The sequence below is a fragment of the Actinomadura bangladeshensis genome (assembly GCF_004348335.1).
Taxonomy (GTDB): domain Bacteria; phylum Actinomycetota; class Actinomycetes; order Streptosporangiales; family Streptosporangiaceae; genus Spirillospora; species Spirillospora bangladeshensis.
Genome location: NZ_SMJW01000011.1, coordinates 1 through 57,671, shown reverse-complemented (window position 1 = coordinate 57,671; position 57,671 = coordinate 1). Strand labels below are relative to the sequence as shown.

The following is a 57,671-nucleotide window of genomic DNA, read 5'->3' as shown; positions in this document are numbered from 1 at the left end:
GCTGAGGTCCCAGAGGCGCTCGGCCTGGCCCGGGTCGACCGCGTAGCCCATCACGCCCCGGCCGTCACCGGCCTTGAAGAAGTCCAGCGGGCCCTCCTCGGACGACATGCGGGCGATGTCGCAGTCCTCGCAATAGACGCCGCCCATGCCTTCGAGCCGAGGGCTGGTCGCACACCAGACGCCGGTCGCGGCGCCCTGCTCGGGGGTCTTGAGCCGGCGCTCCGGATCCACGATCGGCGTCCCGTGGGGCTCGATCAGCCCGGCGGCCACCATGTCGTCGTGCGCCAGGAACCTGCCGAGGCCCGTCGAAGCGACGTTGCCGGGGTGTACGGCGAAGGCGCGAACCCCGTGCTCCTGCCCGCGCCGGTCGAGTTCGACCGCGAAGAGCGAGTTGGCCGTCTTCGACTGGCCGTAGGCCGCCATCGGGTTGTAGGCCCGGCGCTGATAGTTCGGATCGTCGAAGTCCACGGCGGAGAACTGGTGGCCCAGCGACGAGTAGGCGACCACCCGGGCCCGCTCGGCGCGCAGCGCCGGCCACAGCCGGCCCGTGAGCCGGAAGTGCCCGAGGTGGTTGGTCGAGAGCTGTCGCTCATTGCCGCGGGGGTCCCGGGACAACGGGGGCGCCATGATCCCGGCCGCGTTCACCAGGATGTGGACGGGCCGGCCGCTCCTCAGGAACAGGTCGGCGGCGGCGTCGATCGACTCGGGATCAGCGAGGTCCAGCCGGATGAAGTCCGCGTCGTGCGGCGCCAGCTCGACCTGGGCGGTGCCGAGCTCGCGGTCGAGCACGTGGACGTGCGCGCCGGCGCGGGCCAGGGTGCGCGCCGTCTCCAGCCCGAGTCCCGAGTTCCCGCCGGTGACGACGGCGACCTTGTTCCCGAGCGGGATGCCGGCGACGACGTCGCTGGTGGTGGAGGCCGCGCCGAAGGGTGAGCCGAGCGGCTCCTGCGGTGTCACGAGGTGTCCTTGTCCGTGGGACCGGCGGAGCGGGCGGGTCACCGGAAGGTGTCCGGGAGGCCGAGGGTCTTGGTCTGCAGATACTGCTCGAAGCCCTCGACGCCGTTCTGGCGGCCCAGCCCGCTCTGCTTGTAGCCGCCGAACGGGGCGTCGGCCGCGTAGGGGTCCGAGCCGTTGATCCGTGCCACGCCGACGCGGAGGCGGCTCGCGACGCGCAGGGCCCGCTCCGGATCCTGGGTCGAGATGTTCCCGGCCAGGCCGTACTGCGAGTCGTTCGCAATGCGCACGGCGTCGTCCTCGTCGTCGTACGGGATGACGACGAGGACCGGCCCGAAGATCTCCTCCCTGGCGATCCGCATCGAGTTGTCGACGTCGGCGAACACGGTCGGCTCGATGAAGAAGCCCTTGTCGAGGTGTGCGGGGCGCCGGCCGCCGGTCACCAGCCGCGCACCCTCTTCCCGCCCGAGCCGCAGGTAGCCCAGGACTCGCTCGTGCTGCCGCGCGCTGATGACCGGACCCATGTGCACGTCCGGGTCGTTCGGGTCGCCGTAGGGCACCTGTTCCATCTCGGCGCGAACGCGCTCGACGATCTCGTCGTAGCGGGACCGGGGGGCGAGCAGCCGGGTCGGCAGGTGGCAGCCCTGACCGGCGTGCGCGGTCACCCACCGCGCGGCCAGGGGGAGCTGGACGTCGAGGTCGGCGTCGTCGAAGAGGATGTGGGCCGACTTGCCGCCGAGTTCGAGGAAGAGCCGCTTGAGCGTGGGCGCCGCCTTCTCCGCGATCCGTCGTCCGGTCGCGGTGGAGCCGGTGAACGAGATCATGTCCACGCGCGGATCGGTGACCAGCGCCTCCCCGATGAGGTGGTCGGACGAGGTCACGACGTTGAGCACGCCCGGCGGGATGTCGGTCTTGTCCACGACGAGGCGCGCGAGCCGGGTCGCGTTGAAGGGCGTGTCGGGCGCGGGCTTGAGGACGACGGTGTTGCCCGTCGCCAGCGCCTGGCCGAGCTTGTGCAGGGTGACCTCGAGCGGCACGTTCCACGGCACGATGGCGCCGACGACGCCGACGGCTTCTTTGCGGACCGTCCGGCGCACGACCTGGCCGCCCTTGGCCACGGGGTCGAGGCTGCGCTCCCACGCGAAGTCGCGGATCATGCCGGCCGGGAAGCGCAGGGCGTCCTCGAGCGTCGCATCGAGGTGGGCCGAGGCGACCAGCGACCTCGGCATGCCGGTCTCGTCGATCAGCTCCTGCCGGTAGAGCTCGCGCTCGCTTTCGAGCGCGTCCTGCAACTGCAGGAGGGCGCGGGCGCGCATCTCCCGGTCGGTCGGCCAGTCGGTCGTGTCGAACGCCCTCCGGGCGGCCGCGATGGCGCGGTCGGTGTCGGCCGGCGTGCCGTCCGCGACCTGCCCGATGACCTCCTCCGTCGCGGGGTTGATGTTGTCGAATCGCCTTCCGGAGGAGGACTCGACGAGGTCCCCGTCGATCAGCATCAGTTCGTCGTTCGCGGTACTCATCAATGGCACCTTTCGTTGGCGCGCGCCAGTCGCGGAGCCACGATGGCCGCCGTGTCCTTATAGAAGTGGTCGAGACGCGACAGGCCGCGGCCGGTGAAGGTGAAGATCGACGCGACCGGCATGTCGACCAGGAGCCCGTCGGCGCGCAGCACTCCGTGCAGCCGTCCCTCTGTCAGGATTCGCCGGTCGTCGATCTGATGCCACTTCGCACCGTTGTAGACGACCTCGAACTCCTGCCAGTGCTCGGTCACGGCATCGAACAGTCGCGTGAATCCCTCGTGCCCGCGCCAGACTCCTCCGTGCGGCAGCGACTCCGGTACATCCACCACCACGTCGGGGTCGAGCTCCGCGAGCATCACGCTGATGTCCCGCTCAGAGGGCGCGGCCGAAACGAACTGGTTCTCCGCGTCGTAGAAGCGCTGGATGCCCGCCAGAGGGTCGAAGTCCATGATGTTCCTCATCTCTCGATGTCGTGGAAGGTCGCGGCGTGGGCACCGCGCCGCGGAGGTCACGTGACAGCGCGGCGCTGGCCGCGCGCAGGACGGCGACGTACCGGTCGAGCTGCCGGTGGTCGTACCGCACCAGTGGCAGGGGGACCGAGAGGCCGGCGAACAGGCCGCTCCCGAGCCAGGAGACGGGCACGCCGATGGCGACGAGGCCCTTCTCGGAGCGCTCCATGTTGAGGGCGAAACCGGTGCGGCGTGCCTGGGCCACGTCGTGGAAAAGGGCCCGTCGTTGGGAACGGCGGATGTCCGGGTGCCGGTCGACGTATTCGAGCAGCTTGGGATCATGCAGCGATGCGAGGCGCAGCATGCCGGTCGTCGTGCGGTGGAGCGGGAAGACCATGCCCTCCCGGGTGGTCACCCCCAGCACCCGCCGGAACTCGACGCTGGCGATGAAGCGCGTGGTGTCCCCCGACAGGATCGAGAGGTTGACGGACTCGCCGAGGGCTGCGCTGAGCCGCTGGAGGTGGGGCAGCGCCGCCGTCCGGAGCTCGGCCGTACGCGAGGGCGAGTGGGCCGCCGGCCCGAGCACCGGGCCGGCCCGGTAGACGCGGTCGTCGCCCTGCACGGCGAAGTCGCGGTAGACGAGCATCTGGAGGACCCGATGGGCGGTCGAACGAGCGACGCCCAGGCGCTCGGCCGCGGCGGTCACCGTCAGTTCGCCTTCGAGGTGCAGGACGACGGCGAGCTTGAGAGCGTGGTCGACACTGGCGATCGCGTACGACGGCGGCGTCTTCAGGCCGATCGGCTTCACGTCGATCACGGCCATGCCTTCCACGCTCATGACGAGCCCCCGAGCCCGACGGTGCGCGGCGTGCCGACGAGGAGTTCGGCACCTCCTTCGCGGACCACCATGCAGTCCGAGAGCACGCAGCCCACGTCCGGCTTCCACGACGGGTCGAAGAGGTCGATGTTGTTGCCGAAGGTCATGCCTTCCTGCAGCTCCAGGTCGCCGATCCGGCTGCCGTCGGCGGTGCTGATGCCGAAGCCCTTCTCGTAGACGACGGTGGGGAACTCCGGCGACACCAGCCCCATGGCGTGGAAGCCGAGCTCGACCCAGTCGAGGCCCGCCTTGGCCGCGGGGCGCCGCAGCGCCTCCAAGAGCTCGCGGACGGTGACTCCGGGGCGCATCATCTGCCGGCTGGCGTCGAGGCACTCGACCGCGACGTCCCAGATCCTCTGCAGCCGATCGGGGACGCGGCGACCGACGTGCACGGTGTACTCGGCGTGCACAAGGTAGCCGCCGTACTTCGTGTGGAACTCCGAGATGATGTTGTCGCCCTCCGCCAGCGGCCGCATGGTGGGCGCGGCCGGCTGGTCGCTGCCGTGGAGCAGGTGCCACAGCTCGGTGTCGGGGTGCTCCACGGGTCCGGAGGCCAGAAGGTTGAAGATGTTCGGCTCCGCGCCGTCGGCGATCTGGGCGCGGATCATGTCGGCGTAGAGCTCGGCCTCCGGGACGCCTGGACGAGCGCTCTCGACCATCACGTCGATCACCTTGCGGGCGATTTCTCCCCCGCGGCGCATGAGCCCGATCTCCTCCTCGCTCTTGACCATGCGCATCTCCTCGAGCGCGTGGCCGAAGTCGACGAGACGCGCGCCCGGGAGCACGGTCTTCAGGGCCTGCAGCTCGGCGTCGACGAAGACGCTGGCCGGGAGGATGGTGGAGCTGAAGCCCACGATGCCGATCCGGGACCGGTCCAGGCCGCGGTCCCGCAGCTCGGCGGCGATCTCCGGGAATCCCCGGAAGATCCGGATGTCACGGGTCCAGTCCTGGAGGCTGTGCTGGGCGTGGAAGGGCCGGCTCATGTGCGGCACCGTGTTGTAGACGACGGGGTCCTCGTCGAGGAAGAACAGGGCCTTCGTGCCCATCTTGGCGCCCACGCCGGTGACGTAGCGGAGGTTGGCGAGGCCCATGTCCCAGTACATGTCGGTGCCGAGCAGGACCAGGCAGTCGACGCCGGCGAAGATCATGCGCTTGCGCAGGCCGTCCCAGCGCCGGTTCCGCTCGGCGAGCGACAACCTCGGGAAGTGCTCAGGGGCCACGACGTGGGGGCGTGCACCCGCCGGCAGGAGATGCTCGGGGTAGGGCCGCACCGGAATCTGGACCGCCGCGGGGCCGAGCTTCGGCGACAGGCCGGTGCGCATCTGAACGTCGCCGATGCCGTCGGGCTCCGCTGCGGAACCCGCCGGGGCAATGCTGTTGGTCGTCATTGGCCGTCCTCGTGTCGAGCGCTGTCGCATCAGTGTCATCCCGCCGCGATATAAAAACCAGAACCGGTTTTGGCATCGGCTGATAACCAAATGTTTATGCAAACCCTGGTCGGCCGGCCTTTCCGGGCACGCGAAAAGGGGGGCTGACGGGACGGTCGTCCCGTCAGCCCCCCGGCTGGTCACGGTCGGGTGCCGGCTCGTCAGCCTCGGTCGGGTCGGGTCACCTCGAACACGTGCACCGGGTCGCGGTAGTAGACGTTGAACTCACGGATGAGCCCATCCTCGAAGGTGAGGAAGTGGCCGACCATCGTGTCCAGGCGCTTGCCCGTCGCCACGCTGGTCGCCTGCATCCGCATCTGGATCGCGAGACCGGTCTCCCCCTCGAAGTACTGGATGTCACTCAGCTCGAGGCTCGACCACGTCTCGGTGAACAGCGCGAAGAAGCGCTCGATGCCCGCCGCTCCGTGCCAGTCCCCGGGATAGGGGACGGTGGGTCCCTGGCGGCCCACCACATCGGGGTGAAGGTACGACGCCATCTCGCTGAAGTCCGCACCGGCCTTCACACCACCGGCGGCCACATAGCGCTGCTCGGCGGCGTAGTAGCCGGCAAGGACGTCGGCGAAGCCGGACGACACCTTGGTCTCCATCGGTTCCATTCGGCCATGCCTCCTGTTCAGGCCACCTGCGCCGCGCTAGCCGACGACCCTCCGCCGCCGCGCGATGGTCGAGATGACGAGCGCGATCAGGAGCGCTGCGCCGTTGAAGACGTCCTGGATGTAGGCCTGCGCGCCCAGTTGCTGCAGCCCCGTGATGCCCACGCCGATGACGTACACCGCGACCACGGTGCCGACCACGTTGTACCGGCCCGGGCGGAAGCAGGTGGCTCCCAGGAACGCGGCGGCGAAGGCCGGGAGCAGCGACCCCAGGCCGATCACCGGAGAGGAACCGCCCAGACTCATCATCGAGATGCAACCCGCGAGCGAGCAGAGGAAGCCGGCGATGACGAAGCTGTGGCGCACCTGCCGGTCGGCCGCGATGCCGGAAAGCCGCGCCGCCGCCGGGTTCGCACCGACGGCGTACGCCCGTCGGCCCCACACCGTACGGTCGAGGAGCACGAACAGGATCGCGGCGACCACCGCAAGGTAGATGAACGGCAGGGGCACCCCCGCAACACGAATCCTGCCGAGGTCGAAGAACCACGGTGCCGCCGTGCCGGTGATCACCTTGTTCTCCGTCAGCCACTGGGTGAGCCCGAGGACCAGCATCCCGGTGCCGAGCGTGGTCGTGAACGAGGGAAGACCGAGTCGCGTGATCAACTGTCCGTTGACGACCCCGATCACGACGCCCACCACCAGGACCACGAGGAGCGCGAGGAGGGGCGGCCACTGCTCCTTGATCACCAGCACGGCACAGAGGCTCTGCGCCAGGCCGAGCTGGAACCCCGTGGACAGGTCGAACTGGCCGGCGACGAGGGGGACCACCACGGCGAGCGCCAGCAGACCGGTGGTGGCCTGCACGGACAGCACCGTCTGCAGGTTCGACGTCGTGTTGAAGACCTGAGGGTTGTACACGCTGAAGGCCGACCACAGGAGCAGGAGGACCGCAACGAGCGCGAACCTGGACACCAGGTCGGCGAGCCGGTCTCCGCCGCGGCCACCCGTCGATCGGCGAGGGCCCTCCGCGCCCGTGGAGGTCGCCCCGGTCGCTTCGCGCGGCTCCGCGGTCACGGCCACGGAGTCCTCCCGAGGAGCACCGGCAGATATGTCTACGTTCATGACGTGCTCGTTCCCCACAGGTCCTCGAACATCTTCTGGTAATCGACCTCGGTGTTCCAGCCGACCTTGAAAATCTCGGGCGGAGCCTTGTCGATTGTGCTCTTGGTCCAAATTCGCTGCGGCAGGGCCCAGTACTTCTGCGTCGGCTCCCCCGCCATCAGCCGGCCGAGGCTGTCGACGGCGAGCCAGGCCGAGAAGAGCGTGGGGGAGGCCAGCTCCGCGCCCATCGTCCCGTCCTTGATCTGCGTCATCTGCTCGGGATATCCCGTCATCGACGCGAGCTTGACCGAGCCGGTCCTGCCCGCCTGCTGGATGCCCTGCTGCATGAAGCTGACGCAGCAGTCGTCGGATCCCCAGATGTAATCGATGCCGGGGTTCTGCTGCAGTTGATTGGTGACGAGAGGCGCCAAGCCGGTTCCAATGGTCGCCGGCGCCTGGTCCACCTTCGTGACGGTGCAGTCCTCGCAGTCGCTTTCGAGCTTTTCGATGATCTTCGCTCCCCGCTGATTGACGTTCGCGAACCCGGGGAAGTCGATGACCAGAACATTTGCCCGACCGCCGGAGTCGGCGATGATCCATTTCGCTACATCGTGTCCGCCCACCTGCGGGTCGGGGGCAATGTAGGTGTCGATGCCCTTGACGTCCTTGTCGCCAGGAGTCTGTTGCGTGAGGACGAACGGGATGTCCTTGTCCGCGACGATCTCCATCGCGTCGCCGTACAAGTTCGGGTCGGACGAAATCGCGATGATCCCGTCCACGCCCGACTGTGCCGCCTGCTTGACGACCTGGTTCCATACGGTGGGATCCAGCTTTCCGTCGACCACGTCGACGGTCCACCCCAGTGACTTGGCGACCCTCTCCTCCTCCTTTGCCTCGTTGACGCAACCCTGGCCCGAACTCCCGCAGGACAGGATGAGGATGTGCTTGTCCTTCGGCTGCGTGAACTTTTCGGTGGGCGCTGCGACCTTGGTGACCGGCTTCATCGCGTCGGTCAGGACATCGGAGCCACTGCCGGCGCCCGAGGCCGTGTCGAGGGAGCCGCCCGAGCAGGCGGTCAGGACCAGGAGCATCGCGCTCGCCCACACGCCCCAGACCAGGGGGTCCCGCCAGGACCTGTCCGGCCCGCGTCGGGAAGATCTCGTCGTCATCGTGGTGCCTCCTCTGTACTCCCGGCGCCCTCCGTCGGCTGCCGCGGGTTACCTGGTGCGGGGGGCCCGAGAACGTGACAGCTATGCGCTGACATCGCTCTCCCTGCTGGTGACGGCGTAGCTCGCCTCGGCGAGGCGGTCCGCGCTCACCTCCCGTGCGTCCCGGAACTCTTCGACGATCTCGCCGTGGCTGAGCACCAGCACCCGATGGGACTGCGCGGCGACTTCCTCGAAGTCCGTGCTGATCAGCAGCACGGCGGTGCCCGCCGCGGCCGCTTCGTGCATGAGGTCGTAGAGGACCGCACGAGATCCGACGTCGACCCCGGCCGTCGGGTCCTCCAGGACGGCGACCTCGGGCCGGTCCGCGAGTGCGCGGGCGAAGAGGATCTTCTGCTGGTTGCCGCCGCTGAGCTCGGCGACGTCGCGGTCCGCGCGGTCGCGGGGCACGACGTCGAACTGGTCGCAGGTCCGCACGACGGCACGGGTTTCCCGCCGGGAGCTGCGGAAGCCGGCCCGGGACCAGGCGCCGAACGCCCGTCGGGTGGGCAGCAGGTTCTCCCGGATGCCGAGGCCGGTGATGATCCCCTCGCGCTGGCGGTCGCCCGGTACGACGGTGCACCCGTGCCGGGCCATCGCCTCCGGCCGGCCGAGCGGCAGGAGAACGCCGTTGACCTCGGCCGTTCCCCCGGCCGGCCTGCGGGCCCCGGCCAGGACCTGTGCGAGCTCGCGGGTGCCGCTGCCGACGAGGCCGCAGATCCCCAGCACCTCTCCGGCGCGTACATCGAACGAGATCGGGGCGGTCTGGGCGTTCGTCGCGAGGTCCCGGACGGCGAGTTTGGGGACATCGCCGGCGTCGCACGATCCCTCGGGCCGGAGGTTCGGCTGGGCGGTGGCCACCTCGTTCCCGACGATGTGCCGCACGATCTCGTCGTGGGTGAGGTCGGCGAGGGCCGCGGTTACCACCTTGCGTCCGTTGCGCAGCACGGTGACTCGATCCACCAAGTCGGTGAGCTCGTCGAGACGGTGGGTGACGTAGATGAAGGCCACGCCGCTGCGGCGCATCCGCCGCAGGGACCGGGAGAGGCGCTCGACCTCGGGTTTGGGAAGACTCGCACTGACCTCGTCCAGGATGACGATGCCGGGCTCCTGCGCGAGGGCGCGAGCGACCGCGCACAGGACCTGTTCGTCGCGCGAGAGGGAACTGACCATGCGGTCGGCCCCGAACTCGGCGCCGACAGAGGCGAGCACGTGCTGGATGCGGGCTTCCGTGGAGCGGGAGCTGATCAGCCCGAACCGCTTCTCGAAGCCCAGTTGGAGCGCGATGTTGTCGGCGACGCTGATGTCCTCGACGAGCCCGAGGTCCTGGTGCACGAAGGCGATCCCGCCCGCCCGGGCGGCGGCGCGGCCCTGGCCGTGAGTGGACTCCAGCGCCTTGCCGAGCACCTCGATGCGACCGGCATCGAGGTCGTAGAGGCCGGCGAGGATTTTGATCAGGGTCGACTTGCCGGCGCCGTTGGCTCCCAGGAGGGCGTGGATCTCGCCGGCCCTGACGTCGAACGAGACGTCGCTGAGCACCTCGCTCTGACCGAACCGCTTGGTGAGCCCGTCGAACCTGAGGGCCGGGGTCTCGCCTGCCGACAGAGTCGCTTCGTCGTACATACGCTTGCCACTTTCCCTGGTCCGACAAGCAACGACGCTTGAGTCGGAAATCTGACGTTATGGTTGGGAAATCTACTGACGCTCCCGTCGATGTGTCAACGGTCACGTTCAGCAGGGGTGGATGTCGAGACGATTCCGACTGACGGAAATGAGCGCGGACCGGCGCCGGTACGGAGGTCCGAGCCACCGGAAAAGACCAGGGCCCCGCGGGTGACGGACCACGAGGTGATCTCGTGGTCCGTCACCCGCGGGGCCCTGTCCGGCGACGGCGGCCCTCAGACCTGCATCGGAGCCTTGTCCACCAGGCGGAAGCCCTCGCCGTCCTCGACGATGTACCCCGCGGTGGGTCCCGCGAAGTGGGTGCCCATGAAGAGGACATCGGTCCCGGCGCACGACTTCAGCGCCAAGCGCCGACTCCGCGACGACGCCTCGGGGTCCCAGTCGCCCTGCGAGCTCCAGTCCGGACGGGCGATCTGGATCGGGTGATGGAAGGCGTCGCCCGTCACGAAGGCAGAGGCGCCATCAGACTCGAGCCGGACGCTGTGGTGGAAGGCCGTGTGACCCGGGGTCGACACGTACCGGACCCCCGGGACGACCTCTCCGTCGATTGGGACGAGCTCCAGCAACCCGGCGTCGGCGACGGGCTGGAAGGACTCCTCCTGGATCAGCCTCGTCTGGTCTGACAGCGCCGAGGTGTCGGGACGGAAAGCGCGATCGATGAGGTCGACCTCTTCGTCATCGGCCGCCCCCGCCGTGCCGGCGCCTTCGGCGGTGGGTGCGTCGACGATCTGGCTCAGGTGCCGCTCGTACTCGTCGCGCACCATGATGAGGCGTGCGTTCGGGAACGTGGGAACCCAGCGGCCGTTCTCGTCGCGCATGCTGAACCAGCCGACGTGGTCGAGATGGGCGTGGGTGCACAGGATGATGTCGATGTCGTCGCGGCCGTAGCCGGCTTCCCTGAGCCGCTTGAGGAACGGGGTGTCGAGGTTGCTCCAGATCGGCTGCATCGGGTAGCTCTTGCCGTTGCCGCAGCCGGCGTCGGTCAGGATCACGTGCTCGCCGGTGTCGATGACGAAGCAGTGCATGTCCGCGATGATCTGGCCGGACTCGTTGAGATAGTCCGGGTACAGCCAGTCGATCTCACGGCGTGTCTCCGGCGTCAGCTGCGCGATGAGGCCGTCGAGCAATCCCACCTGGATGGGAAACTCGAGAACCTTGGTGATGGTGAAGCTCCCGACCTGCCACGTCTGCATGGTGCACCCTTCTGTACCCGTAGCCGATGACTCCGCGCCGCCGCCCGTCTCGGCAGCTCAAGTAGAGGGTTGCTTGCGACGCATCGAGGGGCGACACGATTCCGGGGTGCAGAAATCGCGCCCCCCCGCCTCCTCCCCTGCGGTCCCCACTCGCGGGTCCGTTCCTTTACTTGCCGGTGGGTGGGGTGGTCAGGCGTGCTCGGATGGGGGTGGAGCGGGCGATGTCGGCGATGGTGAGGGCCATGGACAGGCCTGCGTCGCGGACGAACCGGTCGCCTTGGGGGCCGCCGGCGGCGGCGGCGAAGGCCGCGGTGTGGTTGCCGTCCTCGGCCGGGAGGTCGAAGGAGAGCATGGGGTGGATCGCGGGAATGCGCAGCGAGACGTTGCCCATGTCGGTCGAGCCGAACATCGTGTCCTCGTAGTCGGGGAACGTCCGGCCGACGGCCTTGGCGTTCTTCTCGAACAACCGGGCCAGGTCGGGGTCGTGCCGGAACTCACGGTAGATGGAGGGCAGCGAGGTGTACTCGACGGTGGTGCCGGTGGCGACGGCGCCGGCGTCGAAGCAGGACCGGACCCGGTCCCACACCTGGTCGACCTCGTCGATGGTGTCGCAACGGATCATGCACTCCACGACCGTGCGGTCGGAGATGACGTTGACGGCCGCACCGGCGTCCTTGACCAGATGGTGCACCCGGACACCGTCCCGCAACTGCTGGCGCAGCAGGGCGATGGCGGTCTGGGCGACGATGGTCGCATCGCCGGCGTTGCGCGCCCGCCAGGGGCGCGAGGCGTGCCCGCCGCGACCGGAGTAGACCACCTGCCAGGAGCGGGACGCCCGCAACTGCGGGGTGACGACGTCCTTGAGCGTGGGGTGCACCATCATCGCCGCGTGGGTGTCGTCGAAGACACCGCGGTTGACCATGATCTCCTTGCCGGTTCCGCGTTCCTCGGCCGGAGTGCCGAAGACCCGCACGGTGAGCCCCAGCTCATCGGCGACCGGAGCCAGAGCCAGCGCGGCGCCCACCGCCGACGCCGCGATGACATTGTGGCCGCAGCCGTGGCCGATGCCGGGAAGCGCGTCCATCTCCGCGCAGACGCCCACCGCCAGGTCCCCGGATCCGGCCGACGCCACGAACGCCGTCGGCATATCGGCCACACCCTCCTCCACGGTGAACTTTCCGCCAGCCTGGAGAGCCTCAATGAGCAGCGCCGACGTCTCCCGCTCCTCGAAGGCCAACTCCGGGTTGGCATTGATCCGATGGGAAAGCTCCAGAACCGAGCCCAGGTTCTCCTCGAACGTGCGCTGGATCCGATCGTTGATACCGGTCATCACACCAGGCCCTTTCCGTTCAGTACGTGATCGGCGATCTGAGCATGCGTGGCGAACCAGACGCCCTCGTGCGAGGCGATGTGTTCGAGCAGCTCGGTGAGCATCGAGAGCCGTGAGCGGTGCCCGATGCAGTGGGGGTGCAGGGTGAGCTGGAAGATCCCGCCCTCGGCATAGGCGCCGTCGAACTCGTCACGCCAGATCGACAGCACCCCGCGTGGCGGCGTGTAGGGCCGCAGTGTGGAGAAGCGCTCCATCATGAAGTACGGCATGTCGTCGCGGATCCACTCGACCGGCAGTTCCACGATGCCGGTGGGTTCACCGTCGGCCAGGATCTCGTAGCAGTCGTCGTCGGCCATCAGTGACGAGTCGTAGGTCAGTCCGAGCTCGCGGATGATCTCCAGCGAGTCGGACGAGAAGTCCCAGGACGGCGTGCGGATGCCGACCGGGCGTGTCCCGGTGAGGCGTTCGAGGGTGTCCGCGGCCCGGAAGGCGAGGTCGCGTTCGACCCCGGCCGGCAAGTGGGTGTTGCGTTCGTGGATCCAGCCGTGCAGCGCCACCTCGTGTCCGGCGTCCGCATAGGACTTCGCCTCGCCGTCGTGCAGCAGCGCGGACACGGCGGGCATGAAGAAGGTCGACGGCGCCTCGAAGCGTTCGAGGAGCCTGAGGATCCGCGGCACACCGACACGCGCACCGTACTCCCCCTGCGACAGCTTGCCCGGCAGCAACTCGCCGTCCCGCAGGGGGATCGTCTCGTGGTCGGAGTCGAACGACAACGCCACGGCGACCTTGGCCTCACCGGGCCAGGATCGCGGGCGCAGCGGGCGTCCCGCACGCACGCGCTCGACGTGCCCCCGCCAGGTCGGCTCGTCCCACAGCCAGGGCTGCTGCTCGGTCACGCGTCCTCCTTGATGTTGTCGCGCCGCACAATCCCGTCGTCGTCGACCGCGACGGACGGGTCCAGTTCCCTCGACGCCTCCGCGAACCGGGCGAGGATCGAGGCCGCCACCTCGGGCCGGGGCAGGATCGGCTGGCTGTCGGAGTCGAGTTCGATGGGGTGCAAGCGAAGGGTGGGCCCGTCGGGGCCGCCCAGCCCGACGCGGAACACGGCGCTCTCGAACCAGGGGCCCTTCATCAGGGCGGGCCGGTAAGGAGCGGCCAGGTGGCCGTCCTCCGTCGCGACCATCGAGTCCGGGCGCCAGCCGTCGCACCAGTCGAAAACGAAGTTGCCGGTGGAGTACAGGATCAGCCCGCGCCCGTAGAACTCGACCGGATGCAGGCAGTGCGGGTGGTGCCCGATCACGAGGTCCGCGCCCGCGTCGACCAGGCGCTGTGCCAGCGGCCGCTGGTATCGCGCGAGCGGCCCCTGCGCTTCCGGCAGGTAGCAGAACGGCACGCCCCAGTGCAGCGCCACGGCGACGAAGTCGTTGTCCCGCTTGGCTTCGCCGATCCGGGCCTCGGCCGCGCGGACATCCGGCTCGTGCGCGCTCGAATGCACGAACGGCGGCGTGCCCGGGGTCTCGTCCAGGAACGTGCTGTCGAACTCGAAGCTCTGGCGGACCCGGATGGCGCCGATGCCGGCCCGGTCGGCGGTCGCGTTGAAGCCCAGCGGGAGGGCGGAGCAGAAGCTGAAGAACGCCAGGCTCCGCCCGCCGGCGGTCACCACGCGGGGACGGGTGGCCTCGGCGGCCGACTCGCCGAACCCGGCGTGCCGGACGCCCGCGGCGTCCAGCGCCCGGACCGTGTCGCGCATGCCCTCGGCGCCGTAGTCCAGCGCGTGGTTGGTGGCAAGGGACATCAGGTCGAAGCCGAGCGCCGCGATCTCCCGCGCACCCGAGACCGGAGCGCGCATCGCGACCAGTTTCTCGGCGGGCTGCCCGGACTCGGTGAGCGGTACCTCCAGGTTCCCGATCGTCAGGTCGCCGCCCCGGAGCAGCCCGAAGGCCGAGTCGCCCGGGCGGCCGGGGTCGGCGACCGGGCGCCGCGGCCACCCCGAGACGACGACGTCTCCCACGATGTTCAGATCCATGACACCGTTCCATAGAGCGAGATGTGCCGTATAGCGATACGCTATGCCGTAAAGTAGCACGGCCGGAAATGCGGGTAAAGCGTGCCGACATGAGAGACGGCAGTGCGCAGCTTGGTACGCTTACGTACCTCATGCACAAGTCAGAGGGCGACGGCGACACCGGGCAGGACAGGCCGAGCAGCAGCATCCGGTCGATGAACAGCGTGCTCAGCACCCTGCGCGTCTTCGAAGAGGTCGCCCTCCGGCAGCCGATCGGCGTCTCGGACCTGGCCCGCGCGACGGACATCCCGAAGAGTTCCGTCCAGCGGTGCCTGGTGACGCTCAGGCAAGCCGGCTGGCTGCGGATCGTGGACCCCGAGCGTGCGCGGTGGGGTGTGACGATGAAGGCGCTGACGCTCGGTCTGCGCAGCGCCGGAGAACAGGACCTCCGCGAGGTGGCGGCGCCCGCCATCAAGCACCTCTCGGCGAAAACCGACGAGACCGTCCTCCTCGGCGTCCGCGACGGCGAGGAGTACGTCATCGTCGCCCGGGAGGAGACCACGCAGATCGTGCGCGTGCACCAGGAGGTCGGCGCGCGCGTCCCGCTGCGCGCCACCTCGGCGGGTTTGGCGATCATGGCGCGACTGTCCGGTACCGAGGTAGACGACCTGCTGCGGCACGAGATCAAGGAGTTCGCGCAGCACCCCGTACCGGACTCCGGCACACTCCGGAAGGAGATCGCGGAGACCGCGAAGCGCGGTTACGCGCTGCACGGCTCGTCGTCGTGGTACCGCCCGCACGTGGCCTCCATCGGCGCGGCCATCACGAACGCGGCGGGATACCCGATCGCGGGACTCACGCTCTCCGTGCCGGACATGCGTTTCGACCGCTCCAAGGAGAAGACCTGGGCGCCGCTGGTGATGGCGGCGGCGGACGAGATCAGCCGGCTGCTCTCCTCCAGCTGACCCGTCCGCTCCCAGCGGTCATTCCGGCCGGCGACCCGGCCGTGCCCCCGGGCTCCCCGACATAGAGCGGCGCCTTCCCAGGTCGACGAGCATGATCCGATTCACGTCCGGCCGCCCCGTGCAACATCCGGCTCCGCGGTATTTCCGTCGTGGACGGCTATTGTGCCACCACATGACACGGCGTACCATCCACTGGCATGCCGCCGTCCATGTCACCGCTGACCAGGGCAGTGGCCGGTAGCGAGTGCCGGAATGCCGGCGAACTCGTCAGTCCCCAGCTCCCACGTGGGTGCCGTCCCATCCACCCGAAGGAGAGCCATGTCCGCAGAAGAGAAAATCGCCGTGGCCGAAGGCGCACCACCGGCCAGGACGAGCAGTGAACAGAAGAGGGCGATCTTCGCCGGGTCGCTCGGGAACACGATCGAATATCTGGACTGGGGGATCTACGCTTCGCTGGCTCCGGTCTTCGCGGGTCAGTTCTTCCCCGGCGGCGATTCCATCACCGCGTTCCTGTCGACCCTGGCGATCTTCGCCGCGGGGTTCCTGATGCGCCCGATCGGCGGCGCCGTCCTGGGCGCCTATGCCGACCGGCACGGTCGCAAGAAGGCCCTGATGGTGACGGTGAGCATGATGTCGGCCGGTGGTCTGGCCATCGCGGTGTGCCCGACCTACGAGCAGATCGGGTTCTTCGCGCCGCTGGTGCTGCTGCTGGCCAGGCTCGTGCAGGCGTTCTCCGCCGGCGGCGAGTGGCCCAGTTCGGTGTCCTACATCGTCGAGAGCGCGGCACCGGGGCGACGGGCGTTCGCGGGATCGTTCCAGCAGGTGTCGACGGCGGGCGGCATTCTGCTCGCCTCCCTGTTCGCGTTCATCGTGACTTCGGTCCTGAACGACGAGCAGACGGAGAGGTTCGGCTGGCGGATCGCCTTCGCCGCCGCCGCGGCCATGGGCCTGATCGTCCTGTGGCTGCGGGTCCGCACCCGGGAGACCCAGCACTTCGACGAAGCGGAAGTGACCGGCAGGACGCACAACCCGATGAAAACGCTGTTCGCCGCCCACAAGGTGAACATGCTCCGCGTCATCGGGCTCGCGATCCCCGCGTCGATCATCTACTACCTGTGGGTCGTCAGCATGCCCGGCTATGCCAACAAGACGGCCGGCCTCGACCTGGACACGGCACTTCTCGCGAACACCCTCGCGGTCATCGTCTTCATCGTGCTGCTGCCCTTCGGCGGAATGCTGTCGGACCGCGTCGGAAGGCGTTCCACGTTCATGTTCTTCCTGGTCGGGTTCGCGCTGTTCTCGTGGCCGGCATACCGCCTGCTCGAAGACGGCGGCTTCTGGACGCTGCTGCTGGTCGAACTCATCGGGATGGTGCTGCTCGTAGGCAACTCGGCGAACGTGGCCGCCATCTACGCCGAACTGTTCCCGACCTCGGTGCGCACGACCGGGACTGGGCTTCCCTACGCGACGGGCGTCGCGCTCTTCGGTGGCACCGCGCCGTACTTCACCACCTGGCTGACCAGCATCGGGCACCGAGACCAGATCTGGATCTACGTCGTCGTCTCCGCGTTGATCGGGATGGCCACGATCATGACGATGCCCGACGGCGTCAAGAAGAAGACACTCGACTGATGGATGCGGCAGCGCGAACGCCGAGGGGGGTTCGCGCTGCCGCGACGTCCGCGCACCCGGACGACGACGGCCGCCGCGACGGATACCGTAGTATCGTATTACGGTAATTTCGTCGTCAAGGTTCGGCTGATGCCGCCGGCCGCGATGTTGTGAGGAAGTGAGTTCAGCTGTGCCCAGCACAGAGTTGACCGGCCCGGTGATGACCCCGCTGAGACTGCGGGAGGTGACGGTCCCCAACCGGGTGTGGATGTCTCCCATGGCCCAGTACTCCGCGGGAGCCGACGGGAAACCGACCGATTGGCACCTCGTTCACTACGGTGCGCGTGCGGCCGGTGGAGTGGGATTGGTCATGGTCGAGTCCGCGGCGGTCGGGCCGTCGCACCGGACCACCTCGGCGGATCTCGGGATCTGGAATGCGGAGCAGGCCGCCGCGCACCGGCGGGTGACCTCGTTCATCGCCGAGCGGGGCGCGGTTCCCGGGATCCAGCTGCTGGCGGCGGGCAGGAAGGGATCGCACCACGTCCCCTGGGTCGGGGAGGGGCAGAACGGCCCGGTGTCCCCGGCCGACGGCGGGTGGGATCTGATAGCGCCGTCGCCGATCGCGTTCGGCGACCTGACCGTGCCCCGGGAGGCCGATCGGGCCGATATCGACGAGGTCGTCGAGGCGTTCGCGCAGGCGGCCCGGATGGCCCACGCGGCGGGCTACCAGGTGGTGGAGATGCACGCCGCGCACGGCTACATCCTGCACCAGTTCCTGTCCCCGCTGGCCAACCGGCGGACGGACGAGTACGGCGGAAGCCTGCAGAACCGGATGCGTCTTCCGTTGCGGGTGGCCCGCGCCGTCCGCGAAGCCTTCCCGGCGGACAAACCCGTCTTCGTCCGCATCACCGCCACCGACTACATCGAAGGCGGCATCACCCTCGAGGAGGCGATGATGTTCGCCAAAGAACTGGCGGCCGTGGGCATCGACCTCCTGGACGTCTCGTCCGGTGTGCTGGTGCGCGATGCGGAGGCGCGGCCGCCGGCCAAGGACGGGGTGAACGTCGCGTTCGCGGCGGCGCTGAAGAAGGCATCGGGGCTCTTGGTCGCCCCGGTCGGCCAGATCGCCGACCTCTCGCTGGCCGACGGGGTGGTGGGCGACGGCCAGGCGGACGCCGTGCTGGTCGGGCGCGCGCTGCTGCGCGACCCGTACTTCGCGTTGCGCGAGCGTCCCAGCGACACGACGGCCTGGCCGGAGCAGTACCACCGCGCGTTGTGAGCCGAATCCACGGCTGGAATCACCAATGGAGGCTGGAATGACGGTGACCACGAGGACCGCCGCAGTGCGGCGCCCGAACGACACGACGATCCACTACACGGTCAGCGGTCCGGCCGATGGGCCCACGGTGGCCTTCGTCCACGGCTGGGGCTGCAACCGTACCGATTTCGACGCGATCACCACCTTCCTGCCCGGCCACTACCGCGTTCTCGCGATCGATCTCGCCGAACACGGCGAGTCCCGGTCCGCACGGGACGTCTGGACGATGGAGGAGTTCGCCCGCGACGTGGCAGCCGTGCTGGAGGCCGAGTCGGTGGGCACCTGCGTCGTGGTCGGGCACTCCCTCGGCGGGGCGGTGGCCGTGGAGACCGGGCGGATGCTCCCCGACGTTGTTTCACAGGTGGTCGCCCTCGACGCCCTGCACTACCTGTCCCTGTTCCCCGCACAGGACGAACACCAGGCCGGCGCGATGCTGCAGGCGTTCCACGAGGACTTCCCCTCGGCCGTGCGGGGACTGGTCGAGGCCGGTTCGCCGGAGGGCACCGATCCCGCGGTGAAGGACGCCTACTTCACCAAGATGTCCGCCGTGCGGCAGCCGGCCGGCCTGCGGTGCTTCGAAGGGCTGGTGCAGTGGGACATGGACGCCGCACTGCTCGAGGCCAAGCAGCCGATCACGGTGTTCGGGGTGCGCTCGATCATCACGCAGGAAGCCGTCGACCGCTACCGCGACCGCATCCGGATCGTGCCCGTCGACCTGGGAAGCCACCACTTCCACGTCGAGTCGCCCGAGGGCACGGCCAAGCTGATCGCCGACGTGGTGTCCGGCTAGGGACGACCGGCCGGCACGACCGGCTGGGACGACGAGAAAGCCTCCGGTCTTCCAGGGACCGGAGGCTTTCTCCGTTCATCACCCGGCTCGGCCGGTGCGGGGTTCCCGCCGCTCCTGCTGCTCGCGCTGCTCGCGCTGCTCGCGCTGCTCGTGCTGGCGGGCGGCGAGTTCGCGCAGCGCGGTCGCCGCGGCATTGCGGACGTGGTGCTCGCAGGCGGCACGGGCGGCGTCGGCGTCACCGCGCACGGCCGCGGCGTCATGGATCGCGGTCAGTTCCTTGACGGTCTCCGGCCCACGTCCCTCGGCCTGCAGGGACAGCCCGCGCAACATCTGCACGCGGGCGTGGATGCCGCGCAGCGTCGAGTCGATGACCGGGTTCACCGACCCGGCGATGAGGATGTCGTAGAACTCGTCCTTCATCGCCAGCCGGTCGGCCAGGTCGGCCTCGCGGTGGGTGCGGGCGAACCGCTGGACCACCCTGCCCATCCGCTCGCGCTGCTCGGCGGTGGCCCGCTCGGCGAACAGCGCCCCGGCCAGGCCCTCCAGCGCACCTCTCACCTCGAACAGCGCCCTGGCGTCGAAGGCCGTCAGCTCGGTGACGACCGGGCCGCGGTTGGGCAGCATGGTCACGAGTCCTTCCGACTCGAGCTGCCGCAGGACCTCGCGGATGACCGTCCGGGAGACCTCGTACCGGTCGCACAGCCGCGCCTCGACGAGCCGCTCCCCCGGTTCGAACTCGGCCGCCAGAATGTCCTGACGGAACACCTCGAGCACCTGAGCCCGCAGCGGCGCGGCCACCCGCCGCACCCGTTGCGCTGCCATATATGGTCGTCTCCCCTCAGCGGTCAAGGACCATATCATGGTAATACACGGCTCAGCCGGCGAGGTCGACCCCGGTCAGCTTCGCCAGGTAACGGGCGATCTCGGACTGATCCGGGTTGTCCTCCCCCAGGCCGGCGAGTGCGGTCCGGCAGAACCGGACGCAGGCTTGCGACACCTCCGGCGACAGTCCCAGCGAGGTCGCCAGGTCCAGCGCGGTCGTGATGTCCTTGACGGTCAGCGGGAGCGAGAAGCCGACCTGGAACCGTCCGTCCAGCACCTCCGGGCCGATCTTGACCTCGGTCGACTGGTTGCGGCCGGTGGACCTGTTGATGACGTCGAGCATCGTGCGGGGATCCAGGCCGAACGCGGCTCCCGCGGTGAGCACCTCCAGCGCCCCGACCAGGCCGATGGCCGACAGCAGGTTGTTGAGCGCCTTCAGCGCGTGCGCGGACCCGACCGGGCCGACGTGCGTGACCGAGGCGCCCATCGCGCGCAGCAGGGGAAGGGCCCGCGCGTAGTCCTCGGCCGGCCCGCCGGCCATGATCGTCAACTCGGCCGTCGCGGCCTTGCGCGGGCCTCCGGAGACCGGAGCGTCGACCATCGCCACGCCGCGTCCCCGGAGCCGCTCGGCCAGCCCCTGTGTGGCCTGCGGCGCCGATGAGCCCATGTCGACGACCAGCGTGCCCGGACGCAGGCGGCCGGCGAGGCTCGCCGAGTCCGCCGGATCGCCGAGCACGCGCCCGACCACCGTGCTGTCGGGCAGCATGAGGATCACGACGTCGGCGCCGGCTCCGCCGGCGAGACTCCCGAGCGCCGTCACACCGTCGTTGCGGGCGGCCGCGGCGAGCGCCTCGGGGTCGGCGTCGTAGGCCGCCACGGGCACGGACCGCGCGAGGTTGCGGATCATCGGCCGCCCCATCGTGCCCAAGCCGATGAAGACGACGCCGTCCGCCGTGGCCGGGAGGTCAGGCATCGGCGCCCGCACCTCCTTGGTGCACGTCCACGGTCGGCTCCAGGCCGTCGGCGCCGACGACCTCGCGCCACGCCTCGAAGCCGTTCTGGAAGGCCACGATGCCCGCCTCCGGCAGGCTGATCTCGATCGCCTCGAGGATCTCCCGCGGAGTGACCCCCAGGTCGAGCGCGACCTTGATGTGGCTCTGGATGTGCCCCTTCGAAGCGCGCATCACCGTGAGGCTGACGATGAAGATGAGCTCCTTCGTCCTCCGGTCCAGCGTCCGCTGGTCGAGGTAGGCCGCGCCGACGAGGCCGTTGGCGGCTTGCAGCACATCGAAATCCTGCTTGGCCATCACCTTGTGGTAGTCGAGGACGTAGCCGCGCTTGCGCGCCATGTCGTCGATGTAGAGCTGCGGATCCTGAACGCTGGTCACTGGTCTCCTTCAGATTGGCAACACGGCTACCGTAATACAGTAATACAGTGCTGCCAAGCCTTCGCTTTCGGAAGATCGCGCCCGACGGGCGGTCAGGAACCGGCGCCGCCGGCGAACTCCGCGCGAAGCGAGTCGTTGTGCTCGCCCAGCGCCGGCACGGCGCGCATCAAGGGCTCACGGCCCCGGACCGCGACCGGGGGTAGCAACGCCCTCACCGAGCCGCTCGCGGTGTCGACGGTCCGCCACCGGTCCCGCGCCCGGAGCTGGGGATGGTCGAAGAACTCGGCCGGGGTGCGCACTCGTGCGCAGGCGATGCCGACCTCATCGAGGCGGTCGGCGATCTCGTCCGCGGTCATGGAGGAGAAGGCGCGCTCGATCAGCCGGGTGATCAGATCGTTGTTCTCGACCCGTTCGGTGTTGCGCGCGAAGTGAGGGTCGTCCACCTCGTCGGGACGCCCCAGGATCTCCCGGCACAGGACGGCCCACTCCCTGTCACTTTGCACCCCGAGGAAGACGGTGCCGCCATCGCCGGCACGATAGGGGCCGTAGGGGGCGATGGAGGGATGCCGGGCTCCCGTCCGCCGGGTGGGGTTGTCCCCGTACACCGTGTAGTAGGTGGGCTGAACCATCCACTCACCCAGCGCGTCGAGCATCGCGACGTCGAGCGTGCTGCCTTCGCCGGTCGTAGCGCGTTCGTAGAGCGCCGCGAGGATCCCCGAGTAGGCGTACATGCCGGTGGCGATGTCCGCGATGGACACGCCGACCTTGGCGTACTCGTCGCCGGTCCCCGTCACCGACACGATGCCGGTCTCGCACTGGACCAGCAGGTCGTATGCCTTCTTCCGGCTGAGCGGCCCCGACGATCCATAGCCCGAGATCGAGCAGTGGACGAGCTCGGGGCGGCGGGCGCGCAGCGTCGCGGCGTCCAGTCCCAGCCGCTCGGCGGCGCCCGGGACGAGGTTCTGCAGGACGACGTCCGCCTGGTCGATCATCGCGTCCAGGACCGCGCGGTCGGCCGGGTCCTTGATGTCGAGTTCAATGCTCTGCTTGCCTCGGTTCAACCAGACGAAGTAACTGGATTCACCATGGACCGAGCGGTCGTACTCGCGGGCGAAGTCACCCACGCCGGGGCGCTCGACCTTGATGACGCGGGCACCGAGGTCCGCGAGCTGGCGGCTCGCGAAGGGCGCGGCGACGGCCTGTTCCAGCGCGACGACCAGGATCCCATCGAGTGTTTGCACAGCAGACCTTTCACGGCGAGGGCCGGTGAGTTGCTTCCGCCTCCATCGCCAGGCGGCCATCGGGCGACGCGGCCCACACGCTGTGGCCGTCACCGTCCCGCCGGCCGTTGACGGTGAACGGTTCGGGCAGAAAGAGCGGCGAGCGTGCGCGGTACCGGAACGAGGTGAACCGACGTTCTCGGCGCACCAGCGAGTCCATCAGCAGCGTCGCCAGAAGAGGACCGTGGATCACGAGGTTCGGGTAGCCCTCGGCCGACCGGGCGTAGTCGGCGTCGTAGTGGATCCGGTGACCGTTGAAGGTGAGCGCCGAATAGCGGAACAACGCGGTGCTGTCGAGTTCCCAGTGGTCGGTGAAGTCCGCGTCTCGCGGCGCGGAGGGACCCTCGACCCGGATCGGTGTGCTCGGCGCCTCCCGGTAGACGATGGTCTGTGACTCGGAGACGGCGGGCCGGCCGTCCACCTGTACGTCATGTTCGACGGTCACGAAGTACAGCGGCCCCGTGCGCCCCTCCTTGGCGGTGACGGCACGGATCGTGCTGGTCCGTGCCGCCTCGGCGCCGAGACGCAATGGCGCCCGGATCGTCAGCGTGCCGGCCGCCCACATCCGCCGGGGTAGCGGCACGGGGGGCATGGTGACGCCCAATGCCGGATGCCCGTCGTCACCGAGGCCGGAGGCCCGAACGAGTTCGTGAAAGTAGAGCCAGTGCCAACCCGGAGGAAGCTCGTCATCGGCCTCGAACGTGGGGTCGCGGTCGAGGGTCACCGCCATCCGATTCGCCTGAGCGGGATCAAGAAGGGCCGTACTCGTGCCGGTCCTGCCCACCCATTCGTCCCAGTCGTTCACTAGTGCACCATCCTCTTGTTCGGTAGCCGTAAGGCTGCTGTACCACCGCGCCACGGCGCGCCGAGCACCGGCACCGGCCGGGCTGTCCCAGCCGCGTCCGCGGAGATCGGAGAACGGCGCCGTCAGGTGTCGAGGCCGCCGCGGGCGACCAGCTGCCGGACGATCACGTTGCGCTGGATCTCGTTGGTGCCCTCGCCGACGATCATCAGCGGGGCGTCGCGGAAGTAGCGTTCAACGTCGAACTCGGTGGAGTAGCCGTAGCCGCCGTGGATGCGCACGGCGTTCAGCGCGATCTGCATGGCGGTCTCGGACGCGAACAGCTTGGCCATGCCCGCCTCCATGTCCACCCGGCGGCCCGCGTCCGCCTCGCGGGCGGCGTACAGGGCGAGCTGGCGCGCCGCGGTCAGGGACGTCGCCATGTCGGCCAGGTAGTTGCCGATCGACTGGTGCCGCCAGATCGGCTTGCCGAAGGACTCGCGCTCCTGGGCGTAGGCCAGGGAGTCCTCCAGCGCCGCCCGCCCGACACCGAGGGCACGGGCGGCGACCTGCAGCCTGCCGGTCTCCAGGCCCTTCATCATCTGGGCGAAGCCGGCCCCCTCGGTTCCTCCGAGGACGGCGTCGGCGGGCACCCGGTGGTCGTCGAAGACGAGTTCGCAGCTCTCGACGCCCTTGTAGCCGAGCTTCGGCAGGTCGCGGGACACGGTCAGGCCGGGGCCCGGTTCCACCAGCAGGATCGAGATGCCCCGGTGCGCGGGGCTCGCGTCGGGGTCGGTCTTGCACAGCAGGGCGATCAGGCCCGAGCGGCGGGCGTTGCTGATCCAGGTCTTGGAGCCGTTGACCAGGTAGCCGTCGGCGGTGCGGCGGGCGATGGTGCGCATGGCCTGCAGGTCCGAGCCGCCGCCGGGCTCGGTCAGTGCCATGGTCGCCCGGAGCTCGCCGGTGGCCATCCGCGGCAGGTAGCGGTCCTTCTGCTCCGGGGTGCCGAAACGCAGCAGCAGCTTGGCCACCACGGTGTGACCGCCCATCGCCCCGGCCAGGCTCATCCAGCCGCGCGCCAGCTCCTCGGTGACGAGCACGTAGCACGAAGTGGAAACGGCGGTGCCGCCGTACTCCTCGGGGATGGCGAGCCCGAAGACGCCGAGCTGCTTCATCCGCTCGATGAGGTCTTCCGGGTAGGCGTCCGCGTGTTCCAGTTCCCGGACGACCGGCTTCACTTCCTTGTCGACGAAGTCGCGGACCGTTTCGACGATGAACCGCTCGTCCTCGACCAGAGTGTCGAGAGTGCTCATGAGGTGGCGCTCCTTGCATGGACGGCTTCGCGCCGTACTGCCATCATGGCAACTCATATCACCGGATGTGAAATAGCATTATTTGATGAGGGAATGCCTCCGGCGAATGGGCGGGAACCGTGGACCTCAAGCAGCTCAGAGCACTGATCACTGTCGCGGAGGTGGGCAGCGTCACCCGGGCGGCCGAGGTGCTGCGCCTGGTCCAGCCCGCCGTCACGCGGCAGATCCGCACGCTGGAACGGGAACTCGGCGCGCCGCTGTTCGAACGGACCCGGCAGGGCATGCGCCCCACGCAGGCGGGGACGGTCGTGATCGAGCACGCCCGTCGCGCCCTGCGCGAACTGGAGCAGGCCCGCGCGGAGGTCCGCCCCTCCCCCGGCATGGTGACCGGGATCGTGACCGTCGGCCTGCTGGAGAGCACGGCCGACCTGCTCTCCGGGCCGCTGGTGGCGGCCCTCGCCCGCGACCAGCCCGGCATCAGCCTGCGCCTGTTCACCGCCTACTCCGGTCACCTGCAGCAGTGGCTCGACAAAGGAGACCTGGACCTGACGCTCCTCTACGACCTGGACAGCACCCCGTCGCTCAGCGCCCAACCCCTCGTCCGCGAGCAACTATGGGCCGTGGCCCCGCCCTCCGCATGCCTGCGCGCCGACAGTCCGGTCCCGTTCGTGCAGGTCGTGCAGTACCCGCTCATCATGCCCGCGGCCGGACACGCACTCCGCGCCCTGATCGACGCCGCCGCGGCGCGGGCGACGGTCGACGAGGCCGAACTGAACATCGCGGTCTCCACCAACTCCATGCAGATGCAGAAGCGACTCGTCCTCGCCGGTCACGGCTGGACGATCCTGCCGGGGGTGGGGATCGCCGCCGAAGTCGCGGACGGCACGCTCAGCGCCGCTCCACTGTGCGAACCCGAAGTCTGGCGCCAACTCGTCCTGTGCACCCCGCGGGCGGGACGGACATCGCCCGCCGTCGAGGTCGTCGCCCGGGAACTGACCCAGCAGGTCCACTCCGCCGCCGGCCAGGACAGATGGCCCTCCGCCCAACCGCCGGCCCGGCCTCGTCCGTCAAAGTAGCGGAGACGCATCGATGGCGATGTAGTCGGCCGTCGCCTGCTGGATCACACCGGAACTCTGACCTTGTTGGACGTCTTCACGCCCGCTAGGAGAGGCACCCCCGGTGGAAGGCGGTGTGGAGTTGGCGGCGGTTGGCTATGGCCAGTTTTCGGTAGACGCGGGCCAGGTGGGTTTCGACGGTCTTGGTGGTGATGAAGAGGTCCTGGGCGATCTGGCGGTTGGTGTGGCCGTGCAGGGCGAGCAGGGCGACCCGGCGCTCGGCGGCGGTGAGGGCGTCGATGCCGGTGACGGCCGCCCGGCGGGGGCGCAGGCCGATGGCGTGCAGTTCGGCGCGGGCGCGTTCGGCGAGGGGGCGGGCGTGCAGGCGGTCGGCGAGCGCCAGGCCCTCCTTCAACGGGCGGGTGCAGGCGTCCCGGTCGCCGGTGCGGCGCAGCGCGGCGCCCAGGTCGACGAGGGCCCGCGCCTGTTCCAGGGCGGCCGGGATCCGCTGGAGGGTGGCGGCCGCCTCGGCCAGCAGCGCGACGTCGGGGACGGGACGCGCGACGAGGCCGGAGACGCGCAGCGCGATGCCGATGTCCCGCGTCACGCCGACCTCGCGGGCACGTTGCAGGGCCCGCGCGGCGAGCCGGGCGGCCTGCCCGTGGTCGCCGAGCAGGTCGGCGGCCAGGGCCGCGGTGGTGCGCCACGGCAGCAGTCCGGGATGGTCGATGCCGTAGACCTGCCCGAGATGGCGTCCGGCGGCACGGGCCTCCTCGAGCGCCACATCGGGTCTGCCCTCGGCCAAGGCGAGCTGGGCGCGCACGTGCCGCACCAGCCCGGCCTCCATGGAGTCCGCCGAATGCAGGTCGGCCATGCGCAGGGCCTCCGCGGCGGCGGCGCGGTCGCCGTGTTCCAACAGCACCCGGGCGAGCAGCCAGCCGTTCCAGCCGCCCCCCGTCGTCCAGCCGGCCGCGTACGGGACCTGCGCGGCCTCCATGTCGGCGAGGGCCTCGGGTAAGGAGCCCTGGCCGAGGCGGGACAGCGCGCGGTGGTAGCTGGCGTAGCCGTAGGCGAGGATGTCGCCGCGGCGTCGCGCTGCGGCCATCGCGGCGGAGGCGGCGTCCTCGGCGGCGGTCAGCTCGCCGGCGATGACCAGGCCGTGCAGGGTCAACCCCAGCAGCGCGCCCTGCCCGGCCGGGTTGAGCGGCGATCCGGCGGCCGGTGCGGTCAGCGCGCGCTCGGCCGCGCTCCGCACGAGCGCCGGCGGGTCCCCGGCCAGCGCGCGCCAGAGGACGATGTGCGCCAGCAGGGCGGGGCCCGCGTGGCCGGCGCCTTCCAGCAGCGGGCGGAGCCGTTCCTCGACGGTCCGCCGCAGCCCGGGGTGGAAGATCGCGATCGCCAGGCACTCGGCCAGGTCGTCCTGCCGCCGGGGGTCGTGCGGTTCGAACAGGCCCAGCGCCTCCTCGCAGGCGGCGGCCGCCCCCGCCTGGTCGCCGCGGCCGTGCCGGACCGAAGCCAGCAGGGTCAGCGCCCTGACCCGGCCGCCGGCGTCGCCGGCGGCGAGCAGCCCGAGCGCCTCGGTCAGGGTGGCCTCTGCGGCGAGGTCGCCGGCGAGCGTCTGAGCCCGGGCGAGTTCCAGCAGCACCTCGGCGCGCAGCTCCGCCGGCGGCGGCTCGGCCGCGGCGCGCGCGAGCAGGCGCGCGGCGGCGCCGGGGTCGCCGAGGCGCAGCGCCCGGTCCGCCGCCTCGCGCAGCCCGGCGGCGACGCCGGGGTCGCCTTCGGGCTCGGTGGCCAGCAGGTGCCCGGCCGCCTTCGCCGCCCCCTCGCCGTCCGCGGTCAGCAGGTCGACGGCCCGCAGGTGGGCCCTGGACCGGGCGAAGGCCGGCTGGTCGGCGTACACGGCGGCGCCGACCAGGGGATGGACGAACGACAGCGGGCTGCCCGGCCGGAACAGCTGCGCCCCGGCGAGCGCGTCGGCGGCGCGCTCGGCGGGCTCCACCTCCAGCCCGGCGTGCGCGGCGGCCCGGCGCAGCGGCGTGCCGTCGCCGAGGACGGCGACCGACGCGGCCAGCCGGGCGGCGTCCCCGGGCAGCCGTGCCAGGCGCGCCAGCACCGAGTGCAGCACCGCGTCCGGGACCAGGTCGGGGACGGCGCCGGCCACCGGGGCGGCCCCGGCGCCGTACAGGGAGCGCAGCAGCTCGCTGACCAGGAAGGGGTTGCCGCCGCTGGCGTGCGCGACCGCGTCGGCGAACGCGCGGTCCGCGGCGGGGAACGCGGCGGCGACCAGCCGTCCGACGGCCTCCTCGGTCAGCGGGGCCGGGGTCAGGAGGCGGCCGCGCGGCCGCGCCGCAAGCCGGCGCAGCGTGGTCGTCCCCGTCCATGCCTCGTCGTCCCGCACGGCGATCACCAGGGCGAGCGGCAACTGGTCCAGGCGGTCGGCGAGCATGGCGAGGAAACTCTGCGTCGCCGTGTCGGCCCACTGCGCGTCGTCCATCAGCAGCAGGGTCGGCCGCAGCGCCGCGCCGGGCATGTCCCAGCCGGTCAGGTGCGCGACCAGCCAGCACAACCCCAGCAGAATCGCGCCCGCGGCCGGGTACGCCACCGCACCGTGCGAGGGCTCGCGGTGCGCGGGGGTGAAGAGCCCGGCGGCGGGCGCGGCGGGGCCGCCGAGCAGGCGCCGGCGCTCGTCCGCCCCGGCGGCGGCCACCGGACGTGCGAGCAGGTCGACCGCCGCGCCCAGCGTCACCCGGCGCTCCAGCTCCCGTCCGCACCCGGCCAGCACCCGCAGTCCCGCCTCGCCGGCGTGCTCGGCGGCGGCGGCGAGCAGCCTGCTCTTGCCCGTTCCGGCGGCGCCGCAGACCACGGTGGCCGAGCCCTCGCCGCGGCCGGCCGCCTCGACCGCCTCGCGCAGCCGTGCGACCTCCCGCTCCCGCTCCAGCAGGTCCCCGGCCGCCTCCGGCCGAGGATCGCCGGCGCGCCGCACGGCCGATCCAGTGCCCATGGGCTCCCCCTGGCCTCCGGCGCGGTGCGCGCCGTCCCGTCCCCGAACGCCATCACCGTATGTCGCCGGAGTACCTTCGCCCAGCGCCTGACGCGGCCGGAAAACGTCAGGGTGCCGACCCTGACGCGCACCCTGCGGAGACCGGCGGAGACTTCCGGGTGACGGCCCCCCGACTCGGATGAGGATTGTTCCGTTGAGCGCACTCATGGTCCCGGTGCATCTGGACGCCCTTTGCCTCGCCGATGACCAGGACGTCACCGGCCCCTCGACGGACTTCACCCGGCTGCCCTACGTCGACCCGGACACCGGCCGCGACGTGAGCGCGGACCTCCCCTACCTCGGGGAGAGCCTGCTGTCCGCGCCGTTCCAGCACCAGAACCTCCGGCTGAAGGCCGGGATCCACCTGCACTGGGCGCTGCCCGACGCCCTGACCCGGCTCCTCCAGGTCGACGGGACGGTCGAGGCGCCGGTCGTCCCCGACCGGTGGCTGGTCACGCGCAGCCGCGACGGAGCGGTCGACGGGCAGTGGGTGGTCGAGAGCGATGTGTTCTCCGAGGACGGCGAGGCGGGAGTCGCCTACCCCGTCCTCGACGCGCCGGGCCGCCCCTACCGGCGTCTCGGCCGCAGGACGCCGCTGCCGGCGTGGACGCCCGCCCGGGACCCGGCGGACCGGCTCGCGGCGCTCAGCGTGGTCGGCCACGGAGACCCGGCCTTCGCGGCGTTCTACCCCAACTGCCACAGCGTCTTCGGATTCCACGACCCCGACTTCGCCGGCCCGCCCCCGGCCGGCCTGCGCTACGACGTCATGGGCTGGTACCAGGACGCCGACCGGGACGAACTCGCGCACGTGCTGCGCGCCCCCGCCCCGGACACCGCCTGGCAGAAGACCGTCGCGGACCGGCTGGGATGGGCGGCGGGCCCCGGTACCGACGCGCCACGGCGGATGCTGTGCTTCGGGCAGCTGACCTTCGCGCCCGCCGAGAGCACGGTCAACCCGCTGCTGACGGACGCCGAGCCGGGTGTCTGCGTCGGGCACACCGCGACCGAGGCGCTGGCGGCGCATCTCGGCGCCGTGCTCCCCGACGTCACGCCGGAGGGGCTGGAGGACCTGCTGGAGGCGCTGACGTTCGCGGGCGACCTGGAGAGCTCGCCGGTGGACCTGTCGATCGGGCTCGCCGAAGCCCGGCACACCGCCACCTTCGCGCCCCTTCCGGGAGGCACGCTCTGGACGGTCCAGCGGCAGGACGAGACAGCGGCGGGCGCCCGGATCGCGGGACGCCCCGCCCCCACCGCACGCGAGCGGCAGGACCGTGCGCGGATCGTCCTGCCCCCGGCCCTGGACGCCCTGCTGGGCAGGCTCAACGAGGCCCAGGAGCAGTACGACCGGGCGCGGCAGACCCTGACGGGGCTGCGCGGGCGGCTGTTCGCCGACTGGCACAAGTACCTGGTGTGCGCCAACCCGCCCGACATCGGTGAGGGCGGCTATCCCGATCCCAGCCGGGTCGCGTTCTTCCTTGAGCGCGCCATGGCCGACATCGACGATCTCGAAGCCCGCACCGGCACCTACCCGCCGCAGGGGCCGGGCGACAGCCTGGCGCACCGCCTGGACGCCGCGCACAAGGCCGTGGACGCGGCTCTCGCCGAGGTCAACGCGCCCGGGGTGCGGGCCGAGCATGTCCTGCGGGAGGCGCCCGCGCCGGACCACTACCGGCCCAACGACCCCGTGGTGCTGCTCACCGGTTCGGCCGCGACGCCGTCCGACCGCTACGGTCAGGACGGCGCGTACCGCCCGGACGGGCTGCTGCCGTGCGCGCTGCTCGACGACGGCGCCGGCGAGCCGGACACGCCGGACCGGGTCGCGGCGCTGCGGGAGCGGGTCGCGGGCTCGGCCGCCGCGCTGCCCGTCCCGAACCCGGCGGTCCGGCGGTGGGAGCACGCGCCGTGGCACCCGGTACTGCTCCAGTGGGAGGCCGAGTTCTTCCCGGTGAAGGCGGGCGGCAACCTCGACGCCGCGCACCGGGAGTACGCGGCGGACTACGTCACCCGCAACTACGCGCTGCCCGACGACGGCGTCGAACTGCGGGCCCGCGCAGGCGAGGCCGTCCCGGACAAGGGCGCCAACGTCTACACCGGCACGACCGTCCTGTCACCGGCCGCGCGGCCCGTCCTGTCCGCCCGGATCCTGTACTACCTGGCCGGCAACGTGCTCGACGGCTACAACGCGGCGCGGCGCAAGGCCGGGCTGCCGACGGTCGAGCCCGCGGAGTTCCGCGATGCGCCCGGCGATGTCCTCGACTGGTACGAGGCCAACGGAACCGACGCCCGGCTGAGGACGCTGACGGCCGTCCACCGCCACCTGTCCGCAAACGCCGACAACAACCTCTCGCAGAGCCTGGGCGGCTTCAACGACGCCCTGCTGATGCTGAAGCTCGCCCGCCAGCTGCCCGTGGCCGACCCGGTCGGGTTCCCCATGGAGCAGGACCTCGCCGGGCGGGTGGCGGCCCGGGTCGGTGGCGAGAACCGGTACGCCCCCCAGCCGAACCACGATTTCAACCCGATCCGCGCCGGGGAGGCCAAGATCGAGCGGCTGCGGGTCGTGGACAACTTCGGCATCGGCCACGACGTCGACGTGTCACGGATCCGCACCACGACGCGGCTGCGGGCCGCCGAGCACCCCGACCGGATCGCCATGCCGCCCCGGCTCGTCCAGGCAGCCCGGCTCCGGCTGCGCCTGCTCGACGCCGGCCACGACACCAGGCCGCTCACCGGACTGCCGGAATGCTCACCGGTCTGCGGCTGGCTCGTCCCGGACAATCTCGACGACAGCCTGCGAGTGTACGCCGCGGACGGCACCTGGCTGGGCTCCCTGTCCGCCCTCGCGGACCCCGCGTCCTGGGAACCGGCCCCCTACGGAGGAGGCGCCGCCGACATCGGCGCGCTGGGCAACGCCCACCTGCGCAAGGTCGTCGCCTGGGTCCGCGACGCCCAGGGGGCCGGCGACCTCCTCGGCGTCCTCGACGACGCCCTGGCGGCGGTCGAACCGGCGGACGCCGCCCGGCACCGCGACCGGGCGGTGCTGGCGGGCCGCCCCGTCGCCGTCGTCCGCGCCGAGGTGAGCCTGGACCTGAGGGAGCCGCCCGCCGTCCACCAGGACTGGAACATCTTCCGCACGGACCTGGGCCGCGGCGTGCGGGAGACCAACGGCTACCCTCTGGTCCGGTTCCCGGTCCGGGTCGGCGAGGCCGGCCGCCTCGGGGACGGGACGCTCTGCTACTGGCTGGAGCGACCGGACGGCACCCTCGAAGACCGCTACCACGCGCCCCTCGACCGCGAGGAGACCCCGCTGCTGGTGGCCGCCGACCTGGCGCCCCGGTACCTCACGCTGCTGGCCGACCCCCGCGCCGCGGTGCACGCCACCACCGGAATCCTGCCCACCGCCTCGGTGCGGATCGCCGCCGAGCACCAGGCCGCGGCCCAGGACCTGGAGGCGGGGTTCCTGGCCGCGCCCGTGCTGACCGACGCCGACCGGATCGCCGTCCCGCTGCCCGCCGTCCAGGGCTCCTTCTGGTCCTGGCGGGAACGCGACGGGACGGCGTGGCTGGAGATCTCCAGCCCGCCCACCGTGCGCCGCACCGACCTCGCCGAACTGGACGACGCGACCTGGCGGGCGCTGACGCGGGCGGGCTGGCTGACCGAGGCGGCCGATGCGACGGCGCTGGTCACCCCGGCGGACCGGCGTCCCGCGCTGCCATCGGCGCTGGAGCCGCTGCGGGCCCGGATCGAGGCGCTGCTCGACCGTCCCGGCATCGAGGTGCCGCACCCCGACGCCCGGTTCCCGGCCGGCCTCACCGTGCGCGAAGGAGAGCTGGTCCTGCGCGCCCTTCCCCCCACCGAGCAAGGAAACCCGTGATGCCACAGATCACCCTCACGCTGTCGCTGCAGGAGACGAACCTGATCCTGGAGGCCCTCGGCGACCTGCCGTACGCGCGGGTGTACGAGCTGGTCAACGCGATCCACCGGCAGACCCTCACCCAGGTCGAACCGGCCGCCGAGCCCGTCGTCGCACCGGTGGCCGCAGGAGGTGCGGCATGAGCGGCGACCTGCTGCTGCACTGGCCCCTCGACCACCTCACACCCGGCGGCCTGGCCCTGGACTCCTCCGGGAACCGCCGCAACGGAACGGTCGAAGGCGCCCCGATCGTCAAGCCGGACGAGCGGTTCGGCAGCTGCCTCGTCCTCGACGGCGTGCACGACGCCGTGTCCCTCGGGAACGTCCCCGACCTGCGGTCGACCGCCTACACCGCGGAAGCGTGGATCAGGGCCGAGACGCCGTCGGCGGACGCGCGGATGGTCATCGTCGGCACCGTGGACGGCTTCTCGGTGTCGGTGGACGCGCAGGGCGCCCTGCACCACACGCTCCCCGGAGGCGCCTCCTACGCCAGTCGGCCGGGCGCCCTGGAACCCGGCGCGTGGCACCATGTCGCGGTCACCGGCGACGGAAGCTCCGCGGTGACCTACCTCGACGGCACCGAGATCGCCAGGGCCCCCGTGCCCGCCGGAGCCGCGGCGGCCGGGGCGGCGCCGGTGGCCGGGCGCGATCCGGCCACGGGCGGAGACCACCTGGCGGGCTCCATCGCGCACGTGCGGGTCTACGACGGCTCCCTCGGCCCGGTGGAGATCCAGCGGGACCGCGACCGCGACGAGTCGGCGTCGGCGGCGTTCACGCGGGCCCACCCGCTCGACTTCGATCTGTTCAACGCCGACGGCCAGCATGTGCTCTACATCGACGACGCCCCCGCGGGCCAGACGATGACGCTGCGGATCGTCAACACCTCGCGGGACGACCTGGAGTTGCGGTCCGCCGGGCCGGAGGCGTCCGAAACCGACCACCACCTGGCGCTGCGCTTCCGCGCCGGCATCCTGGCCGGCCCGCCGGTCCTGCGGACGCCGGGATGGTCGATGAAGGCGGACGCGACCACGCTGCGCCTGCTGCGCACCGACCCGATGGTGATCGAGGCGGGCGGATCGACCGACCTGGAGCTCGCCGGGGTCAGGGCGGACGGCGCGGGCGGTACCCGCGGCACCCGGGTGGAGGGGGCCTACCGGCGGATGGGGTACGTGGGCCGGCCGGAAGAGGTGACCGGCTCCCGGCTGCACTTCCTTGAGGTGGTCAACCAGCAGGGACGTCCCGACATCCCGCTGCACGTGGGCTTCGCCGGCGGTGACCGGGTGCTCAGCGACGGCGTGAGCCCGAGTTCGCTGTGCGTCCGTCTCGCCAACGTGTCCCCGGACACCGCCATCAGGCTCAGCGGTACGGCCAGCGCGGGGGACGCCGCCTCCCGGTTCGTGCTGTCCTTCGACGTGCAGCACCCGGACGAGGAACGCGAGTGGGCGCTGACCGATGCGGGGGAGGCCGACGGCGTCATCCTGGAAACGGCGGCGGGCCCGCCCGTGGAATGGGACATCGCGCGCGAGGACCTGGGCCGGACGGTGCAGTGGACCATCACGCCGCGGGAGGACACCGAGCTGTCGCCCGCGTCGCCGCTGGACCTGAGGCTGTCCAACATCCACGCCCTCCCCCTGGCCGGGCACGCGCCGATCACCGTGGCCCATCGCGACATCCCCGGCCACCAGGACGGTTTCGACACCGTCATGGCCGAGCGCACCCCGCTGCTGTACACCGCCGACGACGTCATGATCGGCACGACGACGCCGTCCGCGCGGCTCACGGTCAGCGCCGAGAAGGACCATCTGCGGCTGTACCGCGAACCCTCCACCGCGGCCACCGGGGCGGTCCTGTTCCTGGACCTCGTCCAGGACGAGACGCCCGTGCAGGTCCACCCGGGCATCGGGTTCGAGCAGACGGGCCTGTTCCAGCACCGGATCGAGGGCCGTCCCGACGGGCTCTACCTGCGGTCCGGCCCCCCGGAATCGGAGTCCGCAGCCGACCTGCACGTCAAGTTCGTGCGGGGGGACGGCGCCGCGCTCGCCTCGCTGCGGGTCACCGACAACGCGGGGATCGGGACCGACGTCGTCCCCGCCCGCCTGACCGTCGGCGCGGCGTCCGACCACCTCCAGCTCCGCCGCGACACCGCGCCGCCCGCCGGCAACAAGGTGCTCTTCCTGGAGCTGTTCCAGAACGACGCGGCCGACGTGGTGTACCCGAGCATCCGCTTCCACCACTCGAACAGGTTCTGGCACCGCCTGGAGGCCCGCCCGGAAGGGCTCTACCTGAAGACCGGCCAACTCGACTCCGACGACCTGGCCGACCTCTACACCCGGGCCCTGAACGCCACGTCGCTGACGATCGGCGGCGTGGTCATCGGCCGCGGGGAACTGGAGGTCCTGCGGCGGCTGGCGGCCGGCCAGCTGGAGATCGACCTCCTCAACGTCGCCCACAACGCCTACGCCTACGCCTCCGACATCGCCTACGACGCCCAGCGGGCCTACATGTTCGCCTCGGGCACCGCGGGCGACTACCGCCGCTGGCGCGTCACCTCCCCGCGATAAGGAGCCGGAACACATGGCCTGGCAACTGCGGATCCACATGATCGACGTGGGGCACGGCGACAGCACGCTGATCACCGCGGTGGACACCGCGAGCAAAGCGTCGCGCAGCCTGCTGATCGACGCCGGAGACGTCGACGACACCAACTACAGCCCCGCGGAAAGGCCGGCGCAGCGGACCGAAAGCTCCGATCGCGTGCACCGGTATGTGAGCTCCGCTCTCAAGAACGCGGGCGGCATTCCACTCGACCACATTGTGGTGACCAACTACGACCCCGAACGTTACCGGGGCATGCTGGGGCTGCTCCGAGCCGACAATCTGCATCGGCTCACGATCACGATGGGGGCGGTGGCCGCCGAGGAGGTGGCCCAGGGCGCGAACAAGGCCGAGCAGCTCGCCGGTGCGGCCGCCGGAGCCCGTGCCGTTTCCCTGGGCGCCTACGACCTTCCCGGGGGGCCTCCCGGCGCGGCGGCGGCCGCCACGACGATCGCCGGGTACGCACGGCAGGCGGTGGCGAACTATCCCGGCCCGATGACCGAGCAGGCGTTCGGGGTGTGGGTCGCCGAGAGCCAGTTGGCGCCCGCGGCCGTCAACGCGCCCGTGTCGATCCCCCCGTGGTGGGCCGCGGAGATCGCGGAGGCCGCCGCTTTCAAGGCATGGTTCGAAATGGACGACATCGGATACCCCAACGGTTCCCCACCCCCGGACGTGCTCGGCCGGATCCGCGCCACCGTGCAGGAGCGGACCAACCAGCTCTTACGCCGGTACATGCCTTTCGGCGCCCGCTTCGATACCGGCGGCCTCTACGCCCGGACGCATGTCATCGATATCGGCCCTGAGGGGAACCTGGACGGCAACAGGGCCGCGCTCGTCGAAGACGCGGCCGCGGGCAACATCATCCCCACCAGCCTCGGGACGACGGCGGGGCCGGGCCGGGCGCTCACCCGGCCACCCGCTCTGGGGTCCGAGATCCTCTGGAACTCCGGGCCCCGCGCCATGAAGGCCCCGGCCGGAGCACCCCAGGTCTTCGTGATGGCCGAGGGAAGGCGGCTCTGGCAGCGGAGCGGGGGGAGCATCGGTCTCCCCCCGTGGCAGCAGGGGCAGCCGGCCGACGTGTCCAGGACCGAGCAGGAGAGCATCGCCCTCCTCGTGCGGTTCGGCGACTATCTGCACCTCGACTCGGGGGATCTCCCGTCGCGTGGCGCCGAACTGATCGCGACGGCGGTCACTCAGCCGGCGCCCGGCCCGGTTGCGGAGGAGCCGTTCCCGCCCGGCCGCATCACCTCGATCAAATGCGGCCACCATGGCGACAATGCGTGCACCAGTGCGGCACTCCTGCAGATCGCGGGGCCGTCCGTGGCGTTGATCTCGTGCGGCGCCCTGAATCCCCTGCGCCGACCTTATCCGTCACAAGAGGCCATCGATCGGCTTCTGGCGGAGAAGTCGGTCGAAAATGTCTATCTGACCAATTACAGGATCACTTCCCCCAAGACTCCGCCGGAATACAAGTTCGTGGTCTCCGGAAGCAATGGGCGGGCCGTCAACGGCAGCCCTGTGCACGGCGATGTCGTCCTGGTCATCGATGAATCGTCGCCAAGCGCCCTGGGGGCTTACTACCGCGATGCGGACAACAAGGTTCGACTCGGCGACTTCACCCTCGTATAGCGGGACGGCGGGACACCAATGGGACCATCAGACCTTGAAACCTATCTCACCGGGTTGAAGGACCCTGCCGTTCTCTCGTCCAGGGACGACCGGCTGCCCGCGGCGTTGCGAGACCTCCTGGCCACGGCTCCCGGCGGGGAGATCACCCTGACGAGCCACCGCGTCGAACCGGCCGGTTCCGTCCTCACCCTGAGCGGAACGTCGACCGACCGGTGGCCGGTCCAGGGGCTCAAGGACGTCGAGATCGCCTTGCACGAGGTGACGATCACCATCACGGACGGCGCGACACCCGCCGTGACGGTCGCGTTGACCGGCCTCCTGCCGCTCAACGCCTCGGTCCGGGCGCCCGTCACGGTCGTACCCGGCGACCGGCCCGGCGAATGGCGGATCGCGCTCACCGGCGACGCCGGCGGGGTGTCGCCGACCGACCTGCTGCTGCTCGGCAGGCCCGGCCGGGTCTCACCGTTCCCCGTCCCGCCGGGGCTGGAGGCACTGACCGCGGGAGCCACCGTCCCGGCCACCGGCTTCGACATCAGGTTCTACCCCGGCACGACCCACGAGGCGCTGGTCGACTTCACCGTTCCGCTGCCGGCCGTCCGCTGGAAGATCATCCCCTCCGTCCTGGAGGCGGACGGCATCGAGATAAGCGGCACGCTCTCCACGCACTCGGTGGCGATGACCGTCGTCGGTCACTTCCGGATCGACGACGTCGCGATGGACATCGGTGTCGGACTGCAGCCCGGAACGCACTGGTACGCGTTCGCGCGGCCGACCGGATGGGACGACCCGGTCGAAGGCACGAAGGTCCACTTCCCGGGAATCGCCGCTCTCGCGGGCTGGATCGCGCGCTCGGACGGCTCGGAGCCCGCGCCCACGTCCTCCGCCTTCGGCTCCGCGGGGTTGAACGCCTCGGCCTTCGACCTGGCGATCGAGGCGGTCGAGGTCGGCTTCGACTGGGGGGCGCCCGCCTTCGACTACCTGCGGATCACGAGTCTGCTGACGCTCGGGGGCCTCGACCTCGACGTCGTGCTCGTGCTCCCGCAGAGCGAGCTGAGCGGATCGCTGCACGGGGACGAGCCGGTTCCGCTGGCCGGCGTGCTGTCGGGATTCGGGCTGGACGCCTCGGGCGTCCCCCCGTTGAAGATCACAGAGGTACGGTTCGCCGCCCAGCCCCGGACCGGCTTCTACATGCTGGAGCTCGGTGTCGACGACCTCTGGTCGGCGGGGCCCGTCCAGATCTCCGCGGTCGACATGGTCGTCGCCTACTCGGCCGGGGACGGCGTCACCGGCACGGTGCACGGCGCGATCGACATCGGCTCTTCCATCCACCTCTTCGTCCTCGCGCGATACGCGGGGAGCCGGGACGGATGGGAGTTCAAGGGCGGCACCGCACCCGGGTCCGAACTGGACATCCGTGATCTGACCACCAAGCTGACGCGGGATTTCGGCCTCGGCGTGCCGGAGGCGATCAGCAGCCTCAGCCTCCGCGACCTGTCGGTCTCCTACCGGACCGGTTCCGGGGCGTTCGTGTTCACCGCCGAAGGGGACATGACGATCACCGAGGTCGCGGTGCGGCTCGGGGTGGCGATCGCGCCGAAAGGCCCCGGCGAGATCTTCACCGGGTGGCTGGACGTCGCCGTGCCGGCCGAGGGCAAGAAGGCGATCGACCTGCGGTTCGACGCGCGTTTCAGCAAGGACACCACCGCCGGGCGGTTCGCGGCGACCTACTCGCGTCAGGGCGACGCCGCGATGCCGGACGTCAAGAGCCTGGTCCGGGCGTTCTCCCCGACCGCGGCCGAGCCGATCCCCGGCGGGATCACCATCGACGTCCGGGATGTCGTCTTCGCCGTCGACCAAGGGGCCGCGGGGAAGGGTTACCTGTTCGGGGTCGACATCGCCGCCACGATCGACTTCGCGAAGCTGCCCCTCGTCGGGGACCACTTCGCCGGCCCCGCACCGGCGGGCGTGGACCCGCTGCGGATCATCGCGTCCTCGGCGCAGATCGGCGCGGACGAGGTCAAGGCGCTCAACCTGCTGCTCCCCGACAAGGTCGGCAAGCTGCCCGAGCGCGACATCGCGAAGGGCTTCGCCGTCGACGCCGTCCTCAAGCTGGGGACGGCCGCCCTGCCGGTCGCGGTGACGGTGGGCGGCGCGCAGAAGGGACCGCCGCCGGCGAAGGCCCTGGCCGCCGGGCAACCCCCGGCGACCGCACCGCAGAGCCAGACCGGCGACGACGTGACCTGGCTGAAAGTGCAGCGCTCCTTCGGGCCGATCAAGATCGAGCGGCTGGGGCTGGCCTACCGGGACGGCAGGCTCGCCTTCCTGCTGGACGCCTCGATCAGCCTCGCCGGCCTCACGCTCGCGCTGCAGGGGCTCGCCGTCGAACTGGCACTGTCGGCCAAGCCCGACCCCAGATTCGACCTGAAGGGGCTGGGCCTGTCCTACTCCTCCGGACCGGTCCAGATCAGCGGAGCCTTCCTCAAGGGGGAGATCGCCTACGAGGGGAAGAAGTACCCGGCGTACGGGGGCACCGCGCAGATCAAGACGTCCACGCTCGGGCTCGGCGCCATCGGCTCCTACGTCCAGCTTCCCGAGGGTCCGTCGCTGTTCGTCTACGCCATCCTCGACTACCCGATCGGCGGGCCCCCGGTCTTCTTCGTCCGGGGCCTGGCCGCCGGATTCGGGTACAACCGCCGGCTCGTCCCGCCGCCGGTCGACAAAATCGCGGAGTTCCCCCTCGTCGCCGAGGCCGTCGGCCGGCGGGAGGGGGACCTCGACCTGGCCGCGGAGCTGGCCCGGCTGGCGGACTACCTGCCGCCGTCGATCGGCGACTACTTCCTCGCGGTGGGCGTGCACTTCACCTCGTTCCAGATGATCGACTCGTTCGTCCTGCTGGCCGTCCAGTTCGGGCACCGGTTCGAGGTGGACGTCCTGGGCCTGTCGACGCTGGTGCTGCCCGCGCCGGACGCGCAGGCGGGCGGGGTCACCCCGATCGCCGAAGTGCAGCTGGCGCTGCGGGCGAGCTTCGTCCCCGAGGACGGCTACCTCATCGTCGAGGCCCAGCTGACCAAGAACTCGTTCCTGCTCAGCCGCGACTGCCACCTCACCGGCGGGTTCGCGTTCGCCACCTGGTTCGGCGCCGCGCACCACGGGGACTTCGTCGTCTCGGTGGGCGGCTACCACCCCCACGTCGCCGTGCCGAAGCACTACCCGGCCGTGCCCCGGCTCGGCTTCTCCTGGCAGGTGTCCAAGCAGCTGTCGCTCAGTGGCGGGGCCTATTTCGCGCTGACGCCCTCCGCGCTGATGGCGGGCGGCAGCCTCAAGGCCACCTGGAAGGACGACTCGCTGCACGCGTGGTTCGACGCCGCGATGGACTTCCTCATCGCCTGGCAGCCCTACCACTACACGGCCGCCGCGCACGTGAACGTGGGCGCCTCGTACTCCTTCACCTCCGACGGCAACAACCCGATCAGCGTGCACGCCTCGGCCGACGTCCGCCTGTGGGGGCCCGACTTCGGCGGCACCGCGGCCATCGACCTCGGAATCGTCTCCATCACCGTCACCTTCCCCGAGAACGCCCGGGAGGCCGCGGAGCCCGAGCCGGTCGAGTGGTCCCGGTTCAGCGCGGCCATGCTGCCCGAACCCGGCAAGATCGTGACGATCGCGCTCCAGGGCGACACCCGGCAGGGCGGGGCCGCGCCGAACGACCCGGACGACCCGGACCTCGGCATCGCCGACGCCGCCGGGCTCGTGCTGCGCACCGACTCCGTCGTGCCGAGCACGGCGGGCACGCGTGGCGCGACGCCGGCGCCGCTGCCCACCGACGGGACGACCACCGCGTTCGGCGTGGGCCCCGTCGGGATCGGGAAGGGCGAGGCGGCCGTCACGCAGCACATCGAGATCACCCAGGGCGGCGAGCAGGTCGACGACCGGTTCGGCTACGCGCCCGTGGGCAAGAACCTGCCCGTCGCCCTCTGGGGCGACAGGCTCGTCCCCTCGGCGACCGGCCCGCAGCTCATCGACGGCATGCTCGCCGGCTACACGATCCGTCCCCTTCCGCCCACGTCTCCCGCCAGACGGCCCTGGCTGCCCCGGGCGGCCCTCCAGGCGTCGACCCCCTACAGCGAGTCCAGGGTGATCCGGCTGGACGCCCCGCCGCCGGTCGCCGTCAGCGGCGACGACGCCGCCCGCCGCCGGGCCGCGATCACCGCGGTCCTCGCCGACCCCGGCACGGCGGCGGCGAGGTCGGCCGCCGTCGCGGCCGTCCTTCCCGGCGCGGAGATCGACCTGGCCGGGTTCGACCTCGCCCACTTCCACGAGACGCCGCAGGTGGCCCATGACTGATACGACGATCACCTTCACCGACCACCTGGTGCCGGCGCTGGAGTCCGGCGACTACACGATCACCGTCCGGCAGGAGGTCGCGCGCGGGGGCACGGCACTGGAGACCTTCGCCAAGACGGCCAGGTTCACGGTGGCCGGTGAGCGGTTCCTGCTGGCCCCGCCGGTGATCCGGGAGATGTTCCCGCCGGCCGGCAGTGTCGGCGACCACTCCAACGTGCTGCCGCACATCACGCTCACCCGTCCCACCCTGCCCTGGGAGCGCGAACCCCTCAAGGACGCCGCCGCGCGGTCGCCGTGGCTGGCACTGCTGCTGTTCGCCGACGATGAGCCGGTGAGAACGCAGGTGCTCCCCCTGGGCGAGATCGCCAAGGGGCCCGCGTACTTCCCCGAGGTCGTCCTCGACCGGCACGAGTCCTCCGGCGACAGCGTCACCGTCATCGACGTTCCCGCCGAACTGCTGCGCACACTGCTGCCCTCGTACGCGGACCTGCGCCACCTGACGCACGTGCGCGGCGGCGACGGCTCCGAGACGGCCGTGGTCACCGCCGGGCGGCTGCCCGCGCCGGGCGGTTCCAGCTCGGTCCACCTGGTCTCCCTGGAGCACCGGTTCCGCGACACCCCCGGCGGCCCGGCCTTCGACTACGGAGCGCACGACGAGATCCGCCTCGTCAGCCTGGCCGACTGGCGTTTCGCCTGCGTGGACGAGGGGCAGACGCTGCCCGCGATGACCCGTGCGCTCGCGCACGACGCGGGCACCTTCCGGCTGCCCGACTGCGGCGAGCCGCTCGCCGACGCGTTCCTCGGCCAGGGCTTCGTGCCCGCGCGCCACCATCTGCGGGACGGCGGCAGGAGCGCCGCGTGGTACCGGGGGCCGCTGGTGCCGGGCCCCGTCGACGGGGGGCCGGTGAGCCCGGCCCGCAGCGCCGACGGCCTGCTGCGCTTCCACCCGCGGGCGGGCATGTTCGACGTCGGGTACGCGGCGGCCTGGCAGCTCGGGCGCCTGCTCATGCTGCGCAGCGGTGACTCGGCCACGGCGCTCTACGAGTGGAAGCGCCGCCGCGCGCAAAAGCACAAGCGGGCCGCGCGTGAGCGGGCCGACTACCCGCTGGCGGTGACGGAGATCGACGATTCGCTGCCGGAGAACGTGCTGGCCTGGCTCACCGCGTTGAACCGCCTGGAGGGCGTCCCCTTCGGCTACCTGGTCCCCGACGAGCGGCTGCTCCCCGTGGAGGCCATCCGCTTCTTCGGGCTGGATCAGCAGTGGATGTGGCACCTGATCGACGGCGCCTACAGCGTCGGACGGCTGAGCCGCGGCGACGCCGCCCTCGACGCGGCCTCGCCGCTTCCCCTCTCCCATCCGCCGGTCACCGGCGCACTGATCCGCTCCGAGGTGGTCTCCGGATATCCCGGGCTGCTCATCGACGGCTACGGGCAGGACGCCGAGGACCCGCTGGGCGTCGTCCGCTGCGACCGGCTCGCCCCGGACGTGCTGCTGTGCCTCTTCGACGGCGTCCTGTCCCGGCTGGACCTCCACCAGCGGCCCGAGTCGCAGCACTTCGCGGTCGAGGCGCGGGACACGGGCGGCTACGACAAGAGCCTCCGGGCCACCGGAGACGGGACCGTCCCGGCGCGGCCACGGGTGCCGGTCTCGCCGGGCCCGCGGCGAACCCTGCCCGTCTCCGACCTGGTGTCGGCCATGGCCGCGGCCTTCGGCACCGATCCGGCCGACTTCACACCGGCCGACTTCGCCCTCCAGATGACCGAAACCGCCGAACGCGTAACCTTCCTGGCCTGACCGGGGCGGACGCCTCCGGGGCGATCGCCGCCGCAGGCCGTCGTGGCGTCGCGGATGCGGGGACGCGTCAGCCGGTGGTCGCGCGCTTGGGGAGCTTCCAGCCGGGGCGGGGGAAGTGGCAGGTGTACCCGTTCGGGTACTTCTGCAGGTAGTCCTGGTGCTCGGGCTCGGCCTCCCAGAAGTCGCCGGCGGGGGTCACCTCGGTGACGACCTTGCCCGGCCACAGGCCGGAGGCGTCGACGTCGGCGATGGTGTCCTCGGCGACCTTCCGCTGCTCGTCCGAGGTGTAGAAGATCGCGGACCGGTAGCTCGTGCCGATGTCGTTGCCCTGCCGGTTCACGGTCGTGGGGTCGTGGATCTGGAAGAAGAACTCCAGCATGGCCCGGAAGTCGGTCTTCTCAGGATCGAAAAGGACCTCGATGGTCTCGGCGTGGGTCCCGTGGTTGCGGTAGGTGGCGTTGGGAACGTCGCCGCCGCTGTAGCCGACCCGCGTGGACACCACTCCGGGCTGGCGGCGGAACAGCTCCTCCATCCCCCAGAAGCATCCGCCCGCGAGCAGCGCTCTCTCGGTTGCCATGTCCTCTCCCCTCTGGTCGTCCGGGACGCCCACCGGCACGCGGCTTCCGTGCTCGTGCCGAGCAGACACCCCTAACCCGTCCAACCCGCGAAGCCCCGCCCGGATTCCCCGTGGGCGCAGGCGGTGAGGGTGTCGATCAGAGTGGCGCGGAGTAGCGGCACCTTGTAGGCGGTCTGCGGCAGTGGGTTGCAGCGGGCGGTCGCCAACTCCGCGGCGGCGGCCAGGGTCTCCTCGGTCGCCGGCTTTCCCACCAGTGCTTCGGCCACTTCGGGGAGCAGGAGCGGCGTGCGGGCCACTCCTCCCACGGCCACGGCGGCGGTGCTGACGGTGCCGCCGTCGAAGGTGAGGCGGGCGGCGGCTTCGACCAGCGGCCATTCCGCGATCTCACGGGCCGTGGTGCGGCGGTAGGCGCCGCGCTCGGACGCCGTCGGAGCGGGCATGAGCACGGCCTGGAGGACCTCGGCGGCGTCCAGGCAGTGGTCGCGGGTCGGGTCGCTGCCGTCCCCGTACAGGCCGGCGACGTCCAGCGTGCCCCGGCCGTGGACCTCGACGGCGGCGCCGTAGGCCAGGAGTGCCACGGCCAGTGAGGACGGGTGCGGGGCGATGCACGGGCCCTGGTCGATGACCGCCGAGTAGAGGTGGTCGCCCTCGCGGGCAGGGCAGGTGTCGCCGCCCGTCTGGTGGCACGTGAAGGCGGGGTTGCGCAGGTACCAGCAGCGGTTGCGCTGGAGGAGGTTCCCGCCGACGGTGGCGACGTTGCGGATCTGCGGTGTCGCGACGGCGGCGGCCGTGGCGGCGAGCGCCGGATAGGCGGCGGTCAGGCGGTCGTCGGCGAGCAGGTCCGCGATGGCGGTGACGGCGCCGATGCGGGCGGAGCCGTCCGCCCGCCAGTCGATGCCGCGCAGGCCGGGGACGCCGAGCAGGTCGACCGGCGGCCGGCCCGGACGGGTCATGACGTCGGTGCCGCCGGCGCGCAACTCGCCGCCGGTGTCGCGGACGGCCGCGGCGGCGTCCTCGATGGTGGTCACGCGCCGATCCCCTTCAGGAGCAGGTCGGGCCGGACGGGCAGGTCGAGCGGGCGCCAGCCGGTGGCGTGCCGGACGGCGTTGCCGACCGAGGCTGCGACGGCCACCGTGCAGACCTCGCCGAGGCCGACGCCGCGGCCGGGGACGTGGTCCCAGCCCTCGGTGTGGAAGTACACGTCGATCTCCGGGGTGTCGGCGATGCCGGGGATGCGGTAGTCCTCCAGGTTCGCGGTGAGGACGGTGCCGGTGGCCGGGTCGTCCCGGCGCTGCTCGAACAGCGCGTAGCCGATGCCCTGGATGACCCCGCCCTCGCACTGGTTGCGGGCCAGCCGGGGCGCGTAGATGTGACCGGCGGACACCCCGCACCAGACGCGGGTCGGTCTGACGCGGCCGAGCAGGGTGTCCACCTCGACCTCGGTCATGACGACGGCCCCGGTGAAGCCGCGTCCGATGGCGAAGTGGTCCAGGGGGAAGGGCGTGACGTAGCCGCGGCGGTCACGGGGGCGCTTGCCGACGACCTCCAGCCCTTCGGCCTCGTCGAGGGAGCGGCCGCCGAGGGCCTTGCGGAGCCGCCGCGCCGCGTCCTCGGCCGCCGGGGCGACGGACGGGGTCGTGCAGCTGCTGGCGGACGTCGGCCCGTAGGCGTGGTCGCTGTTGCCGATCTCGACGCGCACCCGGCCGGGCCGCAGGTCCAGCGCGGACCGGACGACCTCGGCGATCACCGAGCGGCTGCCGGTCCCGATGTCCTGGGCGGCGACGCGGGCGACCACGGCGCCCTGCTCGACCGCCAGCGAGACCTTGGTGCCCGGGTCGACGAAGTACATGTAGTTGGCGGCGGCGACGCCCACGCCGCGGCGGACGCGGCCCTCGCCGGGATCGGTCCGGTCGCGCCACATGGGCAGGCCGGCGGCCCGGTCGTAGAGCGCGTGGCGCTTGGTGTTGCCGTCCCAGCGGCGGCGCAGCGCGAGGGGGTCCTCGCCGCGGCGCAGCGCCATCTCGTCCACACCCTGCTCCAGCGCCCACAGCATCGGCGGCAGGCCGGGGCCCCGGAAGGGGATGCCGGGGGCGCGGTTGGTGATGTGGTCGTAGTCGCGGATCCGGCGGGGCGCGTTGCCGTAGAAGAACCGCGAGTGCCAGGCCGCGTTCGACCCGATGGAGACGCCGGCGTCGCCGTGGGCGTCCATCGTGAAGGCCGCCAACTCGCCGTCGTCGTCCGCGAGGAGGGCCAGGTCGATGCGCACCCCGGGGCGGCTGCCGCCGTCGACGAGCTCCTCCTCCCTGCTGAGGACGACCCGCACAGGAGCGTCGTGCAGCCGGGACAGCTCCACCGCCGCGGCCACATCGGCGGTGACGTTGACCTTGGACCCGAAACCGCCGCCCACATGCTCGGCCACAATGTGGACCTGCTCCGGCCGGAGCTTCCAGCGCTTGGCCGCCTGGCCGGCGACCCGGGTCACGGCCTGCGTGGACAGGTGGAGATGCAGGTCACCGTCTTCCCAGCGGGCCACGCAGCCGTGCGGCTCCATGCAGGTGTGGGCCTGCGCGGACGTGGTGAAGGTGGCCTCCACCAGCGCCCGGCCGCCCTCGTTCCGGGCCTTCTCGATGCGCTTCACGGCCGTGCGGCCGCGCCAGCTCATCCCGGCCGGCCCGCGCACGTTGCCGTTCCACTTGGCCGCCGCGAGCGGGCCTTCGTTGGCGCGCGGAGCCTCCTGCCACGACTCCTTGGTCGGGTAGACGACGGTCTCGTCGTCCTCCGACAGGACGGCGGGCAGCACCGTGTACTCCACCTCGACCCGCGCGGCGATCGCGAGCGCCTCGGCCCGGGTGGGCGCGGCGACCGCCGCGACCGGCTGCCCCGCGTACCGGACGACGCGGTCCGCCGGCAGCAGCTCGGCGAGCGGGCCGCCGGACCGGATCTCCCCCACCTTCGCGTGCGGGTGCGGCGACCGGACGATCACGCCTTCGAGCTGCCCGTCCAGGACGACGTCCGCCGTGTACCGGGCCGCGCCCGTGATCTTCTCGAGCGCCTCCACGCGCACCGGCGCCGCCGGATCGTCCGCCGGGCCGTCGTGCTCGCCGGCGCACGCCGCCGCGACCGCCTCGTAGATGCCGACATAGGATCCGCAGCGGCACAGGTGGCCGGCCAGCGCCTCGGCGATCTGCTCGCGGGACGGCTCGGACGCGCCGTGCTCGGCCCGCCACCGGTCCATGAACGCCGCCGCCTCCACCACGAAGCCCGGCGTGCAGTAGCCGCACTGCAGCGCGTCGTGCGCGGCGAAGGCCCGCTGCACCGGATGGTCGCCGCCGAGCCCCTCCACGGTCGTGACCTCGCGGTCCGCCACCGCCCCGGCGGGCAGCAGGCAGCTCGCGGCCGTGCGCCCGTCGACGAGCACGGTGCAGGTGCCGCACACCCCCGTGCCGCAGGCCACCTTGGTCCCGGTGAGCCCCAGCCGCTCCCGCAGCACCCCCGCCACGGTCTCCGCGGGCTCGGCGCCGACGTCGACGGGCTTGCCGTTGAGGGTGAAGTCCATACGCGCTCCATGCGCCGGGGGGTGATCAGCGCCATCGTGGCACAGCGGACCCCGTAATTCACTACTTACGCACGATCCGAGCCTCTATGATCCTTTAGAACGTTCTATCGGCCTCGGCAGACGGGAAGCATCGGTGTCGCAGGAGCCAGCCGTGCCGCAGGGGATCGACCCGAACACCCCGAACGTGGCCCGCATGTACGACTACGTGCTCGGCGGCAAGGACAACTTCGCCGCCGACCGGGAGCTCGCGGGCCACCTCATCGCCTCCATCCCGGACGGCGTCGAGGCTCTGCGCGCGAACCGCCGCTTCCTCGGCCGCGCCATCGCCCACGTCGCCGCACAGGGCATCGACCAGTTCATCGACCTCGGCGCCGGGCTGCCCAACCAGGGCAACGTCCACGAGATCGCGCAGAGCGTCCACCCGCATGCGCACGTCGTCTATGTGGACATCGACCCGATCGTCATCGTGCACGCCCGCGCCCTGCTGGCCGCCGACGACCGCACCGCCGCGATCCAGGCCGACATGCGCAACCCGGAGACCGTGTTCGCCTCCGACGCCGTGGCGCGGCTGATCGACTTCGACCGCCCGGTCGGCGTCATCTTCAACGCCATGCTGCACTTCGTCACCGACGCCGAGGACCCGGCGGGCATCGTCGCCGCCTTCACCGACCGCATGGCCCCCGGCAGCCACCTGGTCATCTCGCACAGCACCCTGGACGACCGTCCGGCCGACCTCGTCGAGATCATCAGGTCGGCCTACGACAACGCCTCGGCGACCATGAACTTCCGTGACCACGACCAGATCCTGCGCCTGTTCAACGGCCTGCCCCTCATCGAGCCGGGCCTGGTCAAGGTGAACCGCTGGCACGCCGACGCCGAGGAGGCCGCCGCCTCCGGCGGCGCCTGGGTCTACGGCGGCATCGCCGTCAAGTAGCTCCCGGCCTCGTCAGCCGAGGGTGAGGTGGGCGGCCAGCGGCAGGTGGTCGCTCGCGGTGGCCGGGAGAGTGCGCACCCTGGTCACGGTCGCGTGGCGGGCCATCACCTGGTCGATCCGGGCGACGGGGAAGGAGGCGGGGAAGGTGAAGGCCAGGCCCCGCTCCGCTGTGTTCAGCCGTCCGGTCAGCGGGGCGAGCCCGCGGTCGTCGACCGTGCCGTTGAGGTCGCCGAGCAGGATCACTGTGCGCATCTGCTCGGCGGCGACGGCCCTGCCCAGCAGGGCGGCGCTCTCGTCCCGCCGGGACGAGGCGAGGCCCCCCGGCCGGACGCGTACCGAGGGCAGGTGCGCGACATACGCGGCGATGTCGCCGTGCGGCGTCCGGACCACGGCCCGCAGCCCCCGGTTCCAGGTCTCCGTGATCGTCCGGGGCTTGATGTCCAGCGGCCGCGCCCCGGTGAGCGGGTGCTTCGACCAGAGCCCGACGGTGCCGTGGACCGCGTGGTACGGGAAGCCGGCGGCGAGGGTCCTCTCGTAGACCGGCAGCTGCGGCGGCACCAGTTCCTCCAGTGCGATGAGGTCGGGTTCCGCGGCGGCCAGCGCGCGGGCGGTGCCCGCCGGATCGGTGTTCTCGTCGCTGACGTTGTGCTGGACGACGACCAGGGCGCGCGGGCCGGGTTCGGCCGCGGGCAGGAGCAGACCGCCGAAGAGGTGCGCCCACGCCGCCACCGGCAGGAGCAGGGCGACCAGCGCCGTCGCCGAACGGCGCAGCAGCGCGGCGATGAGCAGCGCCATGATCACCAGGCCGAGCCAGGGCAGGAACGCCTCCAGCAGGCTGCCCATCCGGCCGGGCACCAGCCGGTGCAGGGCCAGCAGCCCGGCGGTCACCACCGCGAGTGCGGCGGGCACGCGGCCCCGCGTCCAGGCCGATCGGCGGCGCGCCGACACCGCCGCCTCGACCGTCGCAACTCCCTGCTTCACCATGGCTCCCCCGCGCTCGACCCTCTGTAGGACGGGCCGCCGGGCGGGCCGGTTCGACCGGGACGCGCGAAGGCCCGGCAGAGGTCGCGTCAGGGGCGGCCGGAGGTCGTTGCAGGCCCGTGACCTGGGGTTGTCTTGACTAAAAGTCCATACTTATGCACACTTCCCCATATGTTCGGTCAATCTTCCACAAAGTCGGTCAGTGGCCGTGCTCGCGCCTGAGCGGCACCGGCGGATCCGGGAGGCGCTGCGCGACCGGTCCGTGGTGCGCACCGAGGAGTTCGCGGCGATGCTCGGCGTGTCCGCCGAGACGGTCCGGCGCGACCTGGTGGCGCTGGAGCGGCGCGGGTCGCTGGTGCGGGTGCACGGCGGGGCGACCAGCGTCGTCGGCGGGTCGGGCGAGGAGGCGCCGTTCGCCGAGCGCTCCGGCACCGACCGGGAGGCCAAGGCGGCCATCGGGCGCGCGGCCGCCGAGCTGGTGCGGCCGGGGCAGACCCTGATCATCGATGTGGGGACCACCGCGCTGGAGGCGGCGCGGGCGCTGCCGCAGGACCACTACGGCGTGGTCGCGACGTGCTCGCTGCTGGCGGCCGCGGAACTGGCCGGACGGCCGCGGGTCGAGGTGCTGGTGGCGGGCGGGCGGCTGCGCCCCGGGGACCTGGCCTGCTCGGGCGCGGATACCGCGGGGTTCTTCGCCGACCTGAACGCGGACGTGGCGTTCCTCGGCTCCGGCGGGGTGGACGTCGCGGCGGGCCTGACCGACTACCACCTGGACGAGGTCGCCACCCGCCGCGTGATGATCGCGAACACGGTGCGCTCGTACGTGCTCGCCGACTCGCGCAAGCTCGGCCGCGTCGCGGCGCACCGGGTGTGCGGCCTGGACGACTTCGATGGACTGATCACCGACGAGATGCCGTCCCCGGCACTGCGCGAGGCCCTGGAGGACTCCGGCGGCCTCATCGTGGCGACCGGGTGAGTTCACGGTGGCCGGGCGGCGCTGCCACGTCGCCCGGCCCGATCGCCAACCCCTCATGAACCAAGGAGACGATCAATGACCGATTCTTCCACGCCGTCGCGCGGCACGGCGGCGGGTCCGCCGGCGTCCGGTGACGGGCTCTCGGAATTCGGTTACGCGCAGGAGGTCAAGCGCGAGCTCGGCTGGTACGCCTCGTTCGCGGTGGCGTTCGGGTTCGTGTCGATTGCGACCGGGATCTTCACCGCCTACGGGTCGGTGCTGCAGAGCTCCGGCCCGCTCGGCATCTGGACCTGGCCGATCGTGGTGGTCGGGCAGCTGAGCGTGGCGCTGATCTTCGGCGCGCTCGCCGCCCGCATCCCGGTCAGCGGCTACGCCTACCAGTGGACGTCCCGGCTGGCCAACCCGGTGCTGGGCTGGATCATGGGCTGGATCTCGTTCATGTTCCTCGGCGTCGTGGTCGTCGCCGTCGACTACACGATCGCCGCGACGATCCTGCCGGTGCTGTTCCAGTACGAGGGCACCAGCCAGAACGCGTGGGTCATCACCGCCGTGGTGGTGCTCCTGCAGGCGATCCTGGTCGCCCTGTCGACCCGCGCGACGCAGCGGGTCAACACCGTCGCGGTCACCATCCAGCTGATCGGCATGGTGTCGCTGACCGTGCTGCTGTTCGCGGTCGGCGCGTTCACCGGCGACCTGGACTTCGGCACCCTGTTCAGCAAGGGCGACGTCGCGAGCGACGGCTACTTCTCGCTCGGCGGTGCCACCTCGGTCGGGCCGTGGGCGCTCGGCTTCCTGCTCGGCGCGTTCACCATCGTCGGCTTCGAGTCGGCGGCGAACCTGGCGGAGGAGACCAAGGACCCGGCGCGCGTGGTGCCGAAGGCGATGGCGCAGGCCGTCATCGGCCTCGGTGTGCTCGGCATGCTGTTCCTGATCGCGGTGACGGCGCTGGCGGAGAACCCGTCCGCGCTGGCGCAGTCCGACACCCCGGTCGCGGACGTCATCACCCGGGTGCTCGGCTCCTACGTCGGCAAGGGCCTGCTCGTCCTCGTCGTGATCTCGATCTTCTCCTGCGGGCTCGTGATCTCGCTGAGCGGGGCCCGGCTGGTCTGGGCGATGTCGCGGGACAAGCGGTTCCCCGGCTGGCAGCTGCTGCGCCGCATCCACCCCTCGACCGGCACCCCGATGAACGCGGCCGTGTTCATGTTCGTGGTCGCGCAGATCCTGCTGGCGCTGTTCGCCCGCTCCACGCAGGCGCTGTTCTCGCTGTTCTCGGCGGCGACGCTGCTGCCCGCGATCATCTACGCGGCGACGGTGGCGCTGTACCTGGCCAAGCGGCGGAGCCTGCCGCCGTCCAAGGGCTTCGACCTCGGCCGCTGGGAGATCCCGGTGCTGGTCGTGGCGGTCGGCTGGCTGGTCTACGAGCTGCTGATCTTCCGTGACTCGTCCTTCGCCGAGCCTTGGCGCTACGTCGCGGTGATGTCGGCGATCGGTGCGGTCTACTTGGCGTACCTGCTGATCCGGCACGGCACCAAGGGGCTCACCATGCCCGACATGCACGACATCGACAAGGTCCTGGACGAGGACGCCCCCGGTCAGCCGACGCAGGCCACCGGAGGCCGTCCGTGACCACCGTGCTGGCCATCGACCAGGGCACTTCGGGTACCAAGGCCATGGTCGTGGACGGCTCCGACCGCGTCCTGAGCGTGGTGGAACTGCCGGTGCGACCCCGCTACCTGTCGGGTGGCGGGGTCGAGCAGGACCCCATGGAGCTCCTGGACTCGGTCCTGGAGTCCGGGCGGCGCGCCGTCGCCGAGGCGGGGGCCCGGGTCGACTGCGTGACCCTGGCCAACCAGGGCGAGACCGTCCTGGCCTGGGACCCCGCCACCGGCGAGCCGCTCACGCCCGCGATCGTGTGGCAGGACCGCAGGTCCGCGGAGATCTGCGCCGAGCGCGCGGAGTCCGCGGACCTGGTGGCCCGGCGCACCGGCCTGGTACTCGACCCGTACTTCTCGGCGCCGAAGATGCGCTGGATCCGCGACCGGCTCACCCGCGACGGCGTCGTCACCACGTCCGACACCTGGCTGCTGCACCGGCTCACCGGCGAGTTCGTCACGGACGTGTCGACGGCGTCCCGCTCGCTGATCACCGACCTGGACACGGCCGCCTGGAGCCCCGAGCTGCTGGAGGTGTTCGGGCTCGGGGACGAGCGGCTGCCGCACATCGCGGCCTGCGACGAGATCGTCGGCGAGACGACCGCGTTCGGCGGCCGGGCCGCGGTGGGCGGCCTGGTCGTGGACCAGCAGGCCGCGCTGCTGGCGCAGCGGTGCCTGGAGCCGGGCGAGGCCAAGTGCACGTTCGGCACCGGCGCGTTCCTGCTGGCCAACATGGGCACGGCGCCCGCCCGGTCCGGTTCGGGGCTGGCGGCGTCGGTGGCGTGGCGGGTGCGCGGCGAGACGTCCTACTGCCTGGACGGCCAGGTCCCGACCGCCGCCTCGGCGGTGCGCTGGCTGGCGGACCTCGGCCTGGTGGGCGGCGCGCCCGAGCTCGACCGGGTCGCCGCGCCGGACGCCGACGGCGTGCTGTGCGTGCCGGCGCTGGCCGGGCTGTCGGCGCCGTGGTGGGCGCCGGAGGCGACCGCGTCGTTCACCGGCATGACGCTGTCCAGCACGGCCGGGCACCTGGTCAAGGCGGTGCTCGACGGCATCGCCGCGCAGGTCGCCGAGCTGGCCGACTGCACGGCCCGCGACACCGGCGCCGCCCTGCCGCGGCTGCGCGTCGACGGCGGCCTCACCCGCAGCCGCGTCCTGATGCAGGCGGTCGCCGACCTGCTGCAGACGCCGGTCGAGGTGTTCCCGTCCGAGCACGCCACCGCGCTCGGGGCCGTGGCGTTCGCCCGCAGCGCCGCCGACCCGGCGCTGCCGCTGCCCGAGGCGATCGTCGGGTGGGCGCCGGACACCTCCTACACGCCGCGGATGGACGCCGGCCGGGCCGCCGAGTTCCGCGCGCGGTGGCGGGACGCCGTCGAGAGCACCGCGATCGGAAGGGAGAAGAAGTGAGCACACCGCAGACCGCGCCGCCGGATCAGCGGGTCGCGGACGTCGCGGTGATCGGCGCGGGCGTCGTCGGCTCGGCGATCGCCCGCGCCCTGGCGGGGCACCGGCTCGACGTCGTCCTGCTGGACGCCCGCTGCGACGTCGGCGACGGCACCAGCAAGGCGAACACGGCGATCCTGCACACCGGCTTCGACGCCACCCCCGGCACCCTGGAGGCGCGCCTGGTCGCCGAGGGGTACCGGCTGCTCAAGGACTACGCCGACCGCACCGGCATCCCCTACGAGCCGACCGGCGCGCTGCTGGTCGCCTGGGACGACGAGCAGCTCGCCGCGCTGCCCGGCCTGAAGGCCAAGGCGGAGAAGAACGGCTACGCCGAGAGCGAGATCGTCGGCCCGGACGAGGTGTACCGGCAGGTCCCCTCGCTCGGGCCCGGCGCGCTCGGCGGGCTGACCGTGCCGGGCGAGTCGATCATCTGCACCTGGACGACCACGCTCGCGCTGGCGACCGACGCGGTCCGGCGCGGCGTGCGGCTGCTGCGCTCGCACCGCGTCGAGTCCGTCACGGCGGGGCCGGACGCGACCGTCCTGCACACCGGCGGCGGCGACGTCCGCGCGCGGTGGGTCGTCAACGCGGCCGGGCTCGGCGGCGACGTGCTGGACGCGCAGTTCGGGCACGACCGGTTCCACCTGCATCCGCGGCGCGGCGAACTGCTCGTCTACGACAAGCAGGCGCGTCCGCTGGTGGACCGGATCGTCCTGCCGGTGCCGTCCAAGCTCGGCAAAGGCGTGCTGATCAGCCCGACGATCTACGGCAACGTGATGCTCGGCCCGACCGCCGAGGACATGACCGACCGCGCCGACACCTCGACCACCGAGGACGGCTACGCGTTCCTGCTGGAGCGCGGGGAGCGGATCATGCCGCGGCTGCTGGAAGAGGAGGTCACCGCGACCTACGCGGGGCTGCGCGCGGCCAGCGACGTCTCCGACTACACCATCGACGTGGACGCCGAGCGCCGCTACGCCGTCGCCGGAGGCATCCGCTCCACCGGCCTGACGTCCAGCATGGCCGTCGCCCGGCATCTGCTCGACCTGCTGGGCGAAGCGGGCCTGGAGCTGGACGAGCGCACCGACCTGCCCGACCCGCCGCGCATGCCCAACATCGGCGAGGCGTTCACCCGCCCGTACGCGGACGCGGAGCGCATCGCCGCCGACCCGGAGTACGGCACGATCGTGTGCTTCTGCGAGCGGGTCACCCGCGGCGAGATCCGCGACGCGCTCGCGAGCACGATCCCACCGGGCGACATGGACGGGCTGCGCCGCCGCACCCGCGCGATGAACGGGCGCTGCCAGGGCTTCTACTGCGGCGCGAACGTCGCCGGGATGCTGGCGGACGGCCTGCGGGCCCGCAACGGGGGAAACGGCCTGGGATCCGCCGGGGCGACCGACGAGGAAGGCGAACGATGAGCACGACGCGCACCCGGCTGACGCCCGCGGTGGCCATCGTCGGCGGGGGCCCGGCGGGGCTGCGCGCCGCCCGGGAGCTCGCGGGGGCGGTTCCCGGCCGGCCGCTCGTCCTGGAACGGGAGCGGCACGCCGGGGGCATCCCGCGGCACTGCGCCCACACCGGTTTCGGGGTCCGCGACCTGCACCGCGTCCTGACCGGGCCGGACTACGCGCGCCGCATGGCCGAGAGCGCGGCGCGGGCGGGCGCCGAGATCCGCACCGGCGCGATGGTGACCGGCTGGACCCCGGACGGGGCGCTGGAGGTCACCGCGCCGGACGGCCTGTACGAGGTCCGCGCCGGGGCGGTGGTGCTGGCGACGGGCGCCCGGGAGCGGCCGCGCACGGCGCGGCTGGTGCCCGGTGACCGCCCGGACGGCGTCTACACCACCGGCCACCTGCAGAACCTCGTCCACCTGCGGCACCGCAGGCCGGGCCGCCGCGCGGTCATCGTCGGCAGCGAGCTGGTGAGCTGGTCGGCGGTGCTGACGCTGCGCGAGGCGGGCTGCCGCACCGTCCTCATGACCTCGGAGCGTCCGCACGGCGAGGCGTACGCGGCGCTCCCCGTCGCCGGGCGGCTCGGGCTGCGCGTGCCGCTGCGCACCCGCACCCGCGTCACCCGGGTCATCGGCAAGCACCGCGTGGAGGCCGTGCAGATCGAGGACACCGGCACCGGACGGCGCCACGTCGTGCCCTGCGACACGGTCGTGTTCACCGGGGACTGGATTCCCGACAACGAACTCGTCCGCTCCGGTGGCCTCGACCTCGACCCCGGCACGCTCGGCCCGGCCGTCGACGGCGCGCTGCGCACGAGCCGCCCGGCGGTGTTCGCGGCGGGCAACATGCTGCACCCCGTGGACACCGCGGACATCGCGGCCATCGACGGCGCGCACGTCGCCCGGAGCGTCCTCGACCATCTGGCCGGGAAGAAGAGCTCCGGCGGTGCGGTGCGGATCGTGGCGGACGAGCCGCTGCGCTGGATCTCCCCGTCGGCGTACCGGCCCGGCGAGCGCGGCCCCGCCCGCGGGCGGCTGCTGGCCTGGGTGGAGGAGTTCGTGCCCTTCCCCCGCGTCACCGTCACCCAGAACGGCCGCACCGTCGCCGAACGCCGCCTGCCGTGGCCTGCGGCACCGGGCCGCGTGTTCCGCATCCCCAGCAATATGCTGGACGCGGTCGGCCCGGACGACGGCGACGTGCACATCTCGCTCCGCCGGTAACCGTCCGGAGCGGCGGCCGTTCCGCCGGTTCGTCGTGGATGCGGGCGGGGCGGTCAGCCGGGGGCCTGCCGCGCGTGCGGCCGGACGTGGTGCCGGCCGATGGGCAGCATCAGGGGCCGTCCGGAGACCGGGTCCTCGATGATGCGGCTGTCGAGGTCGAAGACCGCCCGGACGACCTCCTCGGTGAGGACGTCGGCGGGCGCGCCGCAGGCGTGCAGCCGGCCGCCGGCGAGGGCGATGAGGTGGTCGGCGTAGCGGGCGGCGAGGTTGAGGTCGTGCAGCACCATCACGATGGTGGTGCCGCGGGTGCGGTTCAGGTCGGTGAGCAGGTCGAGGACGTCGACCTGGTGGCTGGCGTCGAGGAAGGTGGTCGGCTCGTCCAGCAGGAGCAGGTCGGTCTCCTGGGCCAGCGCCATGGCGATCCAGACCCGCTGGCGCTGCCCGCCGGACAGCTCGTCGACGCTGCGGTCGGCGAGGTCGGCGGTCCGGGTCGCCTCCAGGGCGGCGGCGACGGCGGCGTCGTCCCCGGCGTTCCACCGGGAGAAGATGCCCTGGTGGGGGTGGCGACCGCGGCAGACGAGGTCGAGCACGGTGATGCCCTCGGGCGCGACCGGCGACTGCGGCAGCAGCCCGAGCGTGCGGGCCATCTCCTTGGCGGGCGTGCGGTGCACCTCCCGGCCGTCCAGGACGACGCGTCCGGCGCGGGGCGCGAGCAGCCGGGACAGGGAGCGCAGCAGCGTCGACTTCCCGCAGGCGTTGGCGCCGACGATGGCCGTGACCACGCCGGCCGGGACGGCCAGGTCGAGGGACTCGATGACGGCGCGGTCGCCGTACCCGAGCGTGAGCCGCTCGGCGGCGAGGGTGTGGGACGTGGTCACAGCGAGCCTCCGGACCGGTGGGTGCGGACGATCAGGTAGACGAGGTAGGGCGCGCCGAGGACGCCGGTGACGACGCCGACCGGGTAGCGGGTGCCGAGCGCGAACTGGCCGGTGAAGTCGGCGACGAGGACGAGCAGCGCGCCGACGAGCCCGGCCGGGACGAGCAGGGACCCGCCGGTGCCGAGCAGCCGCGCCGCGATCGGGCCGGACAGGAACGCCACGAACGCGATCGGCCCGGCCGCCGCGGTGGCGAACGCGATCAGCCCGGCGGCGGCGACGATCACGGCGACGCGGGTGCGCTCGACCCGGACGCCGAGCGCGGACGCCGTGTCGTCCCCGAGCTGCATCGCCGACAGGTCGCGCGCGAGGGACAGCAGCGCGGGCCCGAGGGCGGCGAGCGCGACGAGGGCGGGCAGCACCTGCGCCCAGGTCGCGCCGTTGAGGCTGCCGGCCAGCCAGCGGGTGGCCTCCTGGAGGTCCCATTCGGCGGCCCGGGACAGCACGTAGGAGGTGATGCCGTCGCCGATCGCGGCGACCCCGATGCCGATCAGGATGAGCCGGGTGCCGGCGACGCCGTCCCGGAACGCCAGCACGTACATCAGCACGGCGACGCCGATCGCGGCGGCGATCGCGAAGACCGACACCTGCGTCCCGCCGAGGGAGAACACGACGATCGCGATGGACGCGGCGGCGCCCGCCCCCGCGCTGATGCCGATGATGTCGGGGCTGGCGAGCGGGTTGCGCAGCATGGTCTGGAACGTCACGCCGGCCAGCCCGAAGGAGAATCCGGCGACGACGGCGAGGACGGCCCGCGGCAGCCGCAGCCGTCCGACCGTGAAGGACGCGCCCGGCACCTGCTCGCCGAGCACGACGCGGACCACGTCGCCGGGCGGGTAGAAGGTGTGCCCGGCCATGAGCGTCACGGCGAACGCGGCGGCGGCGAGCAGCGCCAGCGTCAGCATGACGAGGCGGCGCCGGGCGGCGCGCCGGCGCCGCCCGCGGGCGACGAG

43 protein-coding genes (1 of these 43 running past the window's edge) are annotated in these 57,671 nt (G+C 71.8%); 17 read left to right on the top strand and 26 right to left on the bottom strand.

Translation table 11 applies throughout. From position 1 onward, the window contains the following. The 13 genes from E1284_RS04220 to E1284_RS04160 all read right to left on the bottom strand — a co-directional run. Positions 1-957: the 5' portion of an SDR family NAD(P)-dependent oxidoreductase gene (locus tag E1284_RS04220; RefSeq protein WP_243714241.1), read on the bottom strand. It extends 30 nt beyond the left edge of the window; 957 of the gene's 987 nt are visible here — the first part of the coding sequence; its start codon is at positions 955-957; the stop codon falls past the left edge of the window. A gap of 38 nt (positions 958-995) precedes the next feature. Beyond that, positions 996-2,471: an aldehyde dehydrogenase family protein gene (locus E1284_RS04215; protein ID WP_207923556.1), complete on the bottom strand. Its 1,476-nt coding sequence runs from the start codon at positions 2,469-2,471 to the stop codon at positions 996-998. Beyond that, positions 2,471-2,920 carry a nuclear transport factor 2 family protein gene (locus tag E1284_RS04210; RefSeq protein WP_165965116.1) on the bottom strand — a complete coding sequence of 150 codons (450 nt, stop codon included), beginning with the start codon at positions 2,918-2,920 and terminating at the stop codon, positions 2,471-2,473. Before E1284_RS04210 ends, E1284_RS04215 begins: the two co-directional genes overlap by 1 nt. Beyond that, on the bottom strand, positions 2,844-3,758 hold the full coding sequence (locus tag E1284_RS04205) for an IclR family transcriptional regulator (RefSeq protein ID WP_207923555.1): 915 nt from the start codon (positions 3,756-3,758) through the stop codon (positions 2,844-2,846). The genes E1284_RS04210 and E1284_RS04205 overlap by 77 nt, the downstream gene beginning before the upstream one ends. After that, positions 3,755-5,185, bottom strand: coding sequence for a M24 family metallopeptidase (locus tag E1284_RS04200; protein WP_131937223.1), 1,431 nt, complete (start codon positions 5,183-5,185; stop codon positions 3,755-3,757). Before E1284_RS04200 ends, E1284_RS04205 begins: the two co-directional genes overlap by 4 nt. 200 nt (positions 5,186-5,385) lie before the next feature. Then, on the bottom strand, positions 5,386-5,841 hold the full coding sequence (locus E1284_RS04195) for a nuclear transport factor 2 family protein (RefSeq protein ID WP_131937221.1): 456 nt from the start codon (positions 5,839-5,841) through the stop codon (positions 5,386-5,388). A 36-nt stretch (positions 5,842-5,877) separates the two neighbouring features. After that, positions 5,878-6,918, bottom strand: a complete 1,041-nt coding sequence (locus tag E1284_RS04190; protein WP_165965115.1) for an ABC transporter permease — start codon at positions 6,916-6,918, stop codon at positions 5,878-5,880. Between the two features lie 38 nt (positions 6,919-6,956). Further along, complete coding sequence (locus E1284_RS04185; RefSeq protein WP_131937217.1) at positions 6,957-8,108, bottom strand: sugar ABC transporter substrate-binding protein; 1,152 nt, start codon at positions 8,106-8,108, stop codon at positions 6,957-6,959. 81 nt (positions 8,109-8,189) lie between these two features. Then, entirely contained in the window at positions 8,190-9,767 is a 1,578-nt protein-coding gene (locus E1284_RS04180) for a sugar ABC transporter ATP-binding protein (RefSeq protein ID WP_131937215.1), read from the bottom strand. Between the two features lie 275 nt (positions 9,768-10,042). After that, positions 10,043-11,020 carry an MBL fold metallo-hydrolase gene (locus tag E1284_RS04175; RefSeq protein ID WP_131937213.1) on the bottom strand — a complete coding sequence of 326 codons (978 nt, stop codon included), beginning with the start codon at positions 11,018-11,020 and terminating at the stop codon, positions 10,043-10,045. A 166-nt stretch (positions 11,021-11,186) separates the two neighbouring features. Then, positions 11,187-12,350 (bottom strand): M20 family metallopeptidase, encoded by a 1,164-nt coding sequence (locus tag E1284_RS04170; protein WP_131937211.1) that lies wholly within the window; start codon positions 12,348-12,350, stop codon positions 11,187-11,189. Next, entirely contained in the window at positions 12,350-13,246 is an 897-nt protein-coding gene (locus E1284_RS04165; protein WP_131937209.1) for a polysaccharide deacetylase family protein, read from the bottom strand. Before E1284_RS04165 ends, E1284_RS04170 begins: the two co-directional genes overlap by 1 nt. Then, the gene (locus tag E1284_RS04160; RefSeq protein ID WP_131937207.1) at positions 13,243-14,376 is read right to left on the bottom strand and encodes a CapA family protein; all 1,134 of its coding nucleotides are present in this window, start codon (positions 14,374-14,376) and stop codon (positions 13,243-13,245) included. The genes E1284_RS04165 and E1284_RS04160 overlap by 4 nt, the downstream gene beginning before the upstream one ends. A 131-nt stretch (positions 14,377-14,507) precedes the next feature. Here E1284_RS04160 and E1284_RS04155 point away from each other — a divergent pair, with 131 nt between their 5' ends. The 4 genes from E1284_RS04155 (at position 14,508) to E1284_RS04140 (ending at position 19,039) form a co-directional block, all read left to right on the top strand. Continuing rightward, positions 14,508-15,320, top strand: a complete 813-nt coding sequence (locus E1284_RS04155) for an IclR family transcriptional regulator (protein ID WP_131937205.1) — start codon at positions 14,508-14,510, stop codon at positions 15,318-15,320. A 318-nt stretch (positions 15,321-15,638) separates the two neighbouring features. Further along, entirely contained in the window at positions 15,639-16,952 is a 1,314-nt protein-coding gene (locus E1284_RS04150) for an MFS transporter (protein WP_131937203.1), read from the top strand. A gap of 199 nt (positions 16,953-17,151) precedes the next feature. Next, positions 17,152-18,210, top strand: a complete 1,059-nt coding sequence (locus tag E1284_RS04145; protein WP_131937201.1) for an NADH:flavin oxidoreductase/NADH oxidase — start codon at positions 17,152-17,154, stop codon at positions 18,208-18,210. A gap of 37 nt (positions 18,211-18,247) precedes the next feature. Next, a complete protein-coding gene (locus tag E1284_RS04140; protein ID WP_131937199.1) occupies positions 18,248-19,039 on the top strand; it encodes an alpha/beta fold hydrolase in 792 nt (263 codons plus the stop codon). Between the two features lie 78 nt (positions 19,040-19,117). Here E1284_RS04140 and E1284_RS04135 read toward each other — a convergent pair whose 3' ends face one another. The 6 genes from E1284_RS04135 to E1284_RS04110 all read right to left on the bottom strand — a co-directional run bounded on the left by E1284_RS04135 (position 19,118) and on the right by E1284_RS04110 (position 24,623). Next, positions 19,118-19,861: a GntR family transcriptional regulator gene (locus tag E1284_RS04135; RefSeq protein ID WP_207923554.1), complete on the bottom strand. Its 744-nt coding sequence runs from the start codon at positions 19,859-19,861 to the stop codon at positions 19,118-19,120. A 52-nt stretch (positions 19,862-19,913) separates the two neighbouring features. After that, positions 19,914-20,834, bottom strand: a complete 921-nt coding sequence (locus E1284_RS04130) for an NAD(P)-dependent oxidoreductase (RefSeq protein ID WP_131937197.1) — start codon at positions 20,832-20,834, stop codon at positions 19,914-19,916. Next, positions 20,827-21,249 (bottom strand): carboxymuconolactone decarboxylase family protein, encoded by a 423-nt coding sequence (locus E1284_RS04125; protein WP_207923553.1) that lies wholly within the window; start codon positions 21,247-21,249, stop codon positions 20,827-20,829. The genes E1284_RS04130 and E1284_RS04125 overlap by 8 nt, the downstream gene beginning before the upstream one ends. 92 nt (positions 21,250-21,341) lie before the next feature. Further along, the gene (locus E1284_RS04120) at positions 21,342-22,490 is read right to left on the bottom strand and encodes a CaiB/BaiF CoA transferase family protein (RefSeq protein WP_243714240.1); all 1,149 of its coding nucleotides are present in this window, start codon (positions 22,488-22,490) and stop codon (positions 21,342-21,344) included. Between the two features lie 10 nt (positions 22,491-22,500). Continuing rightward, positions 22,501-23,334 carry an HTD2 family dehydratase gene (locus E1284_RS04115; RefSeq protein ID WP_207923552.1) on the bottom strand — a complete coding sequence of 278 codons (834 nt, stop codon included), beginning with the start codon at positions 23,332-23,334 and terminating at the stop codon, positions 22,501-22,503. A gap of 122 nt (positions 23,335-23,456) precedes the next feature. Continuing rightward, entirely contained in the window at positions 23,457-24,623 is a 1,167-nt protein-coding gene (locus E1284_RS04110; RefSeq protein ID WP_131937193.1) for an acyl-CoA dehydrogenase family protein, read from the bottom strand. Positions 24,624-24,742: 119 nt separating this feature from the next. Here E1284_RS04110 and E1284_RS04105 point away from each other — a divergent pair, with 119 nt between their 5' ends. After that, on the top strand, positions 24,743-25,699 hold the full coding sequence (locus E1284_RS04105; RefSeq protein ID WP_131937191.1) for a LysR family transcriptional regulator: 957 nt from the start codon (positions 24,743-24,745) through the stop codon (positions 25,697-25,699). A gap of 85 nt (positions 25,700-25,784) precedes the next feature. Here E1284_RS04105 and E1284_RS04100 read toward each other — a convergent pair whose 3' ends face one another. Continuing rightward, positions 25,785-28,679: an ATP-binding protein gene (locus E1284_RS04100; RefSeq protein ID WP_165965114.1), complete on the bottom strand. Its 2,895-nt coding sequence runs from the start codon at positions 28,677-28,679 to the stop codon at positions 25,785-25,787. A gap of 193 nt (positions 28,680-28,872) precedes the next feature. On the opposite strand from E1284_RS04100, the gene E1284_RS41185 reads away from it, so the two are divergent. Genes E1284_RS41185 through E1284_RS04080 form a run of 6 tightly spaced genes read left to right on the top strand, consistent with a single transcriptional unit; the run spans position 28,873 to position 42,990 of the window. Continuing rightward, the gene (locus E1284_RS41185; RefSeq protein ID WP_165965113.1) at positions 28,873-32,589 is read left to right on the top strand and encodes a hypothetical protein; all 3,717 of its coding nucleotides are present in this window, start codon (positions 28,873-28,875) and stop codon (positions 32,587-32,589) included. Next, positions 32,589-32,771, top strand: a complete 183-nt coding sequence (locus tag E1284_RS41180; protein WP_165965112.1) for a hypothetical protein — start codon at positions 32,589-32,591, stop codon at positions 32,769-32,771. The genes E1284_RS41185 and E1284_RS41180 overlap by 1 nt, the downstream gene beginning before the upstream one ends. Next, complete coding sequence (locus tag E1284_RS04095) at positions 32,768-35,188, top strand: LamG domain-containing protein (RefSeq protein ID WP_165965111.1); 2,421 nt, start codon at positions 32,768-32,770, stop codon at positions 35,186-35,188. Before E1284_RS41180 ends, E1284_RS04095 begins: the two co-directional genes overlap by 4 nt. A 13-nt stretch (positions 35,189-35,201) precedes the next feature. Then, a complete protein-coding gene (locus tag E1284_RS04090; RefSeq protein ID WP_131937185.1) occupies positions 35,202-36,851 on the top strand; it encodes a ComEC/Rec2 family competence protein in 1,650 nt (549 codons plus the stop codon). A 54-nt stretch (positions 36,852-36,905) separates the two neighbouring features. Continuing rightward, positions 36,906-41,195: a DUF6603 domain-containing protein gene (locus E1284_RS04085; protein WP_131937182.1), complete on the top strand. Its 4,290-nt coding sequence runs from the start codon at positions 36,906-36,908 to the stop codon at positions 41,193-41,195. Continuing rightward, complete coding sequence (locus E1284_RS04080) at positions 41,188-42,990, top strand: hypothetical protein (protein ID WP_131937180.1); 1,803 nt, start codon at positions 41,188-41,190, stop codon at positions 42,988-42,990. The genes E1284_RS04085 and E1284_RS04080 overlap by 8 nt, the downstream gene beginning before the upstream one ends. A gap of 67 nt (positions 42,991-43,057) precedes the next feature. On the opposite strand, the gene msrA is transcribed toward E1284_RS04080, so the two are convergent. The 3 genes from msrA to E1284_RS04065 form a co-directional block, all read right to left on the bottom strand. Continuing rightward, positions 43,058-43,567, bottom strand: coding sequence for a peptide-methionine (S)-S-oxide reductase MsrA (gene msrA / locus E1284_RS04075; protein ID WP_131937178.1), 510 nt, complete (start codon positions 43,565-43,567; stop codon positions 43,058-43,060). Between the two features lie 71 nt (positions 43,568-43,638). Next, entirely contained in the window at positions 43,639-44,595 is a 957-nt protein-coding gene (locus E1284_RS04070) for an FAD binding domain-containing protein (protein ID WP_243714239.1), read from the bottom strand. Further along, on the bottom strand, positions 44,592-47,123 hold the full coding sequence (locus tag E1284_RS04065; RefSeq protein ID WP_131937176.1) for a molybdopterin-dependent oxidoreductase: 2,532 nt from the start codon (positions 47,121-47,123) through the stop codon (positions 44,592-44,594). The genes E1284_RS04070 and E1284_RS04065 overlap by 4 nt, the downstream gene beginning before the upstream one ends. A 151-nt stretch (positions 47,124-47,274) precedes the next feature. On the opposite strand from E1284_RS04065, the gene E1284_RS04060 reads away from it, so the two are divergent. Next, complete coding sequence (locus E1284_RS04060) at positions 47,275-48,057, top strand: SAM-dependent methyltransferase (protein ID WP_131937174.1); 783 nt, start codon at positions 47,275-47,277, stop codon at positions 48,055-48,057. Positions 48,058-48,069: 12 nt separating this feature from the next. On the opposite strand, the gene E1284_RS04055 is transcribed toward E1284_RS04060, so the two are convergent. Then, complete coding sequence (locus E1284_RS04055) at positions 48,070-49,041, bottom strand: endonuclease/exonuclease/phosphatase family protein (RefSeq protein WP_131937172.1); 972 nt, start codon at positions 49,039-49,041, stop codon at positions 48,070-48,072. 199 nt (positions 49,042-49,240) lie between these two features. Between E1284_RS04055 and E1284_RS04050 the strand changes: the two genes are divergently transcribed. The 5 genes from E1284_RS04050 to E1284_RS04030 all read left to right on the top strand — a co-directional run bounded on the left by E1284_RS04050 (position 49,241) and on the right by E1284_RS04030 (position 55,783). Continuing rightward, positions 49,241-50,014 carry a DeoR/GlpR family DNA-binding transcription regulator gene (locus E1284_RS04050; RefSeq protein WP_243714238.1) on the top strand — a complete coding sequence of 258 codons (774 nt, stop codon included), beginning with the start codon at positions 49,241-49,243 and terminating at the stop codon, positions 50,012-50,014. A 75-nt stretch (positions 50,015-50,089) separates the two neighbouring features. Beyond that, a complete protein-coding gene (locus E1284_RS04045) occupies positions 50,090-51,640 on the top strand; it encodes an amino acid permease (RefSeq protein WP_131937170.1) in 1,551 nt (516 codons plus the stop codon). Then, positions 51,637-53,070: an FGGY family carbohydrate kinase gene (locus tag E1284_RS04040; protein ID WP_131937168.1), complete on the top strand. Its 1,434-nt coding sequence runs from the start codon at positions 51,637-51,639 to the stop codon at positions 53,068-53,070. Before E1284_RS04045 ends, E1284_RS04040 begins: the two co-directional genes overlap by 4 nt. After that, on the top strand, positions 53,067-54,530 hold the full coding sequence (locus E1284_RS04035; protein ID WP_131937166.1) for an NAD(P)/FAD-dependent oxidoreductase: 1,464 nt from the start codon (positions 53,067-53,069) through the stop codon (positions 54,528-54,530). Before E1284_RS04040 ends, E1284_RS04035 begins: the two co-directional genes overlap by 4 nt. Next, entirely contained in the window at positions 54,527-55,783 is a 1,257-nt protein-coding gene (locus E1284_RS04030) for an NAD(P)/FAD-dependent oxidoreductase (RefSeq protein ID WP_131937164.1), read from the top strand. The genes E1284_RS04035 and E1284_RS04030 overlap by 4 nt, the downstream gene beginning before the upstream one ends. 53 nt (positions 55,784-55,836) lie before the next feature. Here E1284_RS04030 and E1284_RS04025 read toward each other — a convergent pair whose 3' ends face one another. Both E1284_RS04025 and E1284_RS04020 read right to left on the bottom strand, forming a co-directional pair. Then, on the bottom strand, positions 55,837-56,661 hold the full coding sequence (locus E1284_RS04025; RefSeq protein WP_131937162.1) for an ABC transporter ATP-binding protein: 825 nt from the start codon (positions 56,659-56,661) through the stop codon (positions 55,837-55,839). After that, positions 56,658-57,671 (bottom strand): FecCD family ABC transporter permease (locus E1284_RS04020; RefSeq protein ID WP_207923550.1); only part of this gene is annotated, 1,014 nt, incomplete at its 5' end. The genes E1284_RS04025 and E1284_RS04020, both read right to left, overlap by 4 nt.

What these genes read in the sequence shown, in the direction of transcription:
- E1284_RS04215 (WP_207923556.1), bottom strand. Translation starts at nt 2,471, where the DNA reads ATGAGTACCGCGAACGACGAACTGATGCTGATCGACGGGGACCTCGTC.
- E1284_RS04210 (WP_165965116.1), bottom strand. Translation starts at nt 2,920, where the DNA reads ATGGACTTCGACCCTCTGGCGGGCATCCAGCGCTTCTACGACGCGGAG.
- E1284_RS04205 (WP_207923555.1), bottom strand. Translation starts at nt 3,758, where the DNA reads ATGAGCGTGGAAGGCATGGCCGTGATCGACGTGAAGCCGATCGGCCTG.
- E1284_RS04200 (WP_131937223.1), bottom strand. Translation starts at nt 5,185, where the DNA reads ATGACGACCAACAGCATTGCCCCGGCGGGTTCCGCAGCGGAGCCCGAC.
- E1284_RS04195 (WP_131937221.1), bottom strand. Translation starts at nt 5,841, where the DNA reads ATGGAACCGATGGAGACCAAGGTGTCGTCCGGCTTCGCCGACGTCCTT.
- E1284_RS04185 (WP_131937217.1), bottom strand. Translation starts at nt 8,108, where the DNA reads ATGACGACGAGATCTTCCCGACGCGGGCCGGACAGGTCCTGGCGGGAC.
- E1284_RS04180 (WP_131937215.1), bottom strand. Translation starts at nt 9,767, where the DNA reads ATGTACGACGAAGCGACTCTGTCGGCAGGCGAGACCCCGGCCCTCAGG.
- E1284_RS04175 (WP_131937213.1), bottom strand. Translation starts at nt 11,020, where the DNA reads ATGCAGACGTGGCAGGTCGGGAGCTTCACCATCACCAAGGTTCTCGAG.
- E1284_RS04170 (WP_131937211.1), bottom strand. Translation starts at nt 12,350, where the DNA reads ATGACCGGTATCAACGATCGGATCCAGCGCACGTTCGAGGAGAACCTG.
- E1284_RS04160 (WP_131937207.1), bottom strand. Translation starts at nt 14,376, where the DNA reads ATGGATCTGAACATCGTGGGAGACGTCGTCGTCTCGGGGTGGCCGCGG.
- E1284_RS04155 (WP_131937205.1), top strand. Translation starts at nt 14,508, where the DNA reads ATGCACAAGTCAGAGGGCGACGGCGACACCGGGCAGGACAGGCCGAGC.
- E1284_RS04150 (WP_131937203.1), top strand. Translation starts at nt 15,639, where the DNA reads ATGTCCGCAGAAGAGAAAATCGCCGTGGCCGAAGGCGCACCACCGGCC.
- E1284_RS04145 (WP_131937201.1), top strand. Translation starts at nt 17,152, where the DNA reads ATGACCCCGCTGAGACTGCGGGAGGTGACGGTCCCCAACCGGGTGTGG.
- E1284_RS04140 (WP_131937199.1), top strand. Translation starts at nt 18,248, where the DNA reads ATGACGGTGACCACGAGGACCGCCGCAGTGCGGCGCCCGAACGACACG.
- E1284_RS04135 (WP_207923554.1), bottom strand. Translation starts at nt 19,861, where the DNA reads ATGGCAGCGCAACGGGTGCGGCGGGTGGCCGCGCCGCTGCGGGCTCAG.
- E1284_RS04130 (WP_131937197.1), bottom strand. Translation starts at nt 20,834, where the DNA reads ATGCCTGACCTCCCGGCCACGGCGGACGGCGTCGTCTTCATCGGCTTG.
- E1284_RS04110 (WP_131937193.1), bottom strand. Translation starts at nt 24,623, where the DNA reads ATGAGCACTCTCGACACTCTGGTCGAGGACGAGCGGTTCATCGTCGAA.
- E1284_RS04100 (WP_165965114.1), bottom strand. Translation starts at nt 28,679, where the DNA reads ATGGGCACTGGATCGGCCGTGCGGCGCGCCGGCGATCCTCGGCCGGAG.
- E1284_RS41180 (WP_165965112.1), top strand. Translation starts at nt 32,589, where the DNA reads ATGCCACAGATCACCCTCACGCTGTCGCTGCAGGAGACGAACCTGATC.
- E1284_RS04095 (WP_165965111.1), top strand. Translation starts at nt 32,768, where the DNA reads ATGAGCGGCGACCTGCTGCTGCACTGGCCCCTCGACCACCTCACACCC.
- E1284_RS04090 (WP_131937185.1), top strand. Translation starts at nt 35,202, where the DNA reads ATGGCCTGGCAACTGCGGATCCACATGATCGACGTGGGGCACGGCGAC.
- E1284_RS04080 (WP_131937180.1), top strand. Translation starts at nt 41,188, where the DNA reads ATGACTGATACGACGATCACCTTCACCGACCACCTGGTGCCGGCGCTG.
- msrA (WP_131937178.1), bottom strand. Translation starts at nt 43,567, where the DNA reads ATGGCAACCGAGAGAGCGCTGCTCGCGGGCGGATGCTTCTGGGGGATG.
- E1284_RS04065 (WP_131937176.1), bottom strand. Translation starts at nt 47,123, where the DNA reads ATGGACTTCACCCTCAACGGCAAGCCCGTCGACGTCGGCGCCGAGCCC.
- E1284_RS04055 (WP_131937172.1), bottom strand. Translation starts at nt 49,041, where the DNA reads ATGGTGAAGCAGGGAGTTGCGACGGTCGAGGCGGCGGTGTCGGCGCGC.
- E1284_RS04045 (WP_131937170.1), top strand. Translation starts at nt 50,090, where the DNA reads ATGACCGATTCTTCCACGCCGTCGCGCGGCACGGCGGCGGGTCCGCCG.
- E1284_RS04030 (WP_131937164.1), top strand. Translation starts at nt 54,527, where the DNA reads ATGAGCACGACGCGCACCCGGCTGACGCCCGCGGTGGCCATCGTCGGC.